Annotated in this window: 41 protein-coding genes, 1 tRNA gene and 2 riboswitches (2 of these 44 running past the window's edge); of the genes, 17 read left to right on the top strand and 25 right to left on the bottom strand. The window is 49.8% G+C overall.

Annotated features, from left to right (window positions below; genetic code table 11):
- The 7 genes from QVE43_RS11465 to QVE43_RS11435 form a co-directional block, all read right to left on the bottom strand.
- A protein-coding gene (locus QVE43_RS11465) for a thiazole synthase (protein ID WP_038031450.1) crosses the window boundary here: on the bottom strand, positions 1 to 140 show its beginning. Its footprint begins 628 nt before the window's first position; 140 of the gene's 768 nt are visible here — the first part of the coding sequence; the start codon lies at positions 138 to 140; its stop codon lies off the left edge, out of view.
- Positions 141 to 154: 14 nt separating this feature from the next.
- The gene (locus tag QVE43_RS11460; RefSeq protein WP_288007277.1) at positions 155 to 835 is read right to left on the bottom strand and encodes a thiamine phosphate synthase; all 681 of its coding nucleotides are present in this window, start codon (positions 833 to 835) and stop codon (positions 155 to 157) included.
- Positions 805 to 1,410, bottom strand: coding sequence for a thiamine phosphate synthase (locus QVE43_RS11455; RefSeq protein WP_288007275.1), 606 nt, complete (start codon positions 1,408 to 1,410; stop codon positions 805 to 807). Before QVE43_RS11455 ends, QVE43_RS11460 begins: the two co-directional genes overlap by 31 nt.
- Positions 1,373 to 3,256, bottom strand: coding sequence for a phosphomethylpyrimidine synthase ThiC (thiC, locus tag QVE43_RS11450; RefSeq protein ID WP_288007273.1), 1,884 nt, complete (start codon positions 3,254 to 3,256; stop codon positions 1,373 to 1,375). Before thiC ends, QVE43_RS11455 begins: the two co-directional genes overlap by 38 nt.
- 35 nt (positions 3,257 to 3,291) lie before the next feature.
- Complete coding sequence (gene thiS, locus QVE43_RS11445) at positions 3,292 to 3,504, bottom strand: sulfur carrier protein ThiS (RefSeq protein ID WP_071837480.1); 213 nt, start codon at positions 3,502 to 3,504, stop codon at positions 3,292 to 3,294.
- A gap of 97 nt (positions 3,505 to 3,601) precedes the next feature.
- A riboswitch (TPP riboswitch) is annotated at positions 3,602 to 3,704 on the bottom strand.
- Positions 3,705 to 3,810: 106 nt separating this feature from the next.
- Positions 3,811 to 4,440 (bottom strand): peroxiredoxin, encoded by a 630-nt coding sequence (locus QVE43_RS11440; RefSeq protein ID WP_288007270.1) that lies wholly within the window; start codon positions 4,438 to 4,440, stop codon positions 3,811 to 3,813.
- A gap of 64 nt (positions 4,441 to 4,504) precedes the next feature.
- Complete coding sequence (locus QVE43_RS11435) at positions 4,505 to 4,948, bottom strand: Fur family transcriptional regulator (protein ID WP_038031442.1); 444 nt, start codon at positions 4,946 to 4,948, stop codon at positions 4,505 to 4,507.
- Positions 4,949 to 5,168: 220 nt separating this feature from the next.
- Between QVE43_RS11435 and nhaD the strand changes: the two genes are divergently transcribed.
- The 6 genes from nhaD (at position 5,169) to QVE43_RS11405 (ending at position 9,793) form a co-directional block, all read left to right on the top strand.
- Entirely contained in the window at positions 5,169 to 6,476 is a 1,308-nt protein-coding gene (nhaD, locus tag QVE43_RS11430; RefSeq protein WP_288007267.1) for a sodium:proton antiporter NhaD, read from the top strand.
- Between the two features lie 314 nt (positions 6,477 to 6,790).
- Positions 6,791 to 6,985: a hypothetical protein gene (locus tag QVE43_RS11425; RefSeq protein ID WP_288007265.1), complete on the top strand. Its 195-nt coding sequence runs from the start codon at positions 6,791 to 6,793 to the stop codon at positions 6,983 to 6,985.
- A 71-nt stretch (positions 6,986 to 7,056) separates the two neighbouring features.
- Positions 7,057 to 7,797, top strand: a complete 741-nt coding sequence (locus QVE43_RS11420; RefSeq protein WP_051633270.1) for an ABC transporter ATP-binding protein — start codon at positions 7,057 to 7,059, stop codon at positions 7,795 to 7,797.
- 1 nt (position 7,798) lies between these two features.
- A complete protein-coding gene (locus tag QVE43_RS11415) occupies positions 7,799 to 8,548 on the top strand; it encodes a hypothetical protein (protein WP_038031439.1) in 750 nt (249 codons plus the stop codon).
- Positions 8,549 to 8,555: 7 nt separating this feature from the next.
- Positions 8,556 to 9,284, top strand: coding sequence for a hypothetical protein (locus tag QVE43_RS11410; protein WP_038031438.1), 729 nt, complete (start codon positions 8,556 to 8,558; stop codon positions 9,282 to 9,284).
- A gap of 2 nt (positions 9,285 to 9,286) precedes the next feature.
- Complete coding sequence (locus QVE43_RS11405) at positions 9,287 to 9,793, top strand: hypothetical protein (RefSeq protein ID WP_157630107.1); 507 nt, start codon at positions 9,287 to 9,289, stop codon at positions 9,791 to 9,793.
- 151 nt (positions 9,794 to 9,944) lie between these two features.
- Here the strand turns inward: QVE43_RS11405 and QVE43_RS11400 are convergent, their stop codons facing one another.
- The 3 genes from QVE43_RS11400 to QVE43_RS11390 are packed head-to-tail and all read right to left on the bottom strand — an operon-like array spanning position 9,945 to position 14,878.
- Positions 9,945 to 11,321 (bottom strand): M28 family peptidase, encoded by a 1,377-nt coding sequence (locus tag QVE43_RS11400; protein ID WP_288007263.1) that lies wholly within the window; start codon positions 11,319 to 11,321, stop codon positions 9,945 to 9,947.
- Positions 11,318 to 12,505, bottom strand: a complete 1,188-nt coding sequence (locus QVE43_RS11395; RefSeq protein WP_288007261.1) for a PepSY domain-containing protein — start codon at positions 12,503 to 12,505, stop codon at positions 11,318 to 11,320. The genes QVE43_RS11400 and QVE43_RS11395 overlap by 4 nt, the downstream gene beginning before the upstream one ends.
- A gap of 36 nt (positions 12,506 to 12,541) precedes the next feature.
- The gene (locus QVE43_RS11390; RefSeq protein WP_288007259.1) at positions 12,542 to 14,878 is read right to left on the bottom strand and encodes a TonB-dependent receptor; all 2,337 of its coding nucleotides are present in this window, start codon (positions 14,876 to 14,878) and stop codon (positions 12,542 to 12,544) included.
- 589 nt (positions 14,879 to 15,467) lie between these two features.
- Between QVE43_RS11390 and QVE43_RS11385 the strand changes: the two genes are divergently transcribed.
- The 4 genes from QVE43_RS11385 (at position 15,468) to QVE43_RS11370 (ending at position 20,084) form a co-directional block, all read left to right on the top strand.
- Positions 15,468 to 15,935, top strand: a complete 468-nt coding sequence (locus QVE43_RS11385) for a hypothetical protein (protein WP_288007257.1) — start codon at positions 15,468 to 15,470, stop codon at positions 15,933 to 15,935.
- 118 nt (positions 15,936 to 16,053) lie between these two features.
- Positions 16,054 to 16,162, top strand: a riboswitch (SAM riboswitch).
- A gap of 267 nt (positions 16,163 to 16,429) precedes the next feature.
- Complete coding sequence (locus tag QVE43_RS11380; RefSeq protein ID WP_288007255.1) at positions 16,430 to 17,743, top strand: O-acetylhomoserine aminocarboxypropyltransferase/cysteine synthase family protein; 1,314 nt, start codon at positions 16,430 to 16,432, stop codon at positions 17,741 to 17,743.
- A 4-nt stretch (positions 17,744 to 17,747) separates the two neighbouring features.
- Positions 17,748 to 18,791, top strand: coding sequence for a homoserine O-acetyltransferase (gene metX, locus QVE43_RS11375; protein WP_288007253.1), 1,044 nt, complete (start codon positions 17,748 to 17,750; stop codon positions 18,789 to 18,791).
- 66 nt (positions 18,792 to 18,857) lie between these two features.
- A complete protein-coding gene (locus QVE43_RS11370; protein ID WP_288007251.1) occupies positions 18,858 to 20,084 on the top strand; it encodes a homoserine dehydrogenase in 1,227 nt (408 codons plus the stop codon).
- A 75-nt stretch (positions 20,085 to 20,159) separates the two neighbouring features.
- On the opposite strand, the gene QVE43_RS11365 is transcribed toward QVE43_RS11370, so the two are convergent.
- The 4 genes from QVE43_RS11365 to QVE43_RS11350 form a co-directional block, all read right to left on the bottom strand.
- On the bottom strand, positions 20,160 to 21,797 hold the full coding sequence (locus QVE43_RS11365; RefSeq protein ID WP_288007249.1) for a CTP synthase: 1,638 nt from the start codon (positions 21,795 to 21,797) through the stop codon (positions 20,160 to 20,162).
- 79 nt (positions 21,798 to 21,876) lie between these two features.
- Complete coding sequence (locus QVE43_RS11360; protein ID WP_288007247.1) at positions 21,877 to 22,398, bottom strand: NADPH-dependent FMN reductase; 522 nt, start codon at positions 22,396 to 22,398, stop codon at positions 21,877 to 21,879.
- A complete protein-coding gene (locus QVE43_RS11355) occupies positions 22,395 to 23,171 on the bottom strand; it encodes an SDR family oxidoreductase (RefSeq protein ID WP_288007245.1) in 777 nt (258 codons plus the stop codon). The genes QVE43_RS11360 and QVE43_RS11355 overlap by 4 nt, the downstream gene beginning before the upstream one ends.
- A 91-nt stretch (positions 23,172 to 23,262) precedes the next feature.
- Complete coding sequence (locus QVE43_RS11350; RefSeq protein ID WP_288007243.1) at positions 23,263 to 24,198, bottom strand: 1-aminocyclopropane-1-carboxylate deaminase/D-cysteine desulfhydrase; 936 nt, start codon at positions 24,196 to 24,198, stop codon at positions 23,263 to 23,265.
- Between QVE43_RS11350 and QVE43_RS11345 the strand changes: the two genes are divergently transcribed.
- Genes QVE43_RS11345 through uvrC form a run of 4 tightly spaced genes read left to right on the top strand, consistent with a single transcriptional unit; the run spans position 24,179 to position 31,540 of the window.
- On the top strand, positions 24,179 to 25,204 hold the full coding sequence (locus QVE43_RS11345) for an RluA family pseudouridine synthase (protein ID WP_288007241.1): 1,026 nt from the start codon (positions 24,179 to 24,181) through the stop codon (positions 25,202 to 25,204). The two genes, QVE43_RS11350 and QVE43_RS11345, sit on opposite strands and share 20 nt — an antisense overlap.
- Before the next feature lie 45 nt (positions 25,205 to 25,249).
- Positions 25,250 to 27,436 (top strand): tetratricopeptide repeat protein, encoded by a 2,187-nt coding sequence (locus QVE43_RS11340; protein WP_288007239.1) that lies wholly within the window; start codon positions 25,250 to 25,252, stop codon positions 27,434 to 27,436.
- 24 nt (positions 27,437 to 27,460) lie between these two features.
- Entirely contained in the window at positions 27,461 to 29,713 is a 2,253-nt protein-coding gene (locus QVE43_RS11335) for a penicillin-binding protein 1A (protein ID WP_288007237.1), read from the top strand.
- 3 nt (positions 29,714 to 29,716) lie between these two features.
- Positions 29,717 to 31,540: an excinuclease ABC subunit UvrC gene (gene uvrC, locus QVE43_RS11330; RefSeq protein WP_288007235.1), complete on the top strand. Its 1,824-nt coding sequence runs from the start codon at positions 29,717 to 29,719 to the stop codon at positions 31,538 to 31,540.
- A 329-nt stretch (positions 31,541 to 31,869) separates the two neighbouring features.
- On the opposite strand, the gene QVE43_RS11325 is transcribed toward uvrC, so the two are convergent.
- The 10 genes from QVE43_RS11325 to QVE43_RS11280 form a co-directional block, all read right to left on the bottom strand.
- Positions 31,870 to 31,944, bottom strand: a tRNA-Val gene (locus QVE43_RS11325).
- Positions 31,945 to 32,064: 120 nt separating this feature from the next.
- Positions 32,065 to 34,548 (bottom strand): DNA gyrase/topoisomerase IV subunit A, encoded by a 2,484-nt coding sequence (locus tag QVE43_RS11320; RefSeq protein WP_288007233.1) that lies wholly within the window; start codon positions 34,546 to 34,548, stop codon positions 32,065 to 32,067.
- A 111-nt stretch (positions 34,549 to 34,659) separates the two neighbouring features.
- Positions 34,660 to 38,370: a gliding motility-associated C-terminal domain-containing protein gene (locus QVE43_RS11315; protein WP_288007231.1), complete on the bottom strand. Its 3,711-nt coding sequence runs from the start codon at positions 38,368 to 38,370 to the stop codon at positions 34,660 to 34,662.
- Positions 38,371 to 38,514: 144 nt separating this feature from the next.
- Positions 38,515 to 40,338: a T9SS type A sorting domain-containing protein gene (locus QVE43_RS11310; protein WP_288007229.1), complete on the bottom strand. Its 1,824-nt coding sequence runs from the start codon at positions 40,336 to 40,338 to the stop codon at positions 38,515 to 38,517.
- 264 nt (positions 40,339 to 40,602) lie between these two features.
- The gene (locus tag QVE43_RS11305; RefSeq protein ID WP_288007227.1) at positions 40,603 to 40,944 is read right to left on the bottom strand and encodes a hypothetical protein; all 342 of its coding nucleotides are present in this window, start codon (positions 40,942 to 40,944) and stop codon (positions 40,603 to 40,605) included.
- A gap of 37 nt (positions 40,945 to 40,981) precedes the next feature.
- Positions 40,982 to 42,565, bottom strand: a complete 1,584-nt coding sequence (locus QVE43_RS11300) for a hypothetical protein (RefSeq protein ID WP_288007225.1) — start codon at positions 42,563 to 42,565, stop codon at positions 40,982 to 40,984.
- Positions 42,520 to 44,928: a hypothetical protein gene (locus tag QVE43_RS11295; RefSeq protein WP_288007223.1), complete on the bottom strand. Its 2,409-nt coding sequence runs from the start codon at positions 44,926 to 44,928 to the stop codon at positions 42,520 to 42,522. Before QVE43_RS11295 ends, QVE43_RS11300 begins: the two co-directional genes overlap by 46 nt.
- Positions 44,929 to 44,990: 62 nt before the next feature.
- The gene (locus tag QVE43_RS11290) at positions 44,991 to 45,209 is read right to left on the bottom strand and encodes a hypothetical protein (protein WP_288007221.1); all 219 of its coding nucleotides are present in this window, start codon (positions 45,207 to 45,209) and stop codon (positions 44,991 to 44,993) included.
- Positions 45,210 to 45,286: 77 nt separating this feature from the next.
- Positions 45,287 to 45,739, bottom strand: a complete 453-nt coding sequence (locus QVE43_RS11285) for a hypothetical protein (protein WP_288007219.1) — start codon at positions 45,737 to 45,739, stop codon at positions 45,287 to 45,289.
- A 326-nt stretch (positions 45,740 to 46,065) separates the two neighbouring features.
- Positions 46,066 to 53,037, bottom strand: a complete 6,972-nt coding sequence (locus tag QVE43_RS11280; protein WP_288007217.1) for a T9SS type A sorting domain-containing protein — start codon at positions 53,035 to 53,037, stop codon at positions 46,066 to 46,068.
- A 179-nt stretch (positions 53,038 to 53,216) separates the two neighbouring features.
- Between QVE43_RS11280 and QVE43_RS11275 the strand changes: the two genes are divergently transcribed.
- Both QVE43_RS11275 and pdhA read left to right on the top strand, forming a co-directional pair.
- Positions 53,217 to 55,451 (top strand): Tex family protein, encoded by a 2,235-nt coding sequence (locus tag QVE43_RS11275; RefSeq protein WP_288007215.1) that lies wholly within the window; start codon positions 53,217 to 53,219, stop codon positions 55,449 to 55,451.
- Positions 55,452 to 55,505: 54 nt separating this feature from the next.
- Positions 55,506 to 56,576: a pyruvate dehydrogenase (acetyl-transferring) E1 component subunit alpha gene (gene pdhA, locus QVE43_RS11270; RefSeq protein WP_288007213.1), complete on the top strand. Its 1,071-nt coding sequence runs from the start codon at positions 55,506 to 55,508 to the stop codon at positions 56,574 to 56,576.
- Positions 56,577 to 57,009: 433 nt separating this feature from the next.
- On the opposite strand, the gene QVE43_RS11265 is transcribed toward pdhA, so the two are convergent.
- The gene (locus QVE43_RS11265; protein WP_288007211.1) at positions 57,010 to 57,531 is read right to left on the bottom strand and encodes a hypothetical protein; all 522 of its coding nucleotides are present in this window, start codon (positions 57,529 to 57,531) and stop codon (positions 57,010 to 57,012) included.
- 63 nt (positions 57,532 to 57,594) lie between these two features.
- Between QVE43_RS11265 and QVE43_RS11260 the strand changes: the two genes are divergently transcribed.
- Positions 57,595 to 57,671 carry the start of an iron-sulfur cluster assembly accessory protein gene (locus tag QVE43_RS11260; protein ID WP_288007209.1) on the top strand. It continues 232 nt past the right edge of the window, so 77 of the gene's 309 nt are visible here — the first part of the coding sequence; the start codon lies at positions 57,595 to 57,597; its stop codon lies beyond the right edge, outside the window.

Here is a 57,671-nt window from a genome sequence, read left to right as displayed (position 1 = left end):
ATGTCCACCCGTTTCAAAGCGACGGTTACCAGTTCCGACCCACTGGCCTGCAGGGCTTCCTGCATAACACGGGCATTGCTAAATTTGCCGGTGCCCGTAAACAAACGCGAATGAAATACTTTATCGGCTATTTTCAACATGGTTTTTTCTGCTTTTATGATGAATGATTGGATGAGCGAAGCAGTGCCGCTTCGATGGCATCGAGCACCCGGCGGGCTTGTGCTTTCCGGTCGGGTGCATGTGCTATCAAGGAAGAAAGGGCAATGCCCCACACGCCTGTTTGCAGCAAGGCAGGGATATCGTCCAGGCGAATGCCGCCAATAGCAATGACGGGCAGCTGTATGCCGGCTGTTTTCATTTGTTGCACAATTTGCCGGTAGCCTTCCAAACCCAAAACTGGGCTTAGTTTTTCTTTGGTCCGGGTGAAACGATAAGGCCCCAGCCCCACGTAGCTAAGCGGGTGGCGCGCATGGGCTTGTATGTCTTCAAACGTATTGGCAGTAGCACCAACAAAAGCTGTCTTCCCCATATGCTCAAATACTTCTGCCAAAGGCATGTCTTCTTTTCCTACATGTACGCCATCGGCTCCTGTGCGGGCAGCGACCTCCACATAGTCGTTCAGGATAAGGCAGGCGCCGGCACTCCGTGTCATTTCCAAGGCACGGCGGGCGGTCTCTTCCACCACCGTCAAAGGTTGTTTTTTCATACGCAGCTGTACCCAACGTACACCTGCTGCCAGCACGTCCTCTATCTGACGAAGGTGTTCGTCCGGTGTATCGCCTTGAGTGATAAAGTGCAAGCGTGCTACATCTGAATAGTTTGAAGTGTTTTCCATGCTTTTACAGGGTCTTTGGCGTTCCATATGTAGCCCAGCACGGCCGCTCTGCGGATGCCCAAGCGGGCAAGCCGGGGCAAATGCTGTGGCGCGATGCCCCCTAAAGCCACCACTTTGTCGAGCGGGCAATGCGCCGGTGGCTGCCACAGTGCCTCACTGGCAGCATATCCCTGCTTTGAGAGGCTATCGAAAAAAGGGCTCAGCCACAGGTAGTCATAATGTGCGTAAAGAGCGCCGTATTCTTCATAACTATGCACCGAACAACCGCGTAAAGGGGCGTTGGTTGCCTGTGCCTGTTTCCCGTGAAAGCCTGCCAAGGCGTAATGCTTCAACAGCCCGGGATGGGCATGCAATATGATGCGCGAGTGATAAGCGGCAGGCAGGCTATCCAGGAAAGCGGCGGTCTGCCACATACTCCAATGTTTTTTTCGCAAGTGCAGACGCTGCACGCCGGCTTCCAAAAGCGCCAACAGCTGTGCCTGCTCACCGGGCCGGTCGTCCGGTGAGCAGATGACAGCTATTTCAAAGCCTCCGGTCTTAGAGATAAATCTCTTTTCCTTTTGCTTTAAATTCATCGGCTTTCTCTTTCATGCCCTCTTCTATGGCTTTCTGCTCATCCAAGCCTTTTTCTTCGGCATACTTGCGCACGTCTTGTGTGATTTTCATAGAGCAGAAGTGAGGACCACACATAGAGCAGAAGTGGGCTACTTTGGCTCCTTCGGCAGGCAAAGTCTCATCGTGGAATTCGCGGGCAGTGTCAGGGTCAAGCGACAGGTTGAACTGGTCTTCCCAACGGAACTCAAAGCGAGCCTTACTTAAGACGTTGTCGCGATACTGGGCGCCCGGGTGCCCTTTTGCAAGGTCAGCGGCATGGGCTGCTATTTTGTAGGTAATTACACCGTCTTTTACGTCTTTTTTATTGGGCAGCCCCAAGTGTTCTTTGGGTGTCACGTAGCAAAGCATGGCGGTACCAAACCAACCAATCATGGCGGCGCCAATAGCCGAGGTAATGTGGTCGTAACCGGGTGCAATGTCGGTGGTCAAAGGACCTAAGGTATAGAACGGGGCTTCATGGCATATTTCCAACTGCTTGTCCATGTTTTCCTTAATCAGATGCATGGGCACGTGTCCCGGTCCTTCAATCATTACCTGCACATCATGCTTCCAGGCGATTTTGGTCAGCTCGCCCAAGGTTTCCAGTTCGGCAAACTGCGCTTCGTCGTTGGCATCGGCAATAGAACCGGGCCGCAAGCCATCCCCTAACGAAATGGACACGTCGTAGGCTTTGAGTATCTCACAGATTTCTTCGAAGTGGGTATAGAGGAAGTTCTCTTTGTGGTGTGCCAGACACCATTTCGCCAAGATAGAGCCCCCACGCGACACAATGCCGGTAATGCGCTTGGCAGTGAGCGGTATGTAGCGCAACAACACACCGGCATGGATGGTGAAATAGTCCACGCCCTGCTCGCATTGTTCAATCAGCGTGTCACGATAGATTTCCCAAGTGAGTTCTTCGGCTTTCCCCCCTACCTTTTCCAGTGCCTGATAAATGGGCACGGTACCTATAGGCACGGGCGAGTTGCGCAGAATCCATTCGCGTGTTTCGTGTATGTTGGCACCGGTCGAAAGGTCCATGATGGTATCGGCGCCCCAACGGCATGCCCACACGGCTTTTTCCACCTCTTCTTCTATTGATGAAGTCACCGCCGAGTTGCCTATGTTGGCGTTGATTTTTACCAAGAAGTTGCGCCCGATAATCATCGGTTCCGATTCGGGGTGGTTGATGTTGGCAGGAATGATAGCCCGCCCACGTGCTACTTCGTCGCGCACAAACTCGGGCGTGATCACTTCGGGAATGGAAGCACCAAAGCTGTTGCCTTTGTGTTGCTTCCAGAGCGCATTGAATTGGTTGCTCTTCGAGCGCATCTCATCGATGCGCATGTTTTCCCGGATGGCCACATACTCCATTTCCGGCGTAATGATGCCCTGTTTGGCATAGTGCATCTGCGTGACAATTTTTCCGGGCTTGGCGCGTAAAGGTTTACGGATATGCTCAAAGCGCAAGTGCGCCAGCTTGGGGTCGGTCAGGCGTTGTTTGCCGTAGTCGGAAGTAGGCGCTTCCAATTCTTCCACGTCGCCACGCGCACGTATCCACTCTTCGCGCAAGCGCGGCAGCCCTTTGGTAATGTCTATTTCAACGTTGGGGTCGGTGTAAGGTCCGCTGGTATCATAAACGGTAATGGGCGGGTTTTCTTCGCGTTTTTCCACGCCATTGAACTTGGTCACGGTATCGTGCAGGGTGATTTCACGCATCGCCACCTTGATGGGATGCAACTTGCCTTCTACATATATCTTGCGAGAACAAGGAAATGGTTCGCGGGTAATGACCGCCTGATTGGGTTTTTGTTGTTGTTTCTTCATAACAGTGCTTTTAATTGTTGAACGATGAAAAAGAATCACCCACCTTGGGTGGCTCTGATAAGAGTGATACGATCATTTTCTTGGAGGATATGCTCAGCCCACTTGCTTTTGGGTACTACCTGCTCATTCACCGCCAAGGCTATGCCGCGGTGTTGTTCTATGCCCAATAAATCAAGCAGTGCGGTGAGGGTGGTTTGGGGTGGGATACTGCGTTCTTCCCGGTTTACTTGTATGCGTATTTGTTGCATGCGCTTATGCTTTTTGTACAGGTGAAAGCCTAAGCACCTTATGGAGGATGTGCCCAACCGGGAAGCAACAGAAAAGCGGGGATGCCCCCTTCACTTACTTTGCTGTTGCACCTGTTCCCTTCGCCGGTATTACCCGGATCAGGTAGTGAGGGTATTTTCTCAGCCCAACCGGCAGTGGTTGAGCACCCCTAAGGTGCTGCGTGTTAAAAACAAAGTTAAAAAAAGATTGGTTTGCTGCAAAACAAAAAAGGGGCTTTTGCAGCCCCTTCGTTATATTCTTGTCCGGCTTTTCACCGGGCAAGCAGATTAGTGCTTCGAAAAGTACTCAGCTACGCCTTCGCGGTTGGGCTTCATAGCCTCTTCGCCTTCTTTCCAGTTGGCAGGGCACACTTCGCCATGCTTTTCTACATAACGGATGGCATCCAGGATGCGCAATGCCTCGTCGATATTGCGACCCAAGGGGAAGTCATTGATTACTTGATGACGCACGATACCTTCTTTGTCGATGATGAAAGTACCACGCAAAGCGATGGGAGCACCTACAAAGATTTGATTACCTTCTTCGTCGTAGTCATAGTGTCCGGCCAATACGCCGTAGTTCATGGCAATGGTCTTCGAAGCATCGGCTACCAGCGGATAGGTAACGCCCTGAATACCACCTTGGTTCTTGGGGGTGTTCAACCAAGCCAAGTGCACCTCTTCGGTGTCGGTAGAGCAACCTACCACTACGGCATCGCGTTTTTCAAACTCGGCAAGTTTCTCTTGGAATGCCAAGATTTCAGTAGGACACACGAAGGTGAAGTCTTTCGGGTAGAAGAAAAACACCACGTATTTTTTGCCAAGATACTGCTCCAGAGAGAAGTTTTCCACGATTTCTTCGCCGTTTATAACAGCAGGAGCAGTAAATTTCGGGGCTTTTTGCAATACCAAGTTCATAGTTTGTCTTGTTTTTTTATGGTTTGATTTGAATAAAAACGATTCCGGTTAAATGAAAAAGAAGTTATGCTTCTGTATCCGGCTTGGATGCCTGACGGCGCGCGGTGATTTGCAGCTGCACACCTACAACCTCCAAGCCGGGCAATTGTTTCTTTTTTAAGTATTCTGCAAGCAAGGCATTCAGCTCGGCATCATCCCAATCCATAATTTCGCCGGTGTCTTCGCAAAAAATATGGTGGTGCATGTCCATGCGGGCATCGAAACGCAGGGTGCCGTCTTCGCATGGCACACGGCGAATCAAGCCTTTTTCTACAAAAGTATCCAGTGTTTTATAGACCGTTCCCAAAGAGATGGTCGGATGGTCGGGTAAAATAATACGGTACAATTGCTCGGCACTTAAATGTTGGCGGCTATCATGCAGCGCCTTATATATTACCAAACGTTGCTGGGTTGCCTTTAAGCCTGCTTCTGCCAATTTCCCCTGAATATCAACTAAACGAATGCTCACTGCTAATAAGGAATTTATATTACTTCACACTTTTTTGCAAATCTACACATTAAACGCCGGACTGTCAAGTGAGGTTCCCTGTGACCCGCCGGGTCCATTGTTAAGGTCGTGCAAAAAAAACTATTTAAAGTCGCAACCTTACAACTGAATTTGCTTTTTTACAAATTGCCTGTAATTTTGGCTTGTCTTTCATCAGAGAACCAAATTTAAATACTTGTCTATGGAAATTGCTATCATATCCGTTTTTGTAGTGGGTTATCTTGGCATTGCTCTGGAGCACCCCATACGCATCAATAAAACAGCAACGGCGATCCTCACTGCTGCCATCTGCTGGACTATTTTTGCCCTCTTTTCGCACGATATTCACCACGTGGAAGAAGGACTTAGTGAGCACCTGAAAGAAGCCGCCGAAATTCTGTTTTTCTTGATGGGTGCCATGACCATCGTGGAATTCATAGATGTACATGAAGGGTTCCGCCTGATTACCGACCGCATACGCACCAAAGATGCCACAAGACTCCTTTGGATTATCTCTTTGGTTACCTTTTTCCTGTCGCCTATACTGGACAACCTCACCACTTCTATAGTGATGATGTCTTTGACACAAAAGCTCATCAGCGATCGTGAGCGTCGCCTTTTCTTCGGCGGTATGATAGTGATTGCCGCCAATGCAGGTGGTGCCTGGTCGCCCATGGGTGATGTAACCACCACCATGCTCTGGATTAAACAATTCATTACGGCACAAGGCGTGGTCACCTCTTTGTTCTTCCCCAGCCTGGTTTGCCTGCTGGTACCCCTGGCCGTTACTTCGCTCATGATGCCCAAGGCGGAAGTAGTACGCCCCGAGCACACCAAAGGCAGCAACGGCGAATATGAAAACCTTGCCGGCAGCCGCGCCATGCTCATCACGGGCATACTCGCACTTATTTCCGTGCCTGTATTCAAAACCATCACCCACTTGCCGCCCTATATGGGCATGATGTTGGGTTTGAGCATCGTTTGGATTGTATCGGAAGTAATCAACAGTGATAAAGACGAAGAAGAGCGCAAAGAGTTTTCGGCTGCCAAAGCTCTGTCCCGCATCGACACCGCCAGCATCCTTTTCTTCTTTGGTATTCTGCTTGCTATTGGCAGCTTGCAAGAGATTGGGGCTTTGCGTGCCATGGCCGAATGGCTGGACAATACACTGCACAACCCGGTATTTATCAACTTGATCATCGGCGTGCTTTCGGCTATCATCGATAACGTGCCTTTGGTTGCCGGTGCCATGGGGATGTATGACCTTGCCCCTGAGGGCATCTTTGCCACCGATGGTCTTTTCTGGGAATTTCTTGCTTATACTGCCGGTACCGGTGGCAGCCTGCTCATCATTGGCTCGGCGGCCGGCGTGGCAGTTATGGGCATGGAGAAAATAGACTTCATCTGGTATTTGCGAAAAATGACACTCTTGGCATTGATTGGTTATTTGGCCGGTGCTATGGTGTACTTGCTTATTGAGCACTTCGACACGGTGGCGGCTATGTTTTAAGGCTGCCGAAGAGCTACTTGTTAAAGCCTAAAAAACACATATAAAGCCTTCCTGCATAGGAAGGCTTTTGTATTTTATGGCAGGCGAAGCATTGAGATTGTTGCTATACTCCGGGGGAATATTCCTATCTCACCCCGGCTTTACTACAAAGCGGCTGCCGGCAGGCATCGCCCTCATGCAGCGCTTCATAAGCAGGGAAGCAGGATACAAGAAGAGTGAATAACATCTACAACATTTTGCAATAAAAAAAAATCACTAAAAAACTTGCAAGCATATATATATATATATGCACTGTAAACCAAAATTCAACACATATGAAAAGGATCAAAAACATCTTAGCCTTAGCCCTGCTTGCAAGTGCAGCAGGCGTCCCCCATTTGTTCGCTCAAATCGAGTTAGAGCCTGTTGTTATTGAATGCACTAAGTTGGGAAGCTGCCAAATAGGTCTCTACACCGTAGATTTGTGGGAGTGCAACGGAGAAGTAGAGGCAGACGTGTATATCAAGTAAAATCAGGGCAGATAGCCGTTTGGCTTTTAAAGTGCAAACGGCTATCTTTTGACTTTAAACTTACCCCTACCATGTCTATATTGGATATACGCAAACTTTCCGTCAACCATAGCGGCAAACAACTACTCAAAAACATTGTGCTGCAGGTGCCAAGTGGGCAGGCTGTATGCATATTAGGAAAAAATGGCGCCGGGAAATCCACCCTAATGCGTGCACTGACCGGCTTTTACCCGCATTTCGAGGGCGATGCCATCGTAGCAGGCTGCTCGTTGCGTCATCACCCGCGCAGGAAATACATGCAGGGTATCGGCGGAATTATTGAAACGCCGGCACTATATGACCACCTGAGTGTGGAGGAGAACCTGCGGGTGGTTGCCCAATACTATCCCAAAGAAACCGGCATTACGGCAAACCGCATCCAAGAGGTGTTGGTTATGGTTGGCTTGCAAGATGAAAGACAAAAGCGTGTACGGGCGTTGTCACAGGGCAAGCGCCAACGCTTGGGCTTGGCTATTGCCATCTTGCACCGCCCCAAAGTGGTGCTACTCGATGAGCCCACCTCTAACCTGGACCCTGCTTTTATGCAGTCGTGGTATGCGCTCATCCGGCAACTGAAAGAAAAAGAGCAAATAAGCTTCCTCATCAACACCCATAACTTTCATGAGGTGGAGGAAGTAGCCGACAGCTGGGTAATCTTAAAGGAAGGCGAAATTGTTTTTCGAAGTGAAGACCCGGCAGCTGCCCAAGAAACGGACAGCCCCCTTCCTCTCAGCATAAAAGACATTTTCCTGGCAGTTCATCAAGAAGCATAATATGCGATATCTCAAAGCAGAGTATCTCAAACAGCGCCATACACTCACCCACAAGGCTTTACTACTATTGGTTGCTTTTGCACCTTGGATATACAGCCTGACCAAAGCTGCTAATTTCTGGCATTCGGCTTTTGCAAGGTGGCAAAATAATACCGGCTTCAAAGAGCCACTTGTCTATTTTCTCACCAAAGGATCTTGGGTGTTTGCCCCTTTATGGCTGATAGTCGTCCCCGCACTATGGCATGCTGCCATAAGCATAGACAAACCGTCCAAAGCACACTGGGCATTGCTATGGTGGATGCCCGTCCGCCCCGGAGAGGTATTTAAAAGCAAGCTGCTTTGGACAAGCCTGTGTACCATCATTTTATGGGTGGCATTTTCACTAAGTCTCGGCGGCTGTGTATTGTACTATGAGGAGGAGCTCCGGCATACTACGGCATTAGACTTTTGGCTATTTTGCCTGCGGCTTCTCCCCGTCTTGCTGCTTTACTTATGCTTTATAGTGGTGTTGTTTTTGTGGTTTCCACGCCACTGGCCCTTGCTTACAACCGGCAGTGTATTGCTTGCTTTGCTTTTGCCCACCCCGCCCGCCTACTTGCCTGCTGTCGTTTGGAACAGGGCATTTATCTTATCCGGCATGTCGCTTACCACCTTGACCGTCTTTTGGCTTTTGCTGCCGCCTGCTTTGCTTGCCTACACTCTCCTGATAGCTCAAAAGCACGCTCTTTTTTATTATACACTAAACAAATGAAACAAGTATGAAAAGCCTTTGGATAAAACGCTACCGTCATGCTTTAGCCGCAATTGCCACGAGCATGGCTTGTGCCCTGCTACTGATGCTTGTTTTGCTTTTTGCCAAGCAAGAAGCAAGTCCTTGGCTCAGTCCCCACATGCAGTGGGTCGTCTTCATCCCGGTATTTGCCATGGGGCTGATACCGCTTACACAGCTTGTCTTTTTTGCTTATTTCTACCTCTATGAACACACAGAAGCACGACAAAAAGGAAGACGAAGATACCTGCTGCTGCCTGTCAATTTTTTTGAGCTTTATCTTCATCGCCTGCAAGCCGGCACTTTACTGCTGGGTAGCTATTATCTGGTGATTATGCTTTTCTATGCTTTATTAAGCAGCCTGCTCAAAGGCTTTTCTTTGTCGCAAACTATACCGCTCTGTTTACAACTGGGGACCGGCTTTCTGGGCACCCAAATCGGCTATTTGTCTTTGGTGGTGTTGTTGTCTATGCTACTGCCGCCCACGCGCATATGGGGCGCCATCCAACTGCTTGCAGGCTTACTGCTTATCCCGGTACATGAGCTGCTGCCTTGCAGTACGGCATTCGGCTTTGCCAAGGCTTCGCTGGAGCTTATACAACGCCCCATGGCAGAGCTACTGCCCCCCTACCTCATAACAAGTCTCCTGTACTTGATGGCTTGTACGGCTATTGCCTATTTCAAAAGAAAAACATTGTTTCAACTATATACCCGATGAACATGCGACGCTTTCTCCCCGACATAGAAGCCATCGCTTGGATATGGCTTGCCCACGCACTTGTGTTTTTGTTGAACCACCTCTGGGACATAGAGCTCCCCGGGCTGCTCCTGCTTGCTTTCTTCTTGCTTGCCTACACAGCTACCGGCATACGGGTATTGTACCGTTCAGCTAAAGCACAAAGACGCAAACTCTTTTGGACCATCACCTTGAGTCTTTTTTTGGGCATGACCGCTTGGGACCTCAGCCGCTGGGCTTTTTATCATTGGGTAGAGCCCGATGCCAAAAGCCGGCAGGTAGAGCAAGCCATGGAACGATGGCAGGAGCGCTTTCGGCAAAGAGGCAGGACAGTGAGTCCGGAAGAAATAGAGGCGCAAAGAGAAAACTTCCTTGCCTCTTACGAGCAGCCCCTGCGCATAAGCTCGGTCGGAGGCAACTTATTCATGGCTTTTGTCATAGGCGGCATATGCATGGGGGTTGCCCCTGCCTTAGATGGCAAGAATTCATGAGCATGAATGCAGTGCGGGGTTCCCACAAACCACGATACCATATAAGCACCCATCTATTCTTTTCCTTTCAAGACAGGTAGAAAGCGATACACCCTGCCGGCTGCAACTGCCAACAGGGCGTGAGTACACCTTCTGTTTTTATATTTCAACCTTAGTGCAACAACCCTTGATTGGCAAGATAAACAAGGCTTGCCATGGCAGCAGCTCCCAGCGCCAATTCGCGCCGGTTGATTTTGTCGAAGGTATCGATGGCGGTATGATGGTAGTCGAAATAGCGCTGCGAATCGGGACGCAGGCCGGCCAAGATGGTTGCGCTGCCTTTCAGAGGGCTGATGTCGGCACCACTGCCACCCAAGCGGAAGATATGCAGCCCATAGAGCTCCAAAGTATTTTTCAAAAGCGCTTGTATCCGGCGAAACTGCTCCGGCGCCATGTCGAAGCTAAAGCCACGGGGCGAAAAGCCGCCGGCATCGGACTCCAAAGCCAGCAAGTGATGCTCGCCGCGCTCGCGCGCCACACGGGCATATTCCATGCCGCCACGCAAACCGTTTTCTTCATTCATAAATAAAACCACACGCCAAGTGTAGCGCGGCTTTACCCCAAGCTTACGCAGTAGGCGTATGGCTTCCACAGACTGCACACAGCCGGCTCCATCGTCATGGGCACCGTCGCCGTTGTCCCAGGCATCGAGGTGGCCACCTACGGCAATGATGGTATCGCGCTGCGTGCCCCATACCTCTCCTATTACATTGTAAGAAAGCACATCGGGCAGCATGCGGCAATGGGTTTCAATAAAGAGGCGGGTGGACGGGTCTTGCCGCAATAAAGCACTGAGCCGCTCTGCCCCTTTGGCGCTAACTGCCACGGCCGGGATTGGCGGCACCCCTTCTTCATAGCGCAAAGAGCCGGTATGTGGCTCATCGTCGAGGGCGGTACCCACCGAGCGCACCACCACAGCCACTGCCCCCAACTTGGCAGCTTCCGAAGCGCCCAACACACGGTAACGCACTGCCTCGCCATAGGCGGCAAAGGTTTCTACATGGTGCTGGTTCATAGGAACGTTGAAGAAGACAATTTTCCCCTCTATTTTTTTCCGCCCCAAAGCTTTGAGTTCATCGAAGCTGTGCACTTCCACCACAGGTGCCGAAATGCCCCCTTCGCCTGTACCTACGGAGTTACCCAAAGCACATATGCGTAGGTCGATACTTCCACGGCGGTCAGACAAGGCGCGTGCTTCTTCTTTGTCGCCACGCACCCAGTGCGGCACCATCACCGGTTGCAAATAGACGGTATCGAAGGGCAAGGTATCCATAACCGCGCGCATGTATTCAACGGCAGCAGCGGCCTGTGGTGAGCCGCTCAAACGCCCGCCGATGCGGTTGCTCAAATATTCCAAATAATTGTAAGCCACATGGCTGTCAAGCGCTTCATCATAGATTTTGCGAATCAAAAGAGAATCGTTTTGCGCACGAAGCGGCTGTAATGCGCCAATCAACCATACGCCAAAGAGTAACAGCTGTTTCATCATGTTTTTTCTTTAAGAACGCCGGTGCGGTATGTTTTGGTACGTCCCTTGCCCTTGCGTTTCTTTTTATTCCGCCTACCCCACCAAATATAAAAGCCGGTAACGGGCAACATAGCCACCAGAAGGCTCACCACAAAAGCAAGCAGCTTGCCGGCAAAGCCGGCGATAGCCCCCACATGAATATCATAATTGGCGGTAATCAGTTTTTCGCCTGCATTTTTTTGCGCATGGGTTCTGTGCTTCAGCACCTCGCCGGTAGAGGGGTGTACATACAGTTGATGTAATACGGCGTATCGATGCTCTGTTTGTTGCACAGTAACTGCTAATGGCTTGTACTCTTGTGTGAGGGCAATACCGTAAGCGGCGGCGGCGGGATACAAGCGGCGGGCTGTGTCTAAGGCTTTTTGATAAGAGATTTTTTCTTGACGGAGCGTATCGCCAAAAGGCGGAGGGGCCAAATCGGGTGGCGTGGTGCTCATGCTTACCAACACATACACCAGCATGCGAAACCAGGGGAAAGCCCAAACCATACCGGTAAGAGCCAGCACCAAAGCCGGTATAAAAGCATAGAACCCACCTATATTGTGTAAGTCATAATTTTTGCGCTTTCGTCCAGTGGTTTTCGTCCAGTAGAACCAAAATCTCTGCTTCCACCCTTTGTTGCTTTTGGGGTACCACAGCCACAAGCCGGTCAGCAGCAACAAAACAAACAAAAGCGTTGAATACCCCACAATGGGCTGCCCAATGTCATTATGCAGAAGCAAACTCCAATGCATCATCTTTACCAAGTGAAAGAAATCATACTTTTCGTTGATTACCTTCAGCACCTGTCCAGTAGCCGGATGCACATAGAGCGTATAATAAGCCTCTACAGTATCGAGATACCAAAAAGCGGTACCGGCATCTTCGGCTTGCTTATAAACCCGCAATTCCACACTGCGCCGCGGATGATTGTACACCACCACTTGATAGAACCGCATTTCATAGCGGCTTTGCACTTTGTGCAAAAGGGAGTCTAACGGCAGGGGGGCCTGTTCTTCTGCTGCCAACCAACGATAGTCACGGCGGAGGTAGTCTTTGACTTCGTCGCTAAAAGCAAAGAGGGCCCCTGTAACGGCTACGATAAACACCACCAGCCCGGTGCCAAGACCGAGCCAGCGGTGTATGCTCAATATCAACTTCTTCACTGTTTCTACTGTCCTTATTTTAAGCTTTAATATTGACTAAAATCTGTAGTTCAAGGAGAAGCGGTAGTTGCGTCCGGGTTCGGTTTGCCAGTAGTAGAAGGCAGAGTAAGCACTTCCAGAATACAAATAGGCGTCTGTAAGGTTGTTTACCTTTACCATCAAGGTAATAGGACCTTTCTGCCAGCCGATGGAAGCATCCATGCGCCAGTAGTCGGGCAAGATAGACTGATTGTCTTCACCCCACGCCCAAGAAGAGCGCTCCCAAGCATGTTGCGAGCCTACTCCCACAAAGAAATGCTTGATGGCCGGCAGCTTAGTGAACTTGTACTCTGCCCACAGGTTTGCGGAATGGGTGGCATATCCCGGCAGCTTCTGCCCTACCTTGTTGGGGTCGGTGTCTTCTGAAATGCTCAAGTCGTTGAAAGCATAGTTTAGAAGTATGTAGAAGTCGTCGTTCAGGTTACCCTGCAAGTCAAATTCCACACCTTGTCCTTGCACTTCGCCCAGCTGAATGGAGTATTGGGGATTGTTGGGGTCAGCAGTCAACACATTTTCTTTTGTAATTTGGAAAGCCGACAAGGTAGCCTGCAGCTGATTGTTCAACAGGCTTGTTTTTATGCCGCCCTCCAGCAGGTTGGCATATATCGGGTCGAAAGCGTTGCCTTGTGCATCGGTACCTACTTGCGGCTGAAACGAACGGTCATAAAGAGCATAGACACTTAGTTGGTTCGAAGCCTTCCATAGCAACGATGCCCGCGGGCTCCATGCTTGGGAGCTTACTGTGTTTCCATAGCTCCATTCTCTCACATCGGTAAAACGCACACCCAGTGTCAAGAACAGATTAGAAAGCAGTGCAATCTCATCTTGCACAAAGATACTTTGACTTTGCTGCCCCACTTGGTTGAAACCGGCTCTAATACGCAAGTCTTTGCTGCGGTCAAACGTAGGAATAGAGTCAGCAGGTACGCCATATACCGGCTTGTAAATGTTGAAAGGCGTCATACCTGCCAAGAGAGCATTTTGGTTCCAATCTGCAAAATAAGATTTGTCATAAAAGTCGGCAGCTATCATCACATGATGCTGTACGGCAGCCGTTTGAAAGGCACCGTTTACAGTCACTTGTCCCATCTTAGAGGACTGCAGAGCATCCCAGATGCTCATGCCCCGCAGTACATCGCCGTTGGGTGCCACCTGCAAAGGCCAAAGCGTATTACCTTCTTGCTCGTAGCGGAAAATAGCCAGTTTGGCAGTGGCTGTCCAGTCTTTGGAAAGAGCTCTACGCAACTCCACCATGGCGTTGTGCTCGGCAATATGAGTCAACGGTAAATTGGGCTCCGCCAAGGTAAAGTCACGGTCCAGCTCCCCTATTTTGTTAGGCGAAAAAACATAAGCCGTGCCCAATGGCGTCATATCTGCCTGCTGATAAATATACTCAGCGGTAATCGAAGTGCGCTCGTCAATATCATAGCGTAAAGAAGGCATCAAAGTAAAGCGCTCGGAGTACTCATAAGGGCGATGCGACCCCTTGGTAGAAGCAGCTACATTCAGCCTATAATGCAGCTTGCGGTTGGGCAAGCTGCCGCCTACATCGAAAGCCGCCCGCAGGGTCTGAAAGCTGCCATACAGAAGTGATACCTCGTTAGAAGTAAGCGGTGAGGCTTTTTTGGTCACCACATTATAAAGCCCGCCCGCATCGCCCGAGGGTGCCAAGAAAGCAGCAGGTCCTTTCACAAACTCTATGCGTTCGACAATCGCCATGTCCTCACTCAGCGGTCCCCAGGGCATATCCACATTCAAACCGTTACGGAATGCCGGCACTTTGAATCCCCGCATATTGACACGGGCGAAGTTGCCCCAGTGCTCAATCAATTGGGCATTGCTCACGTTCTTGTTGACGCCCTCCAGCATTTCCACCACTTGTTGATGCTGCAGAAGCTGCTTGTCTATGAGCTGCACGTTTTGAGGAATCTCCAGAACGGCACGTTCCATACGCAAAGAAGGCGAAGACTGCGTGGGTGGCGCAGGCAGGCTTTTATTATCGGTTACTACCACCTCTTCCAAAGCGGCAATATCTGCCTGCAACTGCACTTTTATGCTCTTCGATTCGCCCTCACGAAGGGTAATGATTTGCTGCCACGCACGGAAACCGATAAAATGTACTTGCAGGGTATAAGTGCCCGGCGCCAGGTGTCGAAAGACAAAAGCTCCGGTCTCATCGCTGACGGCACTCAAACCCGCCTCCTTCAAATGGAGCTGAGCGCCCGGCAACGGCTGCCCCTCATCATCATAAACTACGCCTTGCAAGCTACCTTGGGCGTATGCTCCCAAAGCAGTTGCAAGCAAAATCCAGAAAGTAAGTGTGATATTTCTCATGATTAAGTTATTTTTATTTAGACTTGTTTTAAATTATGATGCAAATCAAAAGAAAGCCTACCAGAAAGACAAGTAGGCTTTATCAAAAAGAAAATATTTTTATGTATGAATATCTATAAAAAAGCAACTATTATCCTCTTGCACTTCGCTTAAAAGCTCATGAAAAAACATTAACACATAAACTTTCAATCAGGCATATTCGTAGGATATAGCCACTAAAAGTATTATTTTGCAGCTCTCTCGTGTAAACTATATTGAGGGTGCCCATAAAGCCGATGATAATGGGCAAAGGGACCCTCTCAGATTGACTTAACCACAGCAATAAAACAATGGAAGACAGGAACGCAAACTATCACGGAAAAAGCATCAAAAGACCAATAAGAGGCTTAACTCCTTTTCCCGAAGATATATTTATACCTGCTCAAGCTTCGCTGGAAAATTATTTACTGCCCCTCATTTCCATAGACTTGGGCTTACTAAGGAACGACTTAAAGGGTACGACTGTGCCCCGGTAGAACCTTACGAAGGCTTTATAGGAGAAGAAACAGCCGAGTTCCATAATGCATTTTGTGGGGAAAATTGGCTTACCTTGGAGCTCACAAAGGACAATAAATATCAATTTTTAGGTGATGAAGGCTACTTTTTATCGGCGTCTGTTCATAATCATAAAGACAAAGTAGACGAACTATTGCTTGAGCATATTAAAGAGGGAAAGGATACCTACCGGAAAGTAAAATCCGGCTATAAAAGCAAAGGGCAATTGTTGCCATGGCAAGCAGATAACCCGCAAGATTTTATCGACAGACCGGGCGGAGAGATTCACTACGGAAATTGGACGGACAGCACTCTCCCTCCTCCCGCCTTTGATATGTTTTTTCACGAAACTGCCGGGGAAAACCTGCCCGGCGATGGAATTTCAATTTCCTATAAGGGCAACCATTTTTTTCTCGTTGCAGAAGTTGCCGGCTATCACTATTGTGGACATGGCGCCGACGCTATTTTAACATTTTACGAACCAAAAAGTCGTACTGTATTATTCACCTATGACTGGCGGTAAACGGGCAACTTACCCACAAGGTAAAGCGATTTTTTTTAAATAAATTTGCACAAGTCAGAAAGCTTATTTATCATTGCAGCATCGAACCTCTTACTTTTACTTTTTCACGAAAGTAAAAGGTTTATAGAGAAGCGCAGAGAGAACGGGCTCTGTGAAGCGCTGGCAACCTGCCGCACGGCAAGGTGCCAAATCCCGCCTAAATGAAGGTCATTTAGGAAATATAAACCGGAAAAAGTCATGTTTCTTATCAACAAACACACTCAACACAAACACTCTTTCGCAGCTCTTGCAAGCAAGCATCTTCATGCCTCTTCCCGCTTCCGCATGATGCAGATGTGTTGTTGCTGTTGTTGTATGTAATCTCCCCTTTCTTTTGGCGTACTTCCACCGTATGCAGGTGCATGTTAAGACTTGCACCAAGGGTGTTTTTATTATCCCCAGAGACTTATTTAGTCTAAATAAATATTTGTTTCACTTCAAACCATCAACCAGCTATGAGTAATTACCGTTTCGAAACCCTTCAGTTGCATGCGGGACAAGAGCCCGACCCGGCCACAGGTGCCCGCGCCGTACCTATCTACCAAACCACCTCTTATGTGTTCAATGATGCCGAACACGGTGCACGCCTCTTTGCGCTGCAAGAGTTTGGTAACATTTACACCCGCATTATGAACCCCACCACCGATGTGTTTGAAAAGCGCATTGCGGCACTCGAAGGTGGTGTGGCAGCCTTAGCCACGGCTTCCGGGCAGGCGGCACAGTTCATTGCCCTGACCAACATACTGCAAGCCGGCGACAATTTCGTGACGACCTCCTATTTGTATGGCGGCACCTATAACCAATTCAAAGTAAGCTTCAAGCGTTTGGGCATAGAGGCACGCTTTGCCGAAGGCGACAAAGTAGAAAGCTTCGAGCGCCTGATTGATGACAAGACCAAAGCCATTTACTTGGAAACCATCGGCAACCCGGGCTTCAACATTCCTGACTTTGAAGCCATTGCCAAGCTGGCGGACCGGCACGGCATTCCCCTGGTAGTGGACAATACCTTTGGCGCGGCCGGCTATTTGTTCCGTCCCATTGACTACGGGGCGGCAGTAGTAACCGCTTCCGCTACCAAGTGGATTGGCGGGCATGGCAATAGCATTGGCGGCATCATTGTGGACAGTGGGCGTTTCAACTGGGGCAACGGCAAGTTTCCTCAATTCACCGAGCCCTCGGAAGGCTACCACGGCTTGGTCTTTTGGGATGCTTTCGGTCCTGACAGTCCCTTTGGCAATATAGCTTTCATCATTCGTGCACGTGTGGAAGGACTGCGCGACTATGGTCCCAGCCTGAGTCCCTTCAATGCTTTCTTGCTGTTGCAGGGGTTGGAAACGCTTTCTTTGCGGGTACAGCGCCACGTGGACAACGCCTTGGCGCTGGCGCGCTGGCTCGAACAACACGAGCAGGTCGAGTATGTAAACTACCCCGGTTTGGAAAGCAGCCCCTATCACCAATTGGCGAAGAAGTATCTGCGCAACGGTTTCGGTGGGGTGCTCACCTTCGCCATCAAAGGGGGAAAAGAGAAAGCAGCAGCCTTTATCAATCATTTGAAACTGGCCAGCCACTTGGCCAACGTGGGCGATGCCAAAACGCTCGTGATTCATCCGGCTTCTACTACACACCAGCAGTTGAGCGAAGCGGAGCAACGAAGCGCCGGCGTAGAGCCCAATTTAATACGTGTATCGGTAGGCATCGAGCATATCGATGACATCATTGCCGACTTCGAACAGGCTTTTGAAAAAATAGCAACCGCAGTGACTGCCTAAACTCATGTTACAGACCTTCCAATATCGAGCACCTTTTATTACGGAACGCGGCGACCGCCTCGAGGGCCTCACGGTGGCTTACCGCACCTACGGGCAACTAAACGAACAAGCCGACAATGTGGTGTGGGTATGCCATGCACTCACGGGCAGCGCAGACGTGGATCAATGGTGGGCAAGGCTCTTTGGCGAAGGACGCCTGCTGGACCCTGCACGCCATTTTATCGTTTGTGCCAACATGCTTGGCTCGTGTTATGGCTCAACCAACCCGCTGTCTCCCAATCCTTCAACCGGCACACCTTACTACTATGATTTTCCTTTGCTTACCAACCGGGATATAGTCAGAGGGTTTGAGCTCTTGCGCCGCCACTTGGGGATTCGCCGCATCCGTTGCATCATAGGAGGGTCTATGGGCGGGCAACAGGCGCTCGAATGGCTGATAGAAGTCCCTGATCTGTTCGATTCGGCTTATTTGATTGCCTGCAACGCCCGCCACTCCCCTTGGGGCATTGCGTTCAATGAAGCGCAACGCATGGCTATAGAAGCCGACAGCAGCTGGGGGCTGCGCACGCCCGAAGCCGGTCTGAAAGGCATGGAAGCAGCCCGTGCTTGTGCCATGCTTTCCTACCGCCACTATCAAAGCTATGCGCTCACACAAAGCGAAACAGACGGAAGTGAACGAACGGATGACTTCCGGGCGGCTTCTTATCAGCGCTATCAGGGGAAGAAGCTGCGCAGCCGTTTCCATGCATTTAGCTATTACTGGCTGTCGAAAGCCATGGACAGCCACGACGTAGGACGCGGGCGTGGTGGCGTGGAAGCAGCACTGGCACGCATACGTGCGCAGGTACTGGTGTTGGGCATCAGCACCGATGTGTTGTTTCCGCTGGCAGAACAGCAGTTGCTGGCACATTATATCCCCCATGCGTCGCTGCGCATCTTGCACTCGGTCTATGGGCACGATGCCTTTTTGATTGAAACCGAAGCGGTACAGCGCTTCTACTTCGACTATTTCAAACAAAGCAACAACTGTTTGTTTGCTGTGCCATAGGTGATGCTGCCACTACATACTCTTTTCTTTTGTCACACCTTTCTTTCATTTAAAAATCCACCGGCTATGAGTACTTTTCCTGTTCAAATTGGTTTGTTTGGCTTTGGTTGCGTGGGGCAAGGGTTCTACCGCATTTTCCGGGAACAAAACGAGGTGCATGCCGAGATACGGAAAATAGTGGTCAAGAATCCGCACAAAGAGCGCCCCATTGCTACAGGCAAATTTTATTTTCAAGCCCAGGACATTTTGGGCGATCCCACCATCTCGCTGATTGTAGAAGCCATAGACGATGCCGAAGCTGCTTACCGTATTGCACGCGAAGCTTTGCTTTCAGGCAAGCACGTGGTGAGTGCCAATAAAAAGATGGTGGCACTTTACGGCAGCGAACTGCGCGCATTGGCTAAGAGCCGGCAACGCGCTTTTCTTTACGAAGCGGCCGTAGCCGGCAGCATCCCCATCTTGCAGCTGTTGCAAAACTACTACCGCGCCGACCGCATCGAGTGGCTACGTGGCATCATCAACGGCTCTACCAATTTTATTTTAAGCAAGATACGCCACGAAGGGCTCAGTTATGAGGCTGCCCTGCAAGAAGCGCAGACCTTGGGCTTTGCCGAGTCCGATCCCACGCTGGATGTGGAAGGCTTCGACGCAGCCTATAAACTTAGCATTCTGCTTTACCATGGCTTTGGCATAGAAGTAGCCCCGGAGCAACTCCTGCGCGTAGGCATACAGCATCTTGATGCTTTGACCAACAGCTATTGTCTGCGCAAAAACTATCGTGTGAAGCTGCTGGCGCAGGTGCATACCGAAGCCAACGGAAGTATAAATGCTTTTGTTTTACCTGCACTTTTACCCGGGCACGATCCGCTGGCGCAGATAGAGCAAGAAGAGAATGCCATAGAGGTCGGGTTGCGCTATGCGCATCCGCAACTGCTGCGGGGCAAAGGGGCGGGCAGCACGCCCACAGGGGCCGCTGTGATGGCTGACGTAATACAGGTATTAAGGGGCACTTTCTCTACGAAGGTTCCGCTCGTGAAGCGCTATTTTCAAGAAGAAGCGGTTTTGCCGCTATGGGTAAGTGGCCACGCACGCGAGCTGTTGGCGCAGTTTCCTTTTCGTGAGCTGCATGCCCACATAAGCAATGCACATGGCTTCGGCTTTGAAGGATATGCCCGCTACGATCAGGTGCGTGACTTTCTGCGGGTTCATCCCCAAGCCGCCATATTCGTAGCTTATCATCCACAGCTTGCACAGGTCAAGAAAAAGCCGAACAAAACGCTTGCTCTTGTGTAAAAAACACGCAGGCATGCCGTTAAAAAAGTACACGGTATGCCTGCGTTATGCTGCTGTTGGCTTGATTGTGCGCCCTTAGACGGTCACTTCACCACTGCGCAGCTGTGCATAGTGACGTGCTGCCTGTACAAATTTCATAAACAAGGGATGCGGATTCATGACCGTGCTTTTCAGCTCGGGGTGGAACTGCACGGCCACAAACCAAGGATGGTCCTCAATTTCTACTATCTCTACGAGGTTTTTATCGGGGTTGATGCCGGTAGCCCGCATGCCATGCTTTTCAAATAACTCCCGGAATTCATTGTTGAACTCGTAACGATGGCGATGGCGTTCGCTGATTTTGCTTTTGCCATAGGCTTGGTATGCCTTAGAGCCCTTCTCCAACACACAAGGGTAAGCGCCTAAACGCATGGTGCCCCCTTTGTCTTGAATATGCTTTTGCTCTTCCATCAGATGAATGACCGGATAGGGCGTTTCGGGGTTCACTTCGGTAGTGTGGGCGCCCTCCAAGCCTATGACATGGCGGGCAAACTCTACTACCGCACACTGCATGCCCAAGCAAATGCCGAAGAAAGGCACCTTGTTTTCACGGGCATAACGTACTGCCAATACTTTACCTTCGATACCGCGTTCGCCGAAGCCGGGCGCTACCAAGATGCCGTCCAGTCCGCCCAGCTTGCTTTCGATATTCTCTTCGCTCAGATGGTCCGACTGTATCCAACGAATATTGACTTTGCACTCATTGTAAGCACCGGCATGTACGAATGCTTCCACAATGGATTTGTAAGCATCGTGCAATTCCACATACTTGCCCACCAAGCATATGTTGACCGAAGAAGTGGGGTTTTTCAGCTTGCCCAAAAACTGTTTCCATGCTTCCATGTCGGGCTCGCGCTTGTGGGGCAGCTTGAGCTTTATGAGTGCCCTTTCGTCAAGTTTTTCTTTTAACATGAGCAAGGGCACATCGTAGATGGTATCGGCATCGATGGCTTCAATCACCGAATTGATGTTCACGTTGCAGAACAGGGCTATTTTTTTCCGTATTTCAACAGGTAAGGGGTATTCTGTACGACACACCAATATATCGGGCTGGATACCTGTTTGAAGCAGCTCTTTCACTGAATGCTGTGTGGGCTTGGTTTTCAACTCACCGGCCGATTTCAGATAGGGCACCAAGGTAAGATGCACTACCAGCGAGTTGTTGGCGCCTACCTCCCAACGGAACTGGCGCAGTGCTTCCAAAAAAGGAAGCGACTCGATGTCGCCTACACAGCCCCCTATTTCGGTAATGATGATATCGTAGTTGCCCGTTTCGGCAAGCTTACGGAAGTTGGCTTTGATTTCATCGGTAATATGGGGCACCACCTGCACGGTTTTGCCCAGATAAGCGCCTTGACGCTCTTTTGTAATCACCGAGTGATAAATACGCCCCGTCGTTACGTTGTTGGCTTGCGAAGTGGGAATATTCAAAAAGCGCTCGTAGTGCCCCAAATCCAAGTCGGTTTCAGCGCCGTCGTCGGTTACATAGCACTCGCCGTGCTCGTAAGGGTTCAGCGTGCCCGGGTCCACGTTGATGTAGGGGTCGAACTTTTGAATGGTCACCGAGAAGCCGCGTGCTTGCAGCAGTTTCGCCAAAGAAGAAGCAATGATGCCTTTGCCTAAGGAAGAAGTAACGCCACCGGTTACGAAGATGTATTTTGTTTGCGTGCCCATAATGGTTATATGCTTATGAAGGTTGTATTTCTACCACTATGGGATGCGAAGTTACGCAACTTCGTAAGGAAGTACAAATTTAGCGCAGCAAGGCATCGATTTGCATGCTCAACAGTTGGTTATAAAACGGATGGGTAATCTTTCCTTCTTGCAAGTACCGGTCTATCTGCATCAACTTTACCCTGACCCCTACCACGTCGGCATGCAGGTATGAAAAAATATCGTTCAGATGACTGAGCGCCAAAGCGCCCCCTTGTATGCCGGTAGAGACACCTACCAATGCAATGCGCTTGCCTTCCAAGCCACTGGGGTAAGGGAAGCCGTCCAAAAAAGCCTTCAATACACCGGGAAAAGAGCCATTGTATTCGGGTACGACGAACACCAAGCGGGAAGCAGCCAATAAGCGGTCACGCACACGGTTGAATTGCTCGTTCTTGCCTGCATGCTCATAAAGTGCCGTTGCAATAAAATCAGGCGGCAGTTCGGTCAAGCGTATAATATCGGCAGTTTGTCCTCTCTCATTCAGCAAGGCGGCATAATAGGCGGCTACCTGTTCCGAAACGGCTTCTTTGCGGTTGGTTCCTACAACAATTCCAATCATTGTTTTTTCAATGTTCTTTGATTTAAGAGCCGCCGCGCATAGGCGGTATATAAGCGCATAAAAAATTCGTACAAAAATACGGGGATTGTGATGCAATAAAAAAGCCTTGAAGGGAAAATCCGCCTTTTCCCCCGGCTTATCCCCCGCAATATAGCTTTAACTACCTGTGTGGCACTTTGGTTGGGAAAAAGCAAGGGGCTTTGAGCCGCATTGAAAAAGCGCGTGCGCGTGGCTATGGGATACACCAGCGTGAGGCGGCGCTCACCCTCTGCCCACAGTGTTTGCGCCCAGCGGTGCAAAGCTGCCTTGGTCGCTGCATACAGGGCATAGCCCGGAATACCCAAAAAAGCCATGGAAGAAGCCGTGATGCACAACCTGACCTCGGGAAAAAGCCGCAACAGCTGTCCACTCATATACATCACGCCGCCGGCATTGAGCATCAAAAGCGACTCTATTTGTTGCCAACCGGGTGCATCGAAACGTCCATAAAGGGCAACCCCCGCATTTAAAAATACCACATCGGGCGCCCGGGATGCCTTGCGCAGGTGTTCGAGCAGGGCTTCACAACCTGCCCGTGTCGAAAGGTCGGCTTGCAAAATGTGTACATGGCTACTCTGGGTGCGAAGTGTTTCCAGTGTTTCGCGCTTCACATCTACCAACAGCATGGAAGCGGCCACCGGCAGTAAGGCTGTGGTGAGGGCGTAGCCTATACCGGAAGCAGCACCGGTAATCACCACATGTTTTCCGTTAAAAAAAGGATAGGCACGGGACATGGCATAAATAAGCTGTGCTCATCAAAATACGCAATTTATGCCTAAGTCACCACAAAGCCGGCCTATGTTTTTTCACTCAAAATCAAATAAATCACTCATGTTCTACCCTTAAGCCCCCCGTATGAATTAACAAGACACGGCTGCCGGACGGGAAATAACCTTTTTCCACTTCGGCAAAGAAAGCATAAAACATTTTTGCAGAATACACATGTTCTATGGGCACTGAAGGATATTGCCGCTGCCAATCTTGCATAAAAAGGCGCAGTGCTTCGGTTGTCTTGGCATAGCCGCGATGGGCGTAATCTGTCCATATCTCGAAGTTTTGCGTATGGTGCCCGGCATAGGCTTCTTGCAGGCGCTTTACCTCTTCATAAAGGAAAGCGCCACCTTTGAGCACCGACACCCCTATTAGCTTTTGGTGTGCCGCGGCAGCCAATGCCAAGCCCGCAAGTGTGCCACCTGTGCCGCATGGCAACAAGATATAATCGTAAGCAGCACTCCATTCGCCCGGCAACTCCATGCATCCCGGCACTGCATGCACATTGCTGCCGCCTTCGGGCACAAGAAAAAAGTCGCCAAAGAGAGCATGCAGGTGTTCAATAAATGCGGAGCTGTGCTTTTGCCGGTAATCCGCACGGCTGACGAAATGCAGCTGCATGCCGGCTTCTTCGGCAAAGCGTAAAGTGCTATTGAGCGGCTCTACCCGCTCGCCCCGTACTATGCCAATGGTTTCAAATCCCAACAACTTGCCTGCGGCCGCCGTGGCATACAGGTGGTTGGAATAAGCACCGCCAAAAGTAAGCAAGCGTCTTTTACCCTGCCGTGCTGCTTCCATCAGGTTGTATTTCAGCTTCAACCATTTGTTTCCCGAGATTTGGGGATGCAGGCGGTCTATGCGCAGCACCTCTGCCCGTATGCCCCGGCTTGCCAGGCGGTCATCCGGCAACGGCTGCAAGGCACTTTGCGCAAATTCTTGTAAATTTACCTTTTCAAAAAAGTTGCTGACTATGCAAGACAAGTCATTCATGGAAGAAGAAGAGTTGGATTTGTATGAGCACCACAAAATCATTGTGGATAAAGGGCAAAAGCCGTTGCGTATTGACAAATACCTGATGGAACGCTTGGCCAATGCCACCCGCACAAAGATACAAAATGCCATTCATGCCGAGTTTGTAAAGGTGAACGAAAAGGCGGTAAAGCCTAATTATAAAGTGCGCCCCCTGGATGTCATCACCGTGTGCCTGCCCGAGCCACCGCGTGTCGATGAGATTATCCCTGAAAACATTCCCCTCGATATCGTATATGAAGACGAAGACGTGCTGGTAGTCAACAAGCCGGCAGGCATGGTGGTGCACCCCGCCTATCAAAACTGGACAGGCACCCTGGTCAATGCCCTCATGTATCATTTTGAAAACTTGCCTACTTCTCAAAACGGGGCATCGCGCCCCGGCTTGGTGCACCGCATCGACAAGGACACCTCCGGCTTGCTGGTGATAGCCAAAACCGAACTGGCCATGACCTTTCTTGCCAAGCAGTTTTATGATCACAGCATAGAGCGAAAATATTATGCCCTGGTGTGGGGCGTGCCGGACCCGGCCGAAGGCACCGTAGCCAACTATGTCGGACGCTCGCCCAAGGACCGGCGTGTGATGACCGTTCTCGATGAAGGGGAAGGCAAATATGCCGTGACTCACTACAAGGTGATAGAAGACTTGCGCTATGTGTCGTTGATTGAATGCCGCCTCGAAACAGGACGTACCCACCAGATACGCGTCCACATGCAACACTTGGGGCACCCCCTTTTCAATGACGCCACTTATGGCGGTGACAAAATATTGCGGGGCACTTCGTTCAGCAAATACAAACAGTTTGTAGAAAACTGCTTCGCATTGCTTCCCCGCCAGGCATTACATGCTGCCAGCTTGGGCTTTGTGCATCCACGTACCAAAGAAAAGCTGTATTTTGAGCAGCCGTTGCCCGAAGATATGCAGGCGGCTCTCGACAAATGGCGCCGCTATGTGCAATATGAATAAACTTGCTGTATCATTTTTGCTTATGATTCGTTGAATAATGTCGAAATGAAAGTATCCGGATTGCTTCATTGGCTTGTTTGTCTTGGTGCGGGGCTCTTGTTTTGGCGATGCAGCCCCGAATCCACCGGACCCGTCGCGCGTTTTTATCACAATTTAAATGCGCACTATAACGGCTATTTCCTTGCCAAGCAAAGTCTTGACAGCGTGGAATATGCCATCTTTCGCAATCGTCAAGATCATTACCTGCGCCTGCTGCCCGTATATCCGGAAGTAGATACCAATCAATTGAAGCAGTATGAAACCACACTCAAAGACTGCATCAAGAAAGCTGCTTTTGCCATTGAACGCCATCCCAATAGTGAATGGACAGACTGGGCTTATCTTGTAGTAGGCAAAGCCCGCTTTTACCTGCGTGACTACGAAAATGCCATCAGCACTTTCAAATACTTGAACGCAGAAAGCAAAAATGCCTTGGTGCAAGACCTGGCCCTTACGGAGCTCATACGTACCTATGCCACCATAGGCGAAATGCAAAATGCCGAAACCGTAAAAAACTACTTACGCAAGCAGGGCATCGAAGCAGAAGCCTTGAAAGAGTTTTATCTGGCTCAGGCTTTTTACTATCAGAAAAACCGGGACACCCTGCGTACGCTCAAAAGCCTGGACTTGGCTCTTCCCCTACTCAAAAGCAACCCTTACCGCGCCCGCCTGCACTATTTGCAGGGGCAGTTGTACCAACAAGCCAACGAACGCAACAAAGCCTATGAAGCTTTTGAAGAGGTGCAAAAGCACCGCCCCGACTACCTGCTCTCTCTTATGGCACGTTTGCAAACCCTGTTGCTTGCCGACTTCCGCAAGGTGGCTTATGCCAAAGTGGAAAAGCAGTTTGAACGATTACTCAAAGACGAGAAAAACATCGAATACCGGGGTAATATTTACTATACCCGCGCACAGTACTGGCTCTACCGCCAACGCCCCGAGGCGGCCAAAGAAGATTTTAGCCGTGCGGCACAGCTAAGCCAAGACCCTCTTTATAAAGCCTACAGCTATTTGTTCCTGGCTCGCCTTCATTACGAAGAGCTTAAAAAATACAGGGCAGCACAGGCCTATTATGACAGCACCCTGCAATTTTTGCCCAAAGACGAGCCACTCTACGACAACATAAAACGCAGAAGCAAAGTACTCAATCAATTTGTAGAGTACATAGAAACCATTGAGTTGGAAGACAGCTTGCGGCTATGGGCACAGAAAGAAAAAAGCATGAGCCCCGAAGCCTTCGATCAAGAACTTTCACAGGTGCTTACGCGGCAGGTACGCAAGCAAATGGAAGAAGAGGAGGCACGTAAGAAGGCTCTGCAACAACAAAACATTCAACAGGGCAGCAGCCTGCAAGAGGCCATCAATCAACAGGGAAGCGGTATTTGGTATTTCGATGACCCCTTGGCAGTGGCTAAAGGGAAAAGTGCTTTCCGGCAAAAATGGGGCAACCGTCCACTTTCTGACTACTGGCGCGTATCTTCCAAGGCATCTTCATATCCCATAGATGAGAGTTTGTCTGCGCCTGCTACCCAAGCGGCCACTACCGACCCCGTGGCTTTGCAAGTGGAAGCCCTCAAAGAAGAGTTCTTGAAAAAGCTGCCCCGTACCGAACAGGCTTTGGCTGCCTCACATCAGCGCACACAGAATGCGCTGTTCAACTTAGGAAAGATTTATCAGTTTCAACTACTGGAACCACAAGCAGCCGACCGCCACTATCGTGAGTTACTGGAGCGCTACCCCCAAACACCCTTCCGGGAAGAAGTCCTTTACTTGCGCTATTTGATTTACAAAGACAAAAACCCAACACTTGCCCAAGCGCAAGTGCAGGAGCTGCGGCGCGCCTACCCGCAAAGTATTTATCTTAAACTCATAGACGACCCCAATTATTACCAAAAAATGCAGGCGCAAGCCGCCGAGGTAGAAGCGCTCTATCGTGAAGCCTTTCTTTATTATGAACGAAAACAGTATGCCAAAGCGTTGGAGAAGCTGGAGCAACTGCAAAAAGAGTTTCCTGAAAACCACCTGCGCGAGAAAGCAGACTTTTTAGTAATTTTATGCAGCCGCGCACTCAAAAAAGCCGAATGGCAGGACTTGGCACAGCGCTTTTTGCTCTCTCATCCCAAAAGCGCCTTTACCAAACTCGTAGAACAAATGCTTGCACAAACAGGCTCATTACCGGCAAACACACCATAAAAAAACTTAGAAACCGTAAAATCTATGCGCATAGTATTGGAAAACGGCAAATATAAGCGCTATATCAAAGCCATCTGGATTCTTTTTGTATTGGCTGTATTCGGCAGTGCACTTTTTATCTGGGCTGTCAGCGTCAATTTTTTAGGCTTATTTGGTGAGCTTCCCTCGCTGCAAGCCCTCGAAAACCCACGCAGTGAGCTGGCTTCGGAGATTTACAGCGCCGACGGCAAACTCATGGGCAAGCTTTACCTGGTCAACCGCATTCCGGTTGAGTACGAAGAAATTTCGCCCTATGTCATCAATGCGTTGATTGCAACCGAAGACGTGCGCTTCGAAAAGCACGCCGGTGTGGACCTCAAAGGGCTGGCTCGTGTGTTCTTTAAAACCATTTTATTGGGACAGCGGGAATCAGGCGGTGGCAGTACCCTCACCCAACAACTGGCAAAAAACCTGTTCGAAACCCGCGCCAAGGAAAGTCTGGGACCGCTTGCCCGCGTGCCGGGGCTGCGCATGCTTATCATCAAAGCCAAAGAGTGGATTACGGCTGTGCGTTTGGAACGCAACTACACCAAGCGCGAAATCATTACCATGTACCTCAACGAAGTGAGCTTCGGACACAACGCCTTTGGCATAGAAGCAGCTGCCCGCACTTTCTTCAATAAGTCTGCAAGTGACTTGGATGCCATTGAAGCAGCCACACTTGTCGGTCTCTTGCAGGCCCCTTCCCGCTACAGCCCGGTGTCCCATCCGGAAGCCTGCCGCCAACGCCGCAATGTGGTGCTGGGGCAAATGTACAAGTACCAATTCCTCGATAAAGACACCTACCGCAAAGCCATAGCCTCACCGGTGAAGATAGACTACCACCCCGACGACCCCGGCGAAGGCATAGCCCCTTATTTTCGTGCCGAAGTGCGCGAGTTCATGAAACGATGGGAAAAAGAGCGCGGACTGCCTGAAAACAATTTCTATACGGCCGGTTATAAAATTTACACCACCATCGATTCGCGTGTGCAAGCCTATGCCGAACAAGCCATGGCAGCACACATGAAAGAGCGGCAAAAGCGCTTCGATCAAGTGTGGAGCCGGCGCGACCCCTGGTATAACGTACCCGGCTACTTGGAACGTATTGCGCGGCAATCGGAGCGTTACCGTACCCTTAAACAACAATATGGCGATGATGAAGAAGCCATTTTTGCCGAAATGCGCAAGCCGGTGCCCATGACTGTTTTTTCTTGGGAAGGCGAAAAAGACACCCTCATGAGTCCCATGGACTCTATTCGTTATTACAAACGCTTCCTGCACGCCGGCTTTCTGTGTGTGGAAGCCCAAACGGGCAAAGTGCGGGCGTGGGTAGGTGGCATCAACTTCAAGCACTTCCGCTATGACCACGTCAAGCAGGGGCGGCGCCAACCGGGCTCTACTTTCAAACCTATTGTGTATGCCACTGCTATCGATATGGGCTATACCCCCTGCTACGAGATGGTGGACCGGGAAGTAACCTTTGGCGACTGGAGCCCCAAAAACAGCTACGGTGGCTTCACCGGAAAAAGCTATACTTTACGCGAAGCCTTGGGGCGCTCCATCAATACCATTGCTGCCCAGCTCATTATGGAAATCGGCGTGCAAAATGTAGTTAAGTTTGCCCGGCAATTGGGCATTACCAGCCCCTTGGACCCCGTAGGTTCCTTGGCTTTGGGATCCAGTGCCGTCACACTTTATGAGCTGTGTCAAGCCTATTCGGTCTTTTTGAACCAAGGCAAGCGCATCGAACCTATTTACATTACCCGCATTACCGACCGCAATGGTAAGGTCATAGAAGAGTTTGTGCCGGATGCCCGCGAAGTCATGAGCGAAGAAAAAGCCTATATGATGCTTCACATGTTGAAAGCAGCTCTGGAACCGGGCGGAACCTCTGTGCGCCTGCACAGCTATGGCATCACCCAAAACAACGAAATTGGTGCAAAAACCGGTACCACACAAAACCATGCCGACGGTTGGTTTATGGGCGTTACCAAAGATTATGTGGCGGGTGTGTGGGTTGGCGGCGACGACATGCACATACGCTTCCCTTCCATCATCGACGGGCAAGGTGCCGTGCTGGCACTTCCTATTTGGGGCAACTTCACCAAAGCCATTTACGAGGATAAAAACATTCCTTACAAACCCGGTTATTTCCCCCGCCCCGCTCAAATCAGTGTAGAGCTTGATTGTAAAAAGCTGCGCGAAGGCACCAGCGATAAAATCAAAATTGAGATCATAGACGAAGAAGCCCTGTAAGCCATGAGCAACACAGGCAAAGCACATATAGAAGAAACGCTCAGACTCTTGCCCGACGAGGCAGGAGTCTATCGTTTTTATGATGCCGGCGGCAAGCTGCTTTACGTAGGCAAAGCCAAGTCCCTGCGCAAGCGGGTACGCTCCTACTTCAAGGCACCGGAGCAGCTCAACCGCAAGACACGACGCCTGGTGCAACAAATCGACCGCATAGAATATACCGTGGTGCCTTCCGAGCAAGATGCCCTGCTACTTGAAAACAGCCTTATCAAGAGCCATCAGCCCAAATACAACATCCTGCTCAAAGACGACAAAACCTACCCCTACATTTGCATCACAGAAGAAGACTTTCCGCGCATATTGACCACCCGGCGGCTGGACCAATACCGTGGCGAATACTTCGGTCCTTACGCCCGGGCAGGTGACATGTATGAGCTTTTAGACCTGCTCAAGCAATTGTTCACGGTGCGCTCGTGTCACTTGCCCCTTACCCCCACAGGCATTGCACAGGGTAAGTTTGCTGCCTGCCTGGAGTATCACATAGGCAATTGCCAAGCTCCCTGCGAAGGAAAACAAAGCCGCGAAGACTATCGCGCCGACATAGAACAGGTGCGCCGTGTGCTGAAAGGACAAATATCGGAGGTGAAGACGTTCTTTGAAGAAAAAATGCTGGCAGCGGCGGCTGAACTGCGTTTCGAGGAAGCGCAGTTTTGGAAAGAAAAAATCGACAAGCTGCAAGTATTCCAACAAAAGCGCACGGTGACCAACCCCAAATACGGCGATTTGGTGGTGATTGTACTCAACAAACCCCAACCCGGCAAAGCTTATGCTTGCTTTTTTTACATACGTGAAGGCGCCATCATCCACACCGAAACATTTGCGGTGCAGTGCCCATTAGAAGACACCGAAGCCGAAATAGCCGAGCGTGTCTATGAACAAATGAAAATCAAGTACCGTTTCGAAGCACGGGTGCCTGTGCTCAGCAATTTGGAAATACACGGTGAACAGTTGCAAACCCAAGTCCCCCAAATCGGGGACAAACGCCGTCTTATTGAAATGGGCTTGCATAACATATACCTCTTGCGCAAAGAAGAACTGAAGAAACAGGGCAAGCGGCAAGAGAAGAAAAACCAAGCGCTCATAGAGCTACAAGATGCCCTGCAATTGCCACAGCTTCCACGGCGCATTGAATGCTTCGATAACTCCAATATACAAGGACAACACCCGGTAGCTGCCATGGTTTGCTTCATCGACGGCAAACCTGCAAAGAGTGAGTACCGCAAGTTTCACATCAAAACGGTGGAAGGTCCCGATGATTTTGCCTCGATGCGCGAAGTGGTTTACCGGCGCTATAAGCGGCAAGTCGAAGAAGGGGGCGAGCTGCCTCAGCTCATAGTCATCGATGGTGGCAAAGGACAACTCAATGCTGCACTCGATGCTTTAAAAGCACTGAACCTGGCAGATCAGATACCAACCATAGGCATAGCCAAGCGGCTGGAAGAAATCTACCGTCCGGGCGATAAGTACCCCCTGCATTTAAGCAAAAAGTCACCGGCCCTCCGTCTGATTCAACACCTGCGTGACGAAGCGCACCGCTTTGCCATTACTTTCCATCGTGACAAAAGAAGTAAAGAAAGCTTTGAGTCGGTCTTGACCCAAATTCCCGGAGTTGCAGAAAAAACAGCTCAAAAACTGCTGCAACACTTCCGCAGCGTTCAAGCCGTCCGCGACGCATCCGAAGAAGCACTTGCGCAAATAGTAGGTAAAAGCAAAGCGCAGCAAATCCATCGCTTCTTTCACTCCACACCCCCGCAAGCCTCTAAACAATAAAGAAGCGAGGTATGCGGAAAGCCAAGTCGTTTCTTTGCAGCCCTGCTGCTTTGAGCAAAAACGCAACAGGGCATCTCGAACGGAGCGCAGGCGCAGTGAACAATCCCATTCACACCGGGCATGCTTATTTTGCCATATCGAACGAAGTGAGACGTCCCGTCAAACCAAGCCTTTTTTCCTAAAAATAGGTTTCCCGCTAATGCTCGAAGTAACAAAGGGTAAAAGCTCGAAATAACAAGGCGGGAATGAACGGCAGGGCAACTTTAAAAAAATAAGAAACGGTAGCATAAATAAAACAAAAAAAGCGGCATCGTTGATGCCGCTTGTCGTGGGTTCTGCAGGATTCGAACCTGCGACCCCCTGCTTGTAAGGCAGGTGCTCTGAACCAACTGAGCTAAGAACCCTTTTGCTCAAATGCTGATGCAAATATAGAGCAGTGTATCATATCATGCAAATATTTCTTTAAAAAAATTTGGGCAGGCATGACTAACACCTGCCCATTTTTTTGATTCACAAAGCGTTAGTTATTCTTCCTCTTCACTTACTTCTTGCCGTACTTCTTTTACCTCAAGAATATCTTGTACCGGGAAAGGCTCACCTACTACTCTGTAGCTCTTCGGCTCACATATTTCATCCAGTTCAAAGACAAAAGTTTTGGTCTTTTTATCCTTTCCCTTATAAGTAACTTCTGCCGATACAGAAGGCGAAAGGCTTGCAAAAATCAATTCATGCCCCTCGCCATCGGGCAAGAACGAAAAGCGGCGCTCAAGCGTAGAGGTTTCTATGCCAAAGCGCTTGATAAGATACTCCTTGCGCTTGGCATGGTAATAAATGGCTGTGACAGTTGTTTGCTCATTGAAGGGTGCAATGACCAGCAAACTGCGCTCATCGTAGCGGCGCTTGTCTTCTTCTATGGTTCTCACTTCATAGGTGCCGTCTTGATACACCGCTATCAATTGGGCATCTTGCGGCAGCTTACCCAGGTATTGCCCGCGTCCATCCATGTTTACCTCGCCGGTCAGCGGGTCATACCAATATTCAGGATCACCCAATGTGGATACTCCCTCCGATATTTTGGTTATTTTTTTCACGGGGTATTTGGTCAATATGTTGCCTTTGCTGTTTCTGCCTTTGATGGCAAGCCCGGCAAAGTCAAACTCAAAGATTTTATTTTTTGCACGGCAGCTCTGTGTGAGTTGCACCTTTACGCGCTCTGCCTCTCCGTTGGGATTGGCCGTAAAGTACAGCACTTTGGAGCCGGGTGTTCCTTGTGTAAGGTCGTATTCGCGATCGCGTGTAACAGCCAACACCTGAAAGCGCTTGGCATAAGAAGTGCCACTTTTGCCGTCGCGGTAAATCAGGTTATAAACCATGCGCTTATCGCCTTTTCGAAATACCGCCACATGAAGAATATCTTTCCCTACAAATACCTTCTCGCCTATTTTGGTTACCAGACACTTGCCATCTTCCCGGAAAACAATAATATCGTCAATGTCGGAGCAGTCGCAAACATATTCGTCCTTTTTCAGCCCGTAGCCAATAAATCCTTCTTGGCGGTTTACATATAGCTTTTGGTTGTTGGCTACTACTTCGGTGGCTTTTATTTCACCAAAAACAGTGATTTGTGTTTTTCGCTCCTGCCCTTTGCCGTAGGTTTTCAAAAGGTTTTTGAAGTAATTGACGGCATAGCGAGTCAAATGGGCAAGATTGTCCTCTACTTCCTCAAGCTCTTTTCGATAAGCGCGCAATTGTTCATCGGCTTTGTCGAGGTCATATTTAGAAATGCGCTTGATTTTGATTTCCGTCAGGCGCACAATATCCTCATCGGTAATCTCGCGGTAAAACTCTTTGGCATAGGGCTTCAGTCCTTTCCGAATGGTTTCAATGACCGCTTCCCACGTTTCGGCGTTTTCTATTTTCCGGTAAATACGGTTTTCAATAAAAATGCGCTCAAGAGAGGCAAAAAGAATTTTTTCTTGAAGGCGTTGCTTTGCCAACTCCAGCTCGCGGCGCAACAGCTCTTTGGTGCGCTCGGTGGAAAGGCGCAGGATGTCCGAAACACTTAAATTCACCGGCTTGCCTTCGTGCAACACCCAATAGTTGGGATAGAGCGTCTTTTCACAATCAGTGAAGGCATACAAAGCATCCATGGTTACTTCCGGCGATACTTCACCGGTAAGCTTCACCAGGATTTCAACTTCTTCGGCTGTATTGTCTATGATTTGCTTGATTTTGATTTTCCCTTTGTCATTGGCTTTCAGGATGGAATCTATCAAGCGGCCGGTAGTAACGCCATAGGGGACACTGCGGATAGCCAGCGTTTTCTTATCTACAATTTCGATATCGGCACGCAAGCGAATACGGTCGCCCTTGCCTTCGCCCGTGTATTGGGAAACGTCCATCAAACCACCGGTGGGAAAATCGGGGTAAAGTACCGGCTTCTTTCCTTTCAGCACATCGATAGAAGCTTCTATCAACTCACAAAAATTGTGGGGCAGTATGGTGGTAGAAAGCCCTACGGCAATGCCTTCGACCCCCAAAAAAAGAATAAGCGGAAATTTCACCGGCAAGGTTACGGGTTCTTTTTTCCGCCCGTCGTAAGAGAGTTGCCACTCGGTCAACTCAGCATTAAACAATACTTCTTTGGCAAAAGGCGTCAGGCGTGCTTCGATATAGCGCGCTGCGGCAGCGCTGTCGCCGGTTCGTATGTCTCCCCAGTTACCTTGTGTATCGATAAGCAAGCCCTTTTGTCCCAAGTTTACCAGTGCCTCGTAAATAGAAGCATCACCATGGGGGTGATACTGCATGGCTTGCCCCACGATATTGGCTACTTTGTGGTAACGCCCGTCATCCATCTGCTTCATAGCATGCAGAATGCGCCTTTGCACCGGCTTGAGCCCATCTTCGAGTGCCGGTACAGCCCGCTCCAATATCACATAAGAGGCATAGTCCAAAAACCAATTTTCATATAAGCCTGCTACAGGCACTACGTCTTTTTCTGTATTCATAATAGCTGTTTCTTTCTATGGTATTCCGTGTAAAATTATAGGCATTCTCCCTAAAAATCAAAAGGAGCACGACCAAAGCCATGCTCCCGGTGCTGCAATGTATGGGTTGGGTCAGCGCAAAATCATAAGTGTTCCGGAGGTTTTACCATTGAGCGTAATAGGGTCGCCATTGACTTTTTTAGCCTTCATTTCCCAGATATATACCCCCCCGGGTAGTTCTTGTCCGTCGAGGCTTCTGCCATCCCAACCGGTATTCATTAAATCATCGACTCTGTTGGTTTCATAAACCAGCTGCCCGAAGCGGTTAAACACCCGGAAGCTAAGCTCTGCCACACCAAAACCAAAGAATTTAAACGTATCGTTCACGCCATCGCCATTGGGCGAGAAAGCGTTGGGTAAGAAGTAGTCCTCTATCGCTATTACTTCAAAAGTGGTCTGCACCTGACAGCCTTCTGCATATTTCACAGTAACGGTGTAAGTAGTAGTACCGGGATTCACAGCTGTCAGCACCACACTTTGCGCCGTGGGGTTGTCTATGCCTTCGGAAGGCTCCCAGCTCACCTGCTCAAGTCCATAGCCTCCGTTGATTTGCAGTTGCAGATTCACCGTATTTCCCAAGAACAACTCAATAGGTGCAGTTACAGGCTGCCCTCCTTCGCTCAACACGGCAAGAGAAGGCGGTGTTGCCGGGTTCAGCAAACGTATGGACGGTGACGTAACAGTAAAACACAAATCCTGGGCTACATAGCGGTAATACCTTTCATTTGGCTCTACCGGCGCTGCTGCCGTATAAGAAGCGGCGGTAGCACCGGGAATGTCGCTCCAGTTAACACCGTCGTTGCTTTGCTGCCAACGATAGGTGAATCCGGGATCATTGATGCTTGCCTCCAACTTCACACTCGCCCCCTCACATATATACACCGTTTGATTGCTTTCATCATAAAAAGCGGAAGTGATAGTGATGGTTGGGTTTTGTGGTCCTACTGAGGGGCAATTGTATGCCAAGACGAAATAGGCATTGCCACTGCCTATGTTTTGATGCGCTCCCTTGACAGAGCCTTCCGGATAAGTGTTGGTTGTTGCCGGCAAAAGTGCTTCATAGGTTCCCAAAAGTCCGGGCGCTTGCGCCGCTACCAAATACAAATGGTTTGAAGCATTGACACCGTCTCCATTACCAAAAAATATTTCCACCTCCCCATTGGTAGTAATGCTACCGGAAACAGTTTCTACTTTCCAGTAGCGATTGCCTATAATGCCATTCACGCTGCTTCCCTTGATTACCCCACTCAAATCAGTGGTTTGCGTTTCGGCAAACAAGACCGCATCTCCATCTATGCCGGTAAATATAATGCCCCGGTACTGATTTTGCCCCGCCTCGCCTATGGGGAAATGCACGGTAGTAAGACCACTGCCCGTGCTTAAATCCCAGTGAACAGGAGCACGCACATAGGAACCATTATTACCCCCATTGACTACTGTATTGCGCAGCAAGACGAAATCATAAGTACTGCGCACATAACCCGCTGTAAGTGTAAGCGACTGATCGATAGTCAGTTTTCCTTCCAGAATCAACTCCTTTCCGGGGGCATTAATATCAATACCTGCGGCGGTAAAGTCCCCGTTTCCGTTGGGTCGTAGTGTGGCTCCCTTATTCACCACAATGACATTAGGATAGCTGCCCGGCAGAAACTTCACCACACCGCCATCTTGCAAATGTGCAATTGGACGGCTCAAATCAGGTGTCGTCGTATAGGGTGGATAAAAACTATTTGTAGTGGCGTACAATACATTGTTTTCAAAGTAACAGTGGCCTGTGTTATACACATCAATGCCGTCTATGATTTTATCGATAAGTGCATATTTTTCTGCTTCCGACATGGCCGAAGGCAGCTTGCCGGCGAACACGTTGCTGCTTATGTCTATATCTGCGTCCACCTCTTTACCGGAAGCACCGTCCATATAAATATAGTATTCCAAATTAGCGGCAAAAGAGTCGTTTTCAATACGTATGCTTTCATATACAGGCGTGGCTTGCCCACTTACTCCTTTGTTTGAGTTATAAATGGCAACTCCACGTCCCACACCGACGGCCGAGGTAGCGCCGAAAGAGCAATTGGCAATCAGCACACTGTTTTGCTCTAAATTAGCAGATGCATCCTCGGAGTCTATGATGATATGAGTGAAATCACTGACACCATTATTTACCTGTAACTGCAAATTACTGATTTCAACTTGATTGCTACCTTTTACTTTTATGGCAGTATTGGCTACCGTAGTCAGTCGCATGATAATATTGCGAACTGTTACCGAATCGGAAGCTATTTCCAACAAAGGACCTGCATGAGAGGTGCTGGTCAGTGTTGTGGTACCGGCGCCATTTACCAAGCCGTCTAAAATCATTGGACGGTTTACTGTGGTGGCACCGGGCTTGTCAAATACGCCCGAGGGGTACTCCAGATAGTAGAGATACAGTGTCCAACGACTCAGGGGATCTACCGGCGTGGCATCAATGGCTTCCTGCAAGGTGTTTGCCGAAGAAAAATAAGATATTTGGCGACTGCTTTGATAGCCATAGGCAGGTAAATCTTGATCTTCGCTGGCACTAACAAGGAAGAAATAGGTAATGGTTTTTAATGCATCATTGGCAGCCGGGCTTCCTACAACATATAGACTTCTTTCCGACGGGCTTCCCAGCTTTTTCAATCCCCAGTTATTGGCATTAGCATCGATACTTCCGGTAGGTGTTCCTGTGCCTACATCCACCAATGGATTGCTGCCTTGCATCAAATTTTCACGAAAGAGAATGTAATTGTGCGTATAGCTGCTATAAGCATCCGGAATTTGAAGGACCGGTAAACTGCCGGAGCTTTCAAAAGAATTATTAAAGAATAAGCAGCTGCCTGCCAACTCAGAAGCGTGAATCCGTACCAAGCCTTCTTCCGGCTGACCGGCCGAAACCAGTGCTCTGAATTCATTACGTTCTATACGAAGCTCACTGCTGCTGCCTTCGATACTTAAACCAAAAAAGGAAACAAAAGAGTCAGTAGAAGGCAATGGCATCCCCCGGTTATCTGCCGCGGAGCATCCTGCAATCACATTATTTCCCCATTTTGCACCGAAGTTTACCACGTTTTCCTCAAACAAAACATCGGTCACATTTATCAAACGAAAAGCACCGTTGGCTTTCCATACGTAGTTTCTGCGCATGTGCACCCCATTCACCCCTTGCACCACAATACCTTCGGCATCCATCGTAAAGCCGTCTTTATGACCAATACGGTTTTCTTCAAGAAGCCAGTTGGTACGCGTGCCGGTACCGGTACGCTCTATAGCCCTTTGAGTGCTTGCCGGCGTAATCATGCAATATTTAATGGTAATCCCCGAAGCTTCGACCTGTATATTTCCATTCAGAATTTCGAAGCCATTCACCACCACCCCGTCGGTTGTAATCACCAGGTTGATTCCGTCCAGAATAGACTCCGGCAGGGTCGATGTGTCGCCACAGCTTCCACCTAATGCAGTTCTGTCGGAAGTAGGCAGGTTGGGTGTCACATCTGCCTGTGCCCCTTTTAAGGTCAGTTGTTTATTCAGTGTAATGGTAGCACTTTCGCCAAGTGAGGTGTTGTATGTGCCCGCAGCTACCTCCACAATATCGCCACTCTGCGCCTGTGACACCGCATAAGTAATGGTCTTGCAGGGACTTCCGGAAGAAGAACAATCACCGGTATCTGTGCCTCCGCTTGCATCCACATAACGAGTAGTTTGCGCTTGCACGACGGCAGCAAACAGCGTAAGCAAGCAAATAAAAAATATTTTTTTCATAACGCTAAGACTTTGCATCATTGGTAAATACGCCAAGTATTTCAAAATGTAATCAAAAAAACAGGAATGCTTATTATTTCATACGAAAAAAGAGAGGCATCCGGTTTAGGGATACCCCTCTTTTTTATTGTTTGAGGGCACATCTTACAGTACTACCCAGCGAATAAACTGCCAGCCTGCCTGCGTGCGTAAACGCACCACATACACTCCTTCCGGCAAACGGCGATTCAAGTCTATTTTCAAGGTGGTCATAGAAGAGGGGGCAAGCACCCGGGCAGCCACCATGTTCCCTTTCATATCGACTACCTGCCACTCGTGCAGTTCCACACCATAGGGCACTTCAAGATAGAACGACTGCCCATCTTGTGCCGGGTTGGGATACAGGCTTACCTTGCCTACCTCATAGCTGTTGCTTTGTTTCACCTCTATGGCCACCCATTTCGAATAGGTGGTGCGCCCGCCCTTATCTTTCTGACGCAGGCGGTAGTACACCACGCCTTTTGGCGGGTAGTTGTCCCAGTATTCGTAAGCGGTTACGGCATTTCCTTCAGGCCCTTTGGCTTCCACCCAGCCTATTTCTTCTATCTGCTTGGTATCGAGGCTGCGCTCGATGGTGAAGCCTGCATTGTCCTGCTCGTAAACCGTTATCCAGCTCAGCTGCACCCTGCCTTCTACCGCTTTGGCTTCTAAGTTGAGAATTTCTACCGGTAGTGGAATAAAATGCCAACCGAAAGTAACTTGCCCGTTGCCCAGGGTCGTAATGTTGCCGGACACGATTTGCGTGTTGGGGTTAGACAGCGCCGGCAAACCTCCCAGGTCTCTCCACAATCCGCCTTCATCAGGTACTTGGCCGCGACGTACTTGCTGGTTGAGTGTCGGGGTGGGTGTCCCACGGGAAGCCAAGCCTTGGTTTAACTCGTAATTGTCGAAGTCTTGCAGCAGGTGGATATCTTCCAACAAGCTTAAGTTATTGGCAGCACTCACCAAGTAGGTATTGCCATTTACAACAATGGGGAAGTTGGAAGTTTCGTCATCGCCACGGAACGGCAGTTCCAAAGAGGCAGATTGCATGTCTGCTGCGTCATTGGGGGCATTGGGGAACTCTATGTTTTTCACCACCCAGTAACGGTCTTGCGATATCATGTTGATACGACTGGTTGAGGGATAGAGTGCCCGCACGTTGGAGGGGGTCCAGTCTTCAGGATTGGCATTGAATTGTTCTACTGTAAAGGTTGTAGGCACCTGTTTGTCGAGCTGCATATTGAGCGCCACCCCATCAGTAGCGGTGCCCGGATACTTGCCTTTCCCTATCGGGAAGCTCAACCGCACAAAAGATGTATTGCTGGAGAAAATACGCCCGGCGGGTCCTTCTACAAAAGCACTGCTCAAAGGTGCGTTCGGATCGCGGCGCCATTGTGCTTTTTCCGATATAATCAACTCTTTACCGGCAGCGGAAATAATCTTACCATTCATCAGATAAAGCTCGCCACCAAGCACCGTGCCGGTAATAGGACCTATAACCACCCGGCTGTTCAGCGTCAGGTTGGTAGCAGAAGGTGTAAAAATACCTGCGGAGGTCACGTCTTCTTTTGCCATGATGAGTTTCCAGAAGGTTTCATAAGCGGCACCGCCTGTTTTGGTAAGTGTCTGCGGCTTATTACCGGAAAATACTACCTCGCCTTGGCGCGGCACAAAAGTGCCGTTGTCTATCCAGTTCCCCTGAATATCGATACGGTTATTGGCAATGCTGGCATCTAAGGTGGCACCTGCTGCAATGGTTAAATTATTTTCCACAAACAGGGTGGAGTTCAGCTCGCTGATGCCTGAGCGGAATTCCACATTGTAGAAAGGATTATTGAATACGCCATAAGTACCTGCCGGGTGATTGGCACCACCATTAATCACCCTTGAACCGCTACCGCCGTCAAATATCACCGTGCCATTACCATGCACAAAAGTGCCTTGCACACTCCAGCTGCCCCCCTACCGTAATGGTATTGGAAGCGTTGAGAACTTCTATATGGCTATTTTGCTGTACAGAGAAGGTCTCCGGTTACTTGCAGATTTCCTCCATTCAGACGCAGGTATATATCATCAATAGCTCCATTGGGATCATTGGTCGCATTGATGATCAAACTTGCGCACTGGGCCGTTCCTGAAGTGATTTCTACTACAAAAGGACGGCTACCGGATGCATAGGCCGGGTCAAGGTTGGCGCTGTGTAGTCAATAACTACCTCTTCGGTAGGCAAGGCGGCAGTACGTCGCCTTCCCAGTTTAGAGGGTTGCTCCACAAGTTATCTGTAGTAGGCACTCCTGCATTGCTGCGACCATCCCACCGTTTGATGTTTTCAATCCAACGTACATTACCATTTCCGCCAAAACAGCCTCCTACATCGCGATCATCGTCATAAGCTTCGCCACGGAAAGCACCGGTAGCCAGTCTGAATACAACTTGGTTGGAGGCACAGCTACCGGGGCTTCGCCGTACATTATAGCCTCCGGAGATGGGCAGTGCGAAGTTGGTTCTGTAAATATCGCTTGTTGAGTAAACCCTCGGCAAGTTTAAATACACCGCACCGGCAACTTGCTTGCCATTGGTAAAGATGCCGTCACTGAAGCTGCCAACACCTGCATGCCGGGTCTATGGATGTTCCTCTGCCGGCACTGCTGGTGCTTCCTAAGATACCACTACCGGGCTCCCCTGCGCCATCACCGCTCAAAGTACCGGAAAGGTCCACGCCACGCTCATCCATGAACTCAAACAAGAAATAACGAGCCTGAATATCGCCTTCCACCAAGAAACGGTAATAGTCTGAGATACCTTGCCGGCTGATTTTCACATACTGCGAAGCAGTGCCCAGCGCTTCCAGATATCCGCCATCTTCAATCAAAAGGGTGCGGGTGGGTTTGTCAGCCTGAATAGGCGAAATATCATTACGCTTGTCCACATAGAACGGATAAGCAGGGTTGGGGTCCATCAACAGTTCTGCTCCGGGGTTCAGGTCAAGCACCCCACCGCTTTCTACCCGTGCTCCTGCCAGCTGCAGCTTCACGTTGGCACCGGGCAAGGTACTCAGTTTGCGGTTGGCCATGATGGTTGTATGCCCAAGGGCTATCAATTCATCCTGCACTTCATATTCTACCATGGAAGTTACCTTCGGATAGCGAATAGGGTGTCCTGAGGGGTAATCATCCGGGTCGGCATCTTTTATGTAACAATTCACAGCAGTATAATCAACAAAGAAACCGATATATACGGCGGGGAAGGGCTCGCCATTGGTTTTGATAATGCGCTTGGCCGTACTGTTCGGATGGAAGTTGATGCGCCCGGTACCCGGGTTTATCTTGCCTCCATTATTGATCCAGTTGCCACGCACCGTCACGGGGCTATCGTTGAAGGTAAAGCTTCCGCCGTTGAGCGTTACATTGCCATTCACCAATAGCGGCGTGGTAGAAAGCATGCGGAACTCGCCACCGTTGATGGTCAAATTGCCCAGTATGTGGAAGCGTGCCCGCTCCGAGAAAGTGAGTCCCTGCACGCGAACCACCCCTCCCGGCTTGTCCAGACGCACATTTTGCACCTCATTCCTACGCACCCTCACCTGCTGTTCTCCTACACCGTTGAATACCAATGTAGAGGTGGGGTCCATCACTATATTGGGCATAGTAGCCAACGAACCTATAGTAACATAGCTATTCTCATCATCCCATGTGTTGCAACGAGATGCAGGTGGATTTATGTCTTCGTTCCAGCTTGCCAGGTTATCGAGTGCAAGCAGATTGGTACCTATACGCACCTCTGCATTGGCGCCCATCACCAATTGCCCATTGGCACGCACCTGCAGGTCGCCCCCTACGGTGAATATGCGGCCTGCCGGCACGGTAAGCACCTTATTGGTACCGGTTCCCGCATCGCGCCCTCTGACAGATGAACTAGTTGTACCCATGGATGGAATCAGGTCCTCCCCTGCCAGCATCTGTCCAAAGATACCGGCAGTACCGGAAGCAGAAGCATCCTTTGCATCATAAATGCGCTGTCTGTCACGCAGCACTCCCGCATTCACCACTACAGCCCCATAGACTTCTACATCTGCATCTACTGTCGGGTTGGAATTTGCCGTACGGGTAATCATCACGTCAAACATCTTCAGCGTATCGGCAGGTATTTCACCCCGGGGTCGTTGCCTACCCATACCGTAGGCTTGTCTTTTTTAGGCAAACCATTAGGCAAGGTGGTTTGCCCGGGATATATCTGGAAGGGGTTATAGTATTCGTCGTTTCGCAAGGACCAGTTTTTGGGGTTGGTCCAGGCGGTGGTACTGCCGCTATGCCGCTCATCGATAGTTGCAGGTCCCACATTGGGGTTGACACTTCCGGGACCTTCACCATTGGACCTACGGAAACCTGGCCGATTGTACCTCCCAACCCAGTAAATCTTCACGTAGTTTTCCCAAATTATCTGGTCATAGAAGGGGTTTACATTATCGTCGTTCAAGCCACCGTCGTATTGCTCACCCAAGCCGCCACCTATTGCGCCCGAGGAGCTCTTCATGGTAATCACATTCATCTGCAGGTTACCATAGCCTATAACATCGGCAGCAGGGTCACCGGTTAGCGATGAGTTGAAGTAGTAGCGCGCATTGGCTACTACGTTCTTCGAATAAGAACCACTATTGGCAGCAAAGCTGGCATTGTAAATGGTGAGGGCTTGCCCTGTATTGATGGTCAAGCATGCTGCGCTGGCACCGCCACTGCCAAAAGAGCAATGACTGAAGTTGTGCGGCACACTACCCCATTGCGGGTCCGGGGAGGTGTTACCCAAAGGATTCACCATGGCTCCCATCATGACTTTTAAACCTCCGCGGCTTTCCTGCCATCCATGCCCGGAGCCGGGTCCTCCTTCATACTCCCAAGAAGGCAGGTCATAGTTAGGCGATTGAGTAATGGAGTTGTCGCCCAACCAGTTTCGCGCAGGATAGCTTGCATCCCAAGGATAGCTGCCATAGCGGCTATCGCTGGAAGCAGACATAAAGGTGAATTCGGTGTGAATGGCTTCAATCGCTCCGCCATTATATACGCAAATGCGGTAATACTGCCCGGGTGTACCTTCGCGCGTAACGGTGGCAGGGCTTGCGGCTGTTCCCAGCGCCCGGAAGAAACCACCCTTACGCACCCGCAGAAAAGAGCCACGCTCTTCACCACCGGTGTTCATGAACAAACGGCTTCCGGCAGTAAGTATAAAGCGGCCATACACATCTATCACATCATCAAGTGAGTAGTAGTTACTCATCAAGTTATTGTAAGAAATGCCTGTATTGCCTTCTACCCCTTTGGCTGCATAGTCGGCATAATAAAGCGTATAACCGTTGGTAATGAAAGTACCACGCAGTATTTTAAAGTTGCCATGAATGCGCAGGTTGTTTGACATGGTTACCGTCGTGGCATTGGGGTCAGCAGCCGAGGTTGTTTTCACGATATACACATTGGGCAAAGAAAGCCCACGTCCTCCGTTGAGGTTGTTACACAAGTCAGGCAGGTCGGGTACGTTTCCGGTAATGGTTGCCGGGTTTCCTCCAAAAAACACGATGGTTGGAATCTCATAGTTCTGTCTTGGTTCCTGTCCTGACACATAGTTCACAATGCCCGGTGCAGAGCAGTTGGTACGTACGCCCATCGGGTATCGGGTCGAAAGCCCCAAATATAAGCCACGTGGTGGTCCGGGATTGGCAGGGTAAAAAGTGCCGGGTATAGACTGTGCATTGGAAGGCAAGGTGTTGTTTTTATCGTCCAAGTTTTTGCCTACATACAAGGCAATAGTGATGAAATTGGTCCGGTTGGTTTCGGTGCTACCGGGCTCGTTGGTACCCAAATCCAAGCAGGCGTCGTCTTCAATAATGACGTCTTCCTGCACAATGAGGTCGCCGGCCGGGTAGGAGACCGTCTCACCGGTGCTTGCGCCCATAGCCAAAGCAGAAATGGGGTCTGTGCTGATGTCTATGGCTCCGCCCGAACTATTATTCCTGTTTAAAGGATGCACTACCGAAGCCACGATGGGAATGGTGTTGGTAGCATCGGTGACATTATTGGCACGGAAAGTGCCGGACAGGATATGAAAGTTTTTGTTTATCCGCAGCGGATTGCTGCCAACATTGCTTACAATACGGTAAGCATCGGTTTTGTTTATCAGCAGATAGTCGAAAACGGTATTGGCAGATACATTGATGGTACAGTTGGTAGTACTGCCTACGAAATATACTTGTGAGTCTCCCACCGGGCGAATAAACGGATCGGCGGCTGTTGACAAGCTACTATCCCAGTTCTGTAAAATATTCAACACTGTGGGCGAGGCAGATGCCCGGATGGCTCCACTCCCGGCAGTATATACCACACTTCCGTTAATAGCATGCGGGCTGGTTGTTTGAATATCCAAAATGCCGGCATCAATAACCAGGTTTTTCTGTGCCGTTGCCTCACCGATGGTCACGGGCACGTCCCAACGCACGTTCTTGCGAATAGCCACTGCTGCCCGTATGTTCACCGCCGGGCCACTGACCACGCTGGTGGAGGTGCCACCCTGAAAACGTACCGGCGAAAATTCTGCATCTGTGGAGTTGTCGCCTATAATGTACCCACCTGTTTGGGTGTAGTTGCCCTGCAGTTCCAGGCGTGCAGGTGCCCTGGCGAGTCCAGAAGGCTGCCACTTTCTACGATTGCGTTGCCCTGCACTTGCAGCACCCTGCCTAATGCACCTCCGAAAGCAGAGTTTCCATTGCGCACGCGCAAATTGGCCACCGGCAGGTATCCGGCACCGTCTGCAACAAGCGTACCGCTCTCCATAATCAACTCATTGCCAACCAATAGAGCCGTACCGGAGCTCCAGCTTACATTAACCGTACTGCTTCCTTTATCTACTATCAGATTATAGAAATAATTGCCATAAGGGAGTCTATGTACATAGTATACAATGGCAAGCTGCTCCCCTTCAACACCACCGTGCCGGTAGCCGATTGAAATGCATTCAAAGGAGTAGCATGGTTCCAATCACCATACACACTCAAAGAAAAGGAGGCAAGGCTAAAAGTACCGGTATATGTAATAGGGATTGTCAGGTCGTTACACTCCGCATCAGCTGTAAGCGTACAGTTATTTCCTCCATCAAACACCACATCGTCATTGGCATCAGGGATACCATCTGCATCCGGTCCTATCTGAACCCAGTTGGCAGGATTGTTCCACGCAGTACCGGCCGCACCTGTCCACCTAAAAGTAGCCTGTGCCCACCCGCTTGTAACACAAGCCACTGTCAAAAACAGCGCCATGAGCCGGCTTTGCCATTGTGTGTATCCACCCTTTTGTACCCTATTCATAGTGTCGTATATTTTTAGCTCGATAAACTCTTTTTTCTATATTCCCGGTAATCCAAATAAGTAACCAAACATATATTTTCAAAATATAAACTCACATACAACATCGCATGACTTCTTAAATGCTATACGATAACAAACTTTCCGGTGTTCCAAAAAAAGGAGATACAAACATAGATGCAAACATAATAAACAGAATGCAAACCAATGAATCATATTCACTTTTTTGCACAAAGGCCGGTATCGTGCTAAAAGTTAAAAAAATTACATAACAAATGGCAGCACTACCGCTTGGTAATGCTGCCCTGTATTTTCGCATTTGTCATGCACTATTCTATCACAAGACGACTATAATACATCTGTCCTTGTGCATTTTGCACACTAAGCAGGTACACCCCTGCCTGTGGCTTTTGAGCAAACTGCAAGCGAAGCGTTTGAGTGCCGTCCGTCAATTGTTTGAGCTGCACCAAACGTCCGGTCATGTCGTACAAGCGCACGGTAGCCGATTTCACACCGCCGAAAGGCAAGACCACAAACACCTCATCACCGCTGTTGGGGTTCGGGTACACACTGAGGCGTCCGTCCTGCTGCACTTCGCCTTTCACCTCTACCGCCACCACTTTCGAGTAGCTCACTTTTCCGTCTTTTTCTTCTTGGCGCAAGCGGTAGTAGTTCACCCCTTGGTGCGGTGCCGGGTCTATGTGATAATAAGCAGCCACTGTTTCACCTCCGTTACGGGCTTCTATACGGGCAATTTCCACAAACTGTTGTCCGTCGGTGCTGCGCTCAACGCCGTAATATGCCAAACGGCTTTCATTGGCAACTACCCAATCAAGCTGTACTTGGCTTTGATTGACCACCTTCGCCTGCAAACTCAATACCTCTACGGGCAACGGAATGAAATACCAGCCATAAGTAAAGCGGCTGTTGCCCAGGGTGCTCAAGGGCTCGGTAGAGCTGATGGTTACGTTGTTGGACTGCAAGTCGCCAATACCGCCAATATCCCGCCAGAATTCACCTTTGGAGGCATAACCTCTGCGGATAGGCAACTCCGTATTGACCACCACAGGCGTAGCCTGACGTAAATAAGGCAAATCGTCGTCCGAGAAGTCTTGCAAGATACTCAGCTGCCCCACCAGACTCAGGTCAGCCATTACGTTGGGGTATTGCACATCCAATGGCGGCGGTGCAGCAAGTGTGTTCTGCGAGGCATCGAAACGCAAAGTAACGATGGCTTCTGCCAGGTCGCCGGCGGCCACTGCGGGCGCCGCATCCAGAGGCAAAGCAGTGGGGAAGCCAATATTTTTAATTTTCCAGTAGCGCTGGGTGGTAACCATATTAATACCGGACGCATATTTGGTTATATCATGATCGTTACCATCATCTCCTCCCGGCTCATGTGTTCCATCCTCATCTTCATCTTCCGGGTGCATACCTTCCATGATTTGCATGGTAAAGGCAGTGGGGTTGTTGTTGGTAAGGCGCACCTGCAGTGCATAGCCATCGGAGCCTGCGGGACTGTTGCCGCCGGTATAAGCATAGCCCGAGCGCCCAATGGGGAAGTTCAAGCGGGTAGAAAGCACCGATGAACCTTGAAATATACGTCCTACCGGCCCATCTACAAAAGCGGTGTTGGGCGATGCCGAAGTAGAACGCACCCATGAGCCCAGTTGTCCGATGATGATTTCTTTGCCGTTACCGGAACCGTCGTCTTCAGTGGTTACAAAGATCCCTCTGTTCAGGGTCAGTAAATTTTCGACCACTACGCGGTTGTTTAGCGTAACCGTACCGGCATCCGTCGGTTTTTCAATGCGCAGGTCGTAGAAGTTTTCATAAGCCTGCAGCAAGCCTGCGCTGCTGTTGCGCGTGATGGTCTGTGGGCCGCTGCCATTGAACACCACCTCGCCGCTACGTGGAACAAACAAGCCATTGTTGTTTATCCAGTCCCCGCCTACGTATATCTTAATGCCGGCTACATCGGAGGCATCAAACACAGGCGTAAAAACACCGGTCTTGTTAATCCAGAAGTCGTTATCGACAAAGAGCATATCATTATTTTCGCTATACCCTCCTTGAAATTCGACATCCCAGAAGTGGCTAAACGTAGGACCGGTTGTAATCGTGCGCGAGCCTACATTCTGATTGAAAACCACACGGGCACGATCTATGCCGTCATCTTCCAAATCGTAATCAAAGGTGCCGGCCACGCTCCACCCTTTACCAATGGTAAAAGCTTGGAACCCGTTACCTGTACGGATAGTAACCCCTTGACTTGCCGTAAGGTCACCACCATACTCCGTACCGTCGGGACAGGGCGATGAACGCTGTATGATTGCTTCTATCTGCCCACCGCCACTATGTATAATGTCTAAGTTGATGGGATTTCCTCCGCCGGTGTCAATAATCAAGTCACGGCAAGCAATTTCGGGGGTACCATTAGCAGCAACCGCGAAACTGTCCACTGTAGGCGTATAGTTATCCGGTAAGAAGGCACCATCTGCCGTAATGTTTATAGTAGCGGCCACATAGCGATGATCTATCACTATGGCGTCTTCAATGGTAGGCAGCGCATCATCCGTCCAGTTCAGAGGATCATGCCAGCTGGTGCCATCACCACCGCCATCCCAGTGCTTGATTTTACCGGACCAGACAATGATGGAGTCTGCGGGTCCGGTCCATGAGCCGCCGGTTTCCCTGTCATAAGACTCTCCGGCAAACACACCCGTAGCATTGATGAAACGGGTCTTTTGATAACGGACGTCTGCCGTATCACCGGGAATGACGCCCACCGGCGGATCATCCGTAGCAACGGTATTCACATAAGTGTTGGAACCATTGGCATTATCACGACGCACGTTAGACGCCCCCGGCGAAGTGAGTGCCAGTGGGAAGTTTACATTGAAAACATCCTGCGACTCGTAGCTGGACGGCAGCCACAAATAAGTGGCGTTGTTTACATCCTTGCCATTGGTGAAAGTACCGTCGCTGAAAGTCCCTACCGCCACTACAGGACACCCACCACCAAAGAGGGTTATTCCCGGGCTATCGGGTGTACCGTCGCGCATATCCACTCCATTTTCATCCGTAAACTGGATGTTGTAGAAGCGCACAGCCGCCCGTCCATTGATATCGAAACGGTAATAGTCGTTGCCCATGCGGGAAATACGCACATATTGGTCCTGGGTGCCGATGGCTTCAAGGATACCGTTAATAATCAGGTTTTTGCTGCCCTCCGGCGTAATTTTGGTGGCATCGGTTTGCATCAAAAGCTCCGCGCCGGGGTTCAGGTCTATTGTACCGCCCGCTCGCACGGTAAGCCCTGTCAAATGCAAAGGCACGATGGTGCCTATGGGCACGGTGGCTGTTTGTACCACATAATTATTGCCGATGGTGGTCTGTGCCAGGGCGCGCATGCCGTCTTCAATCGTGTAGGTGCTTGTACCACCACCCGCATTATCGAAGAACACTCGATAAAAGACCTGTCCTCTCGTACGGATAGTGTAGTTGCCGGGGGTTGTGGGACGGAAACGCACGGCTGCCGCTGCATTCAGGATGGTTTCATCTACAAAGCCACCATTGTTTAGCCAGCTGCCGCCTACACGCACCTCTCCATTGTCGAAAATAAAAGTACCGCCATTCAGAATAAAGTCATCGCGTGTAGTCAGGTCTGAGTTGGTAGAAAGACGACAGGTAGCCGTGCCGTTAGGCTGCTCCATGCGAAACTCAAAGCAATCGAGGTTAGCGCCTCCTCCTTGAAGGATAACTCCCCCGGAAGGCTTGTCAACCACAAAATCTTCCCAGTTATCACCATCGTTATATTTCACCTCCTGCTCGCCGGGACCGTTCAAGGTAAAAGTAACTACCGAGGCCGCATTGCCAAAATCGTTGGTGCCGGTTCCACTCACCATATAGTTCTGCCCCACGAATATTTGCGCATTACCCTGAGCCTCCAGCAGAGCTGGAGAGCCTCCACTACCTATCATCTTTTCTATAATGATGGATTTTTTTACAGAAAAAGCTATGTTGCCCTGTAAGGTCAACTGTGTGTTGGGTGCATTAGTATTTTGCGGACTCAGGTCCTGAGGTTCCTGCCCGCCGGTACCCATGTTTTGTCCGTTGATAACCAGGTTGCCTTCAATTTCTAAGTTACCTACGCCGTTCACGCCAACGATCGTAGCCGGCACCACCACATCGTTAGGTGCAGTATGCGCCAAATACACATTGAAACGCTCAAATATATCATCCGGAATGCGGGCATCGGTGACAATATTCGTATTATCAGCCACATCACCGTCGTTATCCGTATCGAAGTGCTCCATGTAGTCGCCATCACCGTCGGTATCGATGGCAGCGAGTTCATCCGGGCGCAAGCCGGCTATAATATAAGCCTGAAAGTCAGTGGCCCGCAGCTCCGGTGCCGAAAAAGCACTCTTGGGCATACCGGGATAAATGCGCAGGGGGTTGTAGAACTCATCATTGACAAACGACCAGTTGCGGTAATCTGCCCAGTTGGTAGGGTCAAATGGAGCAGAGTTATCACAACCTTGGTTCACTCCTTCGTTGTAGTTATTATTTCCCTCTTTCCTATCCGGGTCAGCCCTGTATGAGCTGGGATCGCAAGGGTTATAAGGTGACGAAGAATCTACCATCCCTCCTACCCAGTACACTGGAGCAAATTCTGACCATATGATACGGTCATCGTTCGGGTCGCTGTCGTCGTTATCGCCGCCGTCCCATCCTTCACCGTTCGAGCCCCCAATAGTACCCGAGGAAGCCACCATTTTAATCACCCCACACACGTCGCCTGTTTGGGCCGGCGAAAGGCAGGTGATTCCAACGTACCCAAAGGCAGCAGCAGAAGCTGCTGTGCTGGCTACAATGTTGTTATCATTTGTCAAGTCTGAATTAGACCCTGTAAAGCGTGCCCCTTTGATGGTCATCGTCTGCCCTGTATTGATGGTCAGCGCCGTATTGCCGGTAGCACCTTGGGCAAAGGAACAATAGCTAAAGTTATAGTAAATGGGCTCGCCATTCACCAGCTGGTAGCGTGGCCCGGTTTCAGTTGTATTTCCGTCATTGTCATAGTCATAATCATCGGTCACGCCCGCGGTTGGCGGCGCCAATTCAGAACCATAGTGCATTTTAAAACCACCATCACTATTTGCTCCTCCATCGTGCAAAAAGCCGGCATCCGTTGAGCATTGATAGTTGAAGTTGGTAAAAGCGGCTTCCACCCTGCCACCGGGCCATGCTTCCATACGGTAATACTGCCCGGGCGTACCGTCTCTATCTACCTGTACCCGTTTTGAAGGTGTGCCTAAAAACGAAACCAAGCCGCCATTGCCTATTTGCAAAAAGCTTCCTCTATTGGTTTTCCCGGTACACATGCCCAAACGAGAGCCTGCCTGAAACTCCAGTACTCCATATACACGCAGCACATCATTATCCCGGTTACCAAAAAGCATGGTAGCTTCGGGCAGGCGGAAAGTGCCGGTCAAAATATACATGTCGCCCTGCACGCGCACACCTTTGCCTGAAGGAATTTCAACAAAATTGGCGTTCGAGGCTTTATAAACATATACATTGGGCAAATAGATCCCTGCCAAACCGGCAATGGGCGAATTATTGATATTTTTCAAGCCTTGTGTGTTGCCATTCAGTGTTTGGTTTAAGTTACCCAAAAGAACTACTGTAGGCAAGGCATTGTTATCCGGCTGTGAGGTAGCGTCATCGCACTTGCCATTATTATTACCACATACATTTGACGGTCCCACATAAAAGCCGGCAGTATTGGAAGGATAGGCTGTATTGTTATCTACTAAGTTCCCTCTTAAAAACAGAGCAATGGTACTGCTTCCGACCGGCTCGTTTGTATAGAGATCGATAAAACCATTGTTTTCAATGACCAGGTCTTTCACATCTATATCTGCTGCGGGGATATCATACGTTCTATCCGTGTTTATGCCGCCGGGGTTCGCTCCCGGCTTATTTACACTCGCATAAACATTATTGGTTACATTGGTCACCACCAAACCACAGCCGGGCAATATATTCAACAAACGGTCGATAACCAGTGGGTTGTCATATAAAGTCACCGTATTGCCCGAACTTTTTTGAATAATGACTTCGTCAAAGCGCGTAGAAGTCGACGGGCGAATTTCTACATTGCCACCTTCAATAAACTGAACAGAAGAGTTGGCATTGGTCAGCAGAGGATTGGCGGCCGTACAACCGAGGCTATTCCACGAGCCGGACAGGCGGATGATAGAGCTTCCGTTGAAGGCGTTAATAAAACCGGCACCGGGCAGGACGATATCGCCCCGCACCACCAACGGCTGTCCTGTTTCGATGCGCAAAGAACCATCTTGAACAAACAAACTCTTAGGACTTGCGCTTGTACCTATCTCGATAGCCGGCGAAGTAATGCCGGCTCCCAAGATCACTTGTGCTCCCCCTGATTTATTGACATTCACAGCCGAACGGATAGCGACAGCGCTTCCGGAAATGATGGAGTTGGCCGATCCGGTGAACTGCACGGGGGCAAAACCGGCTACTGCCACCTGATTCCCCACTATGAAACCTCCGGTTTGCATATAATTCCCCTGCATTCTTAATTGGGCAATTCCCACCAGTGTAAAATCGCCACTTTCAACGGTAGTGGTACCTTGCACCTCGATATATCGTCCCGAAGGAGCGGAAAAAGCCGAAGAAGCTGTACGCACCCGCAGATTGGCCACCGGTAAAGCACCGGCTCCCTGGGCAATGAGTGTACCGCTCTCCATAATCAACTCATTGCTTACCATGCGGATACCCGCAAAGGCACTGCCTATGTCCATGCTACTACTGCCTTTGTCGAAAACCAGTGTATAAAAATAATCCGCATAAGACGAGCTGATGTTCATCACATAAGGACCGGCCCCTCCATCCCTCAAAATCACCGTACCGGTATTGGGCTGAAAAACACTCAAAGGCGTTTCGTCTATCCAGTCGCCATACACCTCCAAATTAAAGGTCGCTAAACTTAACGTAGCTGTATAATCAGCTACAAAGGTTAAATTTTTACAGGCAGCATCGGCAGTAAGCACACAGTTATTGGCAGGACTTCCGGTAAAAACTACATTGTCATCTGCGTCAGGGATACCGTCTGCATCACTGCCGGCAGTGAGAGTCCAGTTTCCTGCATTATTCCATGCGGTACCGGCGCTTCCCGTCCACGTAAAGTCGGCTTGTGCCCAAGCTTGGCTTCCCCAAAGCAAGCCAAGAGCAAGCAACAACCAACTCAGTTTATTTCTTTGCCTCATAATACTTTAATTTTATGATTTATTCATTAATCGTTTTAAGCAGGACTTAGTAAACGACCATGCAAGTTTTTTACTGAAAAAGCGCAAAGCACAGGCGCACCTCGCAAAGCCTTTGGTTTAAATAAGCAAAAATTGTAGTATTTTTGGAGGCATTGTAAGAAATAGAACAAAATAGACGCATGGTTGAGGAAGTGATACGTTTATCAGAGAAGCTGGGGCTTCGGGTCAAGCAAATCGAAGCTACCGTTCAATTGCTGGATGAGGGAGCCACCATTCCCTTTATTGCACGCTACCGCAAAGAAGCCACCGGCGGCTTGGATGAAGTGCAAATCGCCCAAATACGGGACGAGGTAGAACGCCTGCGTGAGCTGGAAAAGCGCAGAGAAACGATTCTCAAAAGCATAGAAGAGCAAGGCAAACTCACCGACGAGCTAAAAGCAGCCATTTTAGCTGCCGACACCATGAGCGTGCTGGAGGACCTGTATCTGCCCTATCGTCCCAAAAGACGCACCAAAGCGACCATGGCAAAGGAGAAAGGGCTGGAACCACTGGCCCGGCAGCTGTTTGAACAAGCCGAAAACCTGATTCCGGAAACAGCCGCACAAGCCTTTATAGATGCCGAAAAAGGCGTAAATACCACAGAAGAAGCGCTCGAAGGCGCACGCCATATCATTGCCGAGTGGATCAACGAAACGCAGGAAGTGCGTGCAAGATTACGCGATTTATTCGAAGAAATCGCCCTCATCAAAAGTAAAGTCATCAAAGGCAAAGAGGAAGAAGGGCAAAAATTCCGCGATTACTTTGAATGGGAAGAGCCGCTTAAGAGCATTCCCTCGCACCGGCTACTGGCCATCCGGCGCGGTGAAAGTGAAATGGTGCTTTCGGTCAGTATAGAACCGGACGAAGAAACAGCCATTGCACAAATAGAGCGGCTGGTATTGAAAAACCAAAGCCCCGCCGCCGAGCAGGTGCGTTTGGCTATTGCCGATGCTTATAAACGCCTGCTGCGCCCCTCGCTTGAAACCGAAATGCGTTTGGCATCGAAACAGCGAGCCGACGAAGAAGCCATCAAAGTGTTTGCCGACAACCTGCGCGAATTGCTTTTGGCTTCTCCCTTTGGCGAAAAGCGCGTATTGGCTATAGATCCGGGCTTTCGCACCGGCTGCAAAGTGGTTGTTCTTGACGAACACGGGCAGCTTCTTCACGACGATGTCATTTACCCTAACGAGCCTCAGAACCAAAAAGAGGCAGCCGGGCAACTGCTTCGCCGGCTTTGCGAACAATATAAAGTAGAAGCCATTGCCATAGGCAATGGCACGGCCAGCCGTGAAACCGAGCAGTTTGTGCGCCGGCTGCAAATTCCGGGCGTGTTGGTAGTGATGGTCAACGAAAGTGGCGCTTCGGTTTACTCTGCCTCGAAGGTAGCCCGCGAGGAGTTCCCCGACAAAGACGTCACCGTCCGGGGAGCCGTATCGATTGGGCGCCGCTTGCAAGACCCCCTGGCCGAGCTGGTCAAGATAGACCCCAAGTCTATAGGCGTGGGGCAATATCAACACGACGTGGACCAAAAAGCACTCAAAAAGAGTCTCGATGACGTGGTCATCAGCTGTGTGAATGCGGTGGGGGTAGAGCTAAATACTGCCAGCAAGCAATTGCTTTCTTATGTATCGGGGCTGAGCGAGCGCCTGGCAGACAACATTATTGCCTACCGCACAGCAAACGGCGGCTTTCGTAACCGGGAAGAGCTCAAGCGGGTTCCCGGTATTGGTCCCAAAACCTTTGAACTGGCAGCCGGCTTCTTGCGCATACGCAATGGGGAGCACCCATTGGATGCCAGTGCCGTTCACCCTGAATCATACCACATTGTAGAGCAAATGGCAAAAGACTTGGGGTGCAGCATAGAAGACCTGCTGCGTGATGCTTCGCTGCGCGCGCAAATTCAAATCGAGCGGTATGTAAGCGATAAAATCGGCTTACCCACCCTGCAGGACATCATGAATGAGCTGGCCAAGCCGGGGCGCGATCCACGTCAGGAATTTGAGGTGTTTCAGTTCGACGAGCGCGTGCACAGCATAGAAGACCTGCGGCCGGGCATGCGCCTGCCGGGTATTGTCACCAATGTCACCAAGTTTGGTGCTTTTGTGGATATAGGGGTTCACCAAGACGGGCTGGTGCATGTAAGCGAGCTGTCGCATGAATATGTAAGCGACCCTGCGCAGGTGGTAAAAGTACATCAAAAAGTGATGGTCACGGTTTTAGAAGTGGACATTCAGCGCCGGCGCATTGCCTTGTCTATGAAGGGCGATGCCCCTGCCTCAAAGAAACAAGCCAAGAGCCAAACCAAGGCACACGCCAAGAAAGAAGAGGACATGGCAGCCAAGCTGGCTGCCCTGCGGGCTAAGTTTGGACAATGAGCAGTTGCATCCGAAACAGATATTTTGGTATTTTAGCGGCAAACCTATCTCAACATGGCACAAAAGAAGAAATCAGAAGTAACCAAGCAGGGCGAACAAAACAAACACTCCCTTACGCCCGATAAAAAAGCGGAAGTTTATGACTTTCCGCAAGAGACCTACCGTTTCTGGTATGAGAAGATGTTATTGGCCCGGCGTTTCGAAGAGAAAGCAGGGCAATTGTATGGACGCCAAAAAATACGTGGCTTCTGCCACTTATACATAGGACAAGAAGCCTGCGTGGCAGGTGCCGCCACAGCCCTCACAAAAGACGACAAGTGGATTACCGCCTACCGCGACCATGCCCATCCTTTGATATTGGGCACCCCGGCGCGGGCTGTCATGGCAGAACTTTTTGGTAAAGTCACCGGATGCTCGAAAGGCAAAGGCGGCTCCATGCATATGTTCGATAAAAACGTTAACTTCTTCGGCGGTCACGGCATCGTGGGCGGGCAAATTCCTCTGGGGGCAGGCATAGCCTTTGCCGAGCAATATATGGGCACACAAAACGTATGTATTTGCTATATGGGCGACGGTGCCGTGCGTCAGGGGGCTTTCCATGAGACTCTGAACATGGCCATGACCTGGAAGCTGCCCGTCATCTTTGTTATTGAAAACAACGGCTATGCCATGGGCACTTCGGTGAAGCGCACATCCAACGTAACAGACCTCTACACCTTAGCCGAGGCCTATGACATGCCTTCCGAGCCCGTCGATGGCATGGTGGTGGAAGAAGTGCATTTGGCGGTGGCACGGGCTGCCGAGCGTGCCCGCAAAGGCGAAGGTCCTACCCTGCTGGAATTCCGCACTTATCGCTACAAAGGGCACTCTATGTCGGACCCTGCCAAATACCGCACCAAAGAAGAAGTAGAGGCCTACAAGCAACAGGACCCCATTGAGCAGGTCAAGCGGCGCATGCTGGAAAAAGGCTTTGGCGACGAAGCCTACTTCAAACAAGTAGAAAAAGAAGTGAAGGCGATTGTGGAAGATTCCGTACAATTTGCCGAAGAGTCACCTTATCCGGATCCTTCCGATATTTTCAAGGATGTGTATGTGCAGGAAGATTATCCTTTTCTGAAGGAATAGCATCCCGCAAAATGATTGAATATTGTGCAGAAGCCTGCCCCCCACTGCCCGGGAAGCAGGCTTCTGCCTTTTTGAGTTGAATGCTCGTGAATGACTGTTGTTGTTTTCTGCCAAAAAGAAAAAAAGCAGTGGCAGCTGTCATTTCTCACGGAGCACAAGTGAAATGAAGAGTCGCATCCGCAGCGGGCATGTTGTTTTTGTCATGTCGAACGAAGTGAGACACCTCGCCAAGCCAAACTTCTTTTTGATACAAGAGATTTCCCGCTTGCGTTCGAAAGAGCAAAAGGACAAAGGTAAGAGTCGAACCAACAAAGAAGGTTGAAAAGAATAAAAAAATCCTTTAAAGTCCCCAAACACTTTTTAACCGCAAATAAAAGCATGACCGGCAGCACCTGCCCCCGGCACGCATAACCTTCAAGCAAAGCTTAGGTCACTAAAAAAAAGTTTGTGCTTCTTCTTTCACAAAGCGCAAAGCGGGGTCCACCGGGTCAAAACCGTACTCGTTCAGGTTGTTTAAAATAGCTTTGGCAAGTACCAGTGCTTTGGCGTTTTCATCTACGGTGGCTGCGGTATTGTTGATGAGAGTAACCACCCCTTCTTTTGCCTTTTTCACTTCTTCCCAGGCGGCAATGCTCATGTACAGTTGCTGAGACAGATTATGCGAAAACTCTTGTTGTATTTCATGCAGCAAAACGTGACGCAGCTCACCGGCTGTCAGGTCTTGAAACTGTATGCGCAGCAACAGCTGTGTAGGCGACATACGCTCAAGCAGCAGGCAAATGCGCTCATAGGCATGCAGGCGATGCTCAAGAGCAGTTTCACTGTATTTTAAACGCAATTCAGCCAGTTTTTTTTCAAAATCTTTTTGCAAAAAAGCGCGCACCGTAGCGTAGAGCGCATAACTTACGATGGCTAAGGGAATGCTCACTTTCAGTAGGTCAAGAAGTACTTCCATTCGTTCGAATTTATTTTTTTTGTGAAGCGTTTCAAAAATAGGGATTTTTTCAAAGTATCGGCTATGTTCAACGAACTACCTGTAAAAATTACGGCAACGGCTCTGGAAGCCATCAAAGATATAAAAGCCAACAAAGGCAT

Source organism: Thermonema sp. (assembly GCF_026003375.1).
Lineage (GTDB): Bacteria > Bacteroidota > Bacteroidia > Cytophagales > Thermonemataceae > Thermonema > Thermonema rossianum.
The sequence above is the reverse complement of the archived record's forward strand: the minus strand, read 5'-3'. Positions and strand labels throughout refer to the sequence as shown.

What these genes read in the sequence shown, in the direction of transcription:
- QVE43_RS11460 (WP_288007277.1), bottom strand. Translation starts at nt 835, where the DNA reads ATGGAAAACACTTCAAACTATTCAGATGTAGCACGCTTGCACTTTATC.
- QVE43_RS11455 (WP_288007275.1), bottom strand. Translation starts at nt 1,410, where the DNA reads ATGAATTTAAAGCAAAAGGAAAAGAGATTTATCTCTAAGACCGGAGGC.
- thiC (WP_288007273.1), bottom strand. Translation starts at nt 3,256, where the DNA reads ATGAAGAAACAACAACAAAAACCCAATCAGGCGGTCATTACCCGCGAA.
- thiS (WP_071837480.1), bottom strand. Translation starts at nt 3,504, where the DNA reads ATGCAACAAATACGCATACAAGTAAACCGGGAAGAACGCAGTATCCCA.
- QVE43_RS11440 (WP_288007270.1), bottom strand. Translation starts at nt 4,440, where the DNA reads ATGAACTTGGTATTGCAAAAAGCCCCGAAATTTACTGCTCCTGCTGTT.
- nhaD (WP_288007267.1), top strand. Translation starts at nt 5,169, where the DNA reads ATGGAAATTGCTATCATATCCGTTTTTGTAGTGGGTTATCTTGGCATT.
- QVE43_RS11425 (WP_288007265.1), top strand. Translation starts at nt 6,791, where the DNA reads ATGAAAAGGATCAAAAACATCTTAGCCTTAGCCCTGCTTGCAAGTGCA.
- QVE43_RS11420 (WP_051633270.1), top strand. Translation starts at nt 7,057, where the DNA reads ATGTCTATATTGGATATACGCAAACTTTCCGTCAACCATAGCGGCAAA.
- QVE43_RS11415 (WP_038031439.1), top strand. Translation starts at nt 7,799, where the DNA reads ATGCGATATCTCAAAGCAGAGTATCTCAAACAGCGCCATACACTCACC.
- QVE43_RS11410 (WP_038031438.1), top strand. Translation starts at nt 8,556, where the DNA reads ATGAAAAGCCTTTGGATAAAACGCTACCGTCATGCTTTAGCCGCAATT.
- QVE43_RS11405 (WP_157630107.1), top strand. Translation starts at nt 9,287, where the DNA reads ATGCGACGCTTTCTCCCCGACATAGAAGCCATCGCTTGGATATGGCTT.
- QVE43_RS11400 (WP_288007263.1), bottom strand. Translation starts at nt 11,321, where the DNA reads ATGATGAAACAGCTGTTACTCTTTGGCGTATGGTTGATTGGCGCATTA.
- QVE43_RS11390 (WP_288007259.1), bottom strand. Translation starts at nt 14,878, where the DNA reads ATGAGAAATATCACACTTACTTTCTGGATTTTGCTTGCAACTGCTTTG.
- QVE43_RS11380 (WP_288007255.1), top strand. Translation starts at nt 16,430, where the DNA reads ATGAGTAATTACCGTTTCGAAACCCTTCAGTTGCATGCGGGACAAGAG.
- metX (WP_288007253.1), top strand. Translation starts at nt 17,748, where the DNA reads ATGTTACAGACCTTCCAATATCGAGCACCTTTTATTACGGAACGCGGC.
- QVE43_RS11370 (WP_288007251.1), top strand. Translation starts at nt 18,858, where the DNA reads ATGAGTACTTTTCCTGTTCAAATTGGTTTGTTTGGCTTTGGTTGCGTG.
- QVE43_RS11365 (WP_288007249.1), bottom strand. Translation starts at nt 21,797, where the DNA reads ATGGGCACGCAAACAAAATACATCTTCGTAACCGGTGGCGTTACTTCT.
- QVE43_RS11360 (WP_288007247.1), bottom strand. Translation starts at nt 22,398, where the DNA reads ATGATTGGAATTGTTGTAGGAACCAACCGCAAAGAAGCCGTTTCGGAA.
- QVE43_RS11355 (WP_288007245.1), bottom strand. Translation starts at nt 23,171, where the DNA reads ATGTCCCGTGCCTATCCTTTTTTTAACGGAAAACATGTGGTGATTACC.
- QVE43_RS11345 (WP_288007241.1), top strand. Translation starts at nt 24,179, where the DNA reads ATGCAAGACAAGTCATTCATGGAAGAAGAAGAGTTGGATTTGTATGAG.
- QVE43_RS11350 (WP_288007243.1), bottom strand. Translation starts at nt 24,198, where the DNA reads ATGAATGACTTGTCTTGCATAGTCAGCAACTTTTTTGAAAAGGTAAAT.
- QVE43_RS11340 (WP_288007239.1), top strand. Translation starts at nt 25,250, where the DNA reads ATGAAAGTATCCGGATTGCTTCATTGGCTTGTTTGTCTTGGTGCGGGG.
- QVE43_RS11335 (WP_288007237.1), top strand. Translation starts at nt 27,461, where the DNA reads ATGCGCATAGTATTGGAAAACGGCAAATATAAGCGCTATATCAAAGCC.
- uvrC (WP_288007235.1), top strand. Translation starts at nt 29,717, where the DNA reads ATGAGCAACACAGGCAAAGCACATATAGAAGAAACGCTCAGACTCTTG.
- QVE43_RS11320 (WP_288007233.1), bottom strand. Translation starts at nt 34,548, where the DNA reads ATGAATACAGAAAAAGACGTAGTGCCTGTAGCAGGCTTATATGAAAAT.
- QVE43_RS11315 (WP_288007231.1), bottom strand. Translation starts at nt 38,370, where the DNA reads ATGAAAAAAATATTTTTTATTTGCTTGCTTACGCTGTTTGCTGCCGTC.
- QVE43_RS11300 (WP_288007225.1), bottom strand. Translation starts at nt 42,565, where the DNA reads ATGGGTAGGCAACGACCCCGGGGTGAAATACCTGCCGATACGCTGAAG.
- QVE43_RS11290 (WP_288007221.1), bottom strand. Translation starts at nt 45,209, where the DNA reads ATGGAGAGCGGTACGCTTGTTGCAGACGGTGCCGGATACCTGCCGGTG.
- QVE43_RS11285 (WP_288007219.1), bottom strand. Translation starts at nt 45,739, where the DNA reads ATGAATAGGGTACAAAAGGGTGGATACACACAATGGCAAAGCCGGCTC.
- QVE43_RS11280 (WP_288007217.1), bottom strand. Translation starts at nt 53,037, where the DNA reads ATGAGGCAAAGAAATAAACTGAGTTGGTTGTTGCTTGCTCTTGGCTTG.
- QVE43_RS11275 (WP_288007215.1), top strand. Translation starts at nt 53,217, where the DNA reads ATGGTTGAGGAAGTGATACGTTTATCAGAGAAGCTGGGGCTTCGGGTC.
- pdhA (WP_288007213.1), top strand. Translation starts at nt 55,506, where the DNA reads ATGGCACAAAAGAAGAAATCAGAAGTAACCAAGCAGGGCGAACAAAAC.
- QVE43_RS11265 (WP_288007211.1), bottom strand. Translation starts at nt 57,531, where the DNA reads ATGGAAGTACTTCTTGACCTACTGAAAGTGAGCATTCCCTTAGCCATC.